A 57,126-nucleotide genomic window follows, 5' to 3' on the forward strand; every position below is an offset into this window, starting at 1 on the left:
CGTGTGGGCGTTGCGCTTTTCCCGTTAGTGGTTTTGGTGGCGTTTACCGCGTCGGGGCCGGGGTCGGGGGGCCCCGGCCCCTCGACGGTGCTGTGTGTCAGCGGGTCAGCGCTCGACCTCGCCGGCGATGAACTCCTCGACGGCCTGGTGGGCGTCGTGGTCGGCGTACTGCACCGGCGGGGACTTCATGAAGTACGACGAGGCCGACAGGATCGGGCCGCCGATCTTCCGGTCCAGGCCGATCTTCGCGGCGCGGACGGCGTCGATGATGACACCGGCCGAGTTCGGGGAGTCCCACACCTCGAGCTTGAGCTCGGCCATGAGCGGGGTGTCACCGAACGAACGACCCTCCAGGCGGATGTACGCCCACTTGCGGTCGTCCAGCCACGGCACGTGGTCCGACGGGCCGATGTGCACGTCGCTCTTGCTCATCTCGTGCGGGATCTGCGAGGTGACCGACTGGGTCTTCGAGATCTTCTTCGAGACCAGCCGCTTGCGCTCCAGCATGTTCATGAAGTCCATGTTGCCGCCGAAGTTGAGCTGGTACGTGCGCAGCAGCTCGACGCCGCGGTCCTCGAAGAGCTTCGCGAGCGCGCGGTGCACGATGGTGGCGCCGACCTGGCTCTTGATGTCGTCACCGACGATCGGCAGGCCGGCGTCGGTGAACTTCTGCGCCCACTCCGGGTCCGAGGCGATGAAGACGGGCAGGGCGTTGACGAACGCGCAACCGGCGTCGATCGCCGCCTGGGCGTAGAACTTGGCAGCCTGCTCGGAGCCGACGGGCAGGTAGCAGACGACGACGTCGACCTGCGCGTCACGCAGCGCCTGCGTCACGTCGACGGCGGTGGCGTCGGACTCCTCGACGATCTCGCGGTAGTACTGGCCCAGACCGTCGAAGGTCGGACCGCGCTGCACGGACACGCCGGTGGGCGGCACGTCGCAGAGCTTGATGGTGTTGTTCTCGCTGGCGACGATCGCCTCCGCGAGGTCCATGCCCACCTTCTTGGCGTCGACGTCGAACGCCGCGACAAACTCAACGTCAGAGACGTGGTAGTCGCCGAAGGTGACGTGCATGAGACCCGGGACGCGGTCGTTCGGGTCGGCGTTGCGGTAGTACTCGACGCCCTGAACCAGGGACGAGGCGCAGTTACCCACACCGACGATGGCGACGCGGACGGAGCCCATAGCGTCTGCCTCCTTCTTCTCTGTCACGGCCGCTCTTTCCTGGTATCTCCAGGTGGAGGCGGGCTGTTGTCTTCTCGTCGGCCACCGGCCGTCCCCGTTTGCGGGACCGTCGGGGCTCGGCCGGAGCGCTCGTTGGCGATGAGCTCCTCCAGCCAGCGGACCTCACGCTCACAGGCGTCAAGGCCGTGGCGCTGCAGTTCCAGGGTGTAAGCGTCGAGGCGCTCGGCCGCCCGGCCCAGCACGTCGCGAAGCCCTTCGCGACGTTCCTCGATCTTGCGGCGGCGACCCTCCAGAATGCGGAGTCGGGTCGCCTGGTCGGTGCGGGCGAAGAACGCGAAGTGCACCCCGAAGCCCGTGTCGTCGTACGTCTCGGGCCCCGCCTGTGCGATCAGCTGGGCGAAGCGTTCCTTGCCCTCCGCGGTGATTTTGTAGACCACCCGACCTCGTCGGCTGGTCAGCGCGGGAACCTCCTCGGCGGTGACGGGTGTCTCAGCGGCTTCGGTGATCCACCCCGCCGCCTGGAGCCTGCGTAGCGTGGGATAGAGCGAGCCGTAGCTGATCGCCGCGCGGATCGCCCCGAGCTTGGCGGTCAACTCCTTGCGCAGCTCATAGCCGTGCATCGGAGATTCCTGAAGCAGGCCGAGGATGGCGAGGTCGAGCATGGGCCACCCTCTCTTACCTCTGGCGCCGAGCGGTAACCGCCGCGATGTATCGGACCGATACATCGCACGTTAGCGGGTCATCGAAGCCAGGGCAAACCCTCGTTCCGGGATCCTGCCGTCACGGATCGTGACGATGGTCGCCTGGTCCGGCCGGACCGCGTACCCTTCTCCGCATGCGTACGCAGCGCCAGGTCGTCGACTACTCGCTTCAGAAGCGAGCAGTGCTGCGTGAGCTTCTGGCCGGCCGGGTCGGCACGTACGACGTGTGCGACGCGTCGCCGTACCTGAAGAACGCTGCACGGTTCCACGGCGAGCCCACCGACCTGCGCTGCCCGATCTGTCGCAGCGAGAATCTGACCCTGGTCCACTACATTTACGGTGACGAACTCAAGCAGTCCGCCGGCCAGGCCCGGACGCTCACCGAGCTGCCCGTGTTGGCGATGACACTGCGTGAGTTCCAGGTCTTCGTGGTGGAGGTGTGCCTCGGCTGTGACTGGAACCACCTCGTCGAGCAGTACCTGCTCGGCCGGGACGGTCTCAGCGGCGACGGCGCTGACGAGCAGGACGTGGCCAGCGCCGAGGGCGCAGGTCGACGGAGGCGAGAGGCGCAACGGTGATCTCAGGTGGTTGGACCGGCCCCGGGGCCGTGGACGTGACCCGGGACGGCCAACCGCTCGTTGGTCCGATTGGCCCTATTGATACAGCAATGGACCCAGTGAACCGGCACCCCCGTGCCGGCGTCCCGGGTGAAGCAACTCACGGCAACCCGGTGGCGGCGCAGCAGCGCCCCACCGCGACCGGCAGGGTGTGAGGAATGAACTCGTACGGCGATCCCAGTTCTGCGCGCGGGCGGGCCGAGTACCCCGGCCCGGACGGTGACCCCGGACCGGGCGCGGACGACTCGTACCGTCGACCCGGCGGTGACTCCCGCGCGGGCGGCTGGTCCGCTCCCGAGCCAGCGGCACCTCCTGGCAGGGCCACCGTGACACCGCGGGCCGCCGGTGGTCGTGCCTCGGTGGGCGGCTCGGCCTCGGTGCCGCCACGCGGCGTCGCCGCCGGATCCGCCTCGGTGGGTTCGGCCACGCCGGGCCGCAGCGGCCGGGCCTCCGTGCCGGTTTCGCCGGCCCCTGGTGCGGCCGCCGGCCGTGCCGGTGCCGGCCGGGCCTCGGTGCCGGTCTCCCCGGGCGCACCTTTGGGCCGTGCCGTCGTCGGCGCCGCCTCCGTCGGTGCGGCTTCGGCAGGCCGGGCCAGGGTCGGTACGGCGTCGGTAGGTGGCCGTGCCGCTGTCGCCCGGGCGAGTGTCTCCCCGGTCTCCGGTGGCCCGGGTGGGCCAGGTGGCCCGGGCGGGCCGAACGGTCCAGGTCGCGGTGGCCGGGGCGTTCGCGGGGCGGGCGATCCGAGCGGGGCGGCCCGTGCCAAGAAGCGCAAGCGGATGAACCTGCTGATCGCGGGGTTCGCCGTCTTCATCATGCTCGCGGGCGTCGGCGTGGTCGGCTTCACCTACTACTCGACAAACGTGGTCATGCCCAACGAGATGCCGTTGCCGCTGTCCACGACCGTCTACGCCAAGGATGGCAAGACCCAGCTGGCCAAGCTGGGCAGCGAGAACCGCACCTTCGTCACCATCAACCAGATCCCGGAGCACGTGCAGCACGCGGTCGCCGCAGCCGAGGACCGGAACTTCTACCGGCACTCCGGCGTCGACTACAAGGGCATCGTCCGGGCTGCGTGGAACAACGTCTCCAACGGTGACAAGCAGGGTGCCTCGACGATCACCCAGCAGTACGCCCGCAACGCGTTCGAGAACCTCAAGGACGACACGTACGGCCGGAAGGTGAAGGAGGCAATCCTCGCCTCCAAGCTCAACGACACGTACAGCAAGCCCGAGATCATGCAGCACTACCTGAACGTGATCTATTTCGGGCGGGGTGCGTACGGCATCGAGGCTGCGGCGCAGACCTACTTCGGCAAGTCGGCGCTCAAGCTCACCCCGGCCGAGGGCGCGGTCCTGGCCGCACTCATCAAGCAGCCGCAGGCGACCGAGACCCATCGGGGGTACGACCCGGCGGTCAACCCGACGGACGCCAAGACCCGGTGGGACTACGTGATCGACGGGATGAAGAAGGAGGGCTGGCTGGACCCCGCCACCCAGCTCGAATACCCGAAGGCGCTGCCGCTGAAGAAGGACGGCGTCGGCTTCGGCGTCAAGAGCCCTCGGGGCAACGTCATCAACTACGTCCGCCAGGAGATGGACCAGATGGGTCTCTGCTCCGACAGCGGCGCGGAGGGCAAGGTCAGCTGCGTCGACGCCCTACGGGACGGCGGCTACCGGATCACTACCACCATCGACCCGAAGTTGCAGGCGGCCGCCGAGAACGTCGCGATGCAGTCGAAGAAGGGCTCCGAGCTCAACGACCAGCCCAAGAACCTGATGGCGGCGGTCGTCTCGATCGACCCGAAGAAGGGCCGCGTGCTCGCCTACTACGGTGGCGACAGCGGCGCGGACTTCGACTACGCCGGCAAGAACACCGACAAGAACGGTGACCTGACCGGCGGTCACCAGCCGGGTTCTTCGATGAAGGTCTACACACTGGCTGCCGCCATCGAGGCCGGCATCTCGGTCAAGTCGCACTGGGACCCCACGCCGTACAAGCCTGAGGGCTCCGCGGTCGCGATCGGTAACGCCGGCCGTACCAACCTCAAGTGCGGCAAGTGGTGCACCCTCGAAGAGTCGACGGTCCAGTCGTACAACGTGCCCTTCTACTGGGTCACCGACAAGATCGGTGCCGGGAAGGTCGTCGACATGGCCCGGAAGGCAGGCGTGACCACCATGTGGGGCGTCGACCCGCCGCAGGCCTTCGACCTGTCGAAGAAGGGACCGAACCCGTTCGACAACTACACGGGTTTCGGCAAGTACCCGATCACGGTGTTCGACCACGCCAACGCAATGGCCACGTTCGCCAACGACGGCAAGTACATCAAGGCGCACTTCATCATCAAGGTGGAGCAGCAGGACAAGGACACCGGCAAGTGGAAGGTGGTCGGCAGCGAGCGCATCAAGCCGGAGCAGCGGATCGACAAGAAGATCACCGATGAGGTCACCGGTGTCCTGAAGCAGATCCCCGGCCCGAACGGGCTCTCGCTCGATGGCGGCCGCGCCGCCGCCGCCAAGACCGGCACCTGGGAGTACGACCGTAAGGACAACGCCCACGCGTGGACTGTCGGTTACACCCCGCAGATCGCCACAGCGGTCTGGGTTGGCAGCCGTGATCCGAGGAAGCCCCAGATCCGCCTCGCCGGCGGTAAGCCCATCGGCGGTTCGACACTGCCTGGTCCGATCTGGGAGAAGTACATGAACACCGCTCTCAAGGGGCAGGACGAGGTCTCCCTGCCCAGCGTCACAGGCGAGGGCGACGTTGACGCAGGCAACGGCAAGGAGCCGGTGGCTCCTCCGCCGACCCCCGGCCTGCCCGGCGGACCGGGTGGACCCGGCGGGCCTGGCGGCGGGCAGCCCTGTGACCCGTTGACCAACCCGTTCTGCCCGCGTACCGACGGCAACGCCGGCGGCGACACACCGGGGAGACCCGGGAACGGCGGAGGCGGCGGAAACGGTGGCGGGCTGTTACCCGGCCTGCCACCGACCCGGGACTGACCCACCCCGCACGCGACGCCGCCGCCGGCCGGACGACCTGTCCGACCGGCGGCGGCGTTTGGCGTACCCGGACATCTCCCGCGTTGGGGCGGGACGCGCACCCCCGTCGTACGGCAGGATGCCTTTCCATGAGCACCCAGTCGACGCCCGGCATCGACGACGCCGGAACCACCGACCACCCGTCCCGGTCCGATGGGTTCGTCCGCGGCCTCTCCGGCGCCATCGGCGGGCCGCTCGGCGACCACGCGACGGCACTGGACCAGCCGGCCGGCTCCGAGCGTCGGTTCTGGACCGCCGCCCGGATCGTCCTGGCACTGGTCTGCCTCACGCTCGCGCTGCACTGGGTGCAGAAGTCGCCCTGTCAGGACGGCGCTTGGCAGAACAACGTCCAGTACAACCGGTTCTGCTACACCGATGTGCTCGCCCTCTACTACGCCGAAGGGCTCAACGAGGGCAAGGTGCCCTACCGCGACCACCCCGTCGAGTACCCGGTGCTGACCGGCTACTTCATGGGTGCCCTTGGCCTGCCGGTGCACGCGATCGGCGACGGCGACCCGACAATCAACCAGGCCCAGTGGTTCTACAACCTCAACGCCCTCGTGCTTGGCGCGCTCGCGGTCGCCACCGTGGCGGTGATCCTCGCGTTGCGCCGCAGACGACCGTGGGACGCGGCGCTGTTCGCGATCGCCCCGGCGTTGCTGCTCACCGCCACCGTCAACTGGGATCTGCTCGCCATCGGGCTGGCCGCGTTCGGGCTGCTGGCCTGGGCACGGCGGCAACCGGCGGTGGCCGGCGTGCTGCTCGGCCTCGCTGGCGCGGCCAAACTCTGGCCGCTGTTCCTGCTGGGGCCGATCCTCATCCTGGCGCTGCGGGCCAATCGTCTCCGCGCCGCGCTCACCGCCATCGGCACGGCGGTCGTCGCCGTGGTGCTTGTGAACCTGCAACCCGCGCGGGCGTACCCGGAGAACTGGGGCCGCTTCTTCGAACTGAACACCACCCGGCCGATCGACTGGGGCACGCTCTGGTACATCGGGCGCTACCTCGACGGCAAGATCGGCAACGATCCCGGCCGGCTCGGCCCGTTCGAGTGGCTGAACGCCAACATCCCAACCCTCAACATCGTTTCGTACGCCCTGTTCGGGCTTGCCTGCCTCGGCGTGGCGGTGCTGGCGCTACGGGCACCACGCCGGCCCCGGCTCGCCCAGCTCGCCTTCCTTGTGGTCGCCGCGTTCCTCATCTTCAGCAAGGTCTGGTCCCAGCAGTTCGTGCTCTGGATGCTGCCGCTGATCGTGCTGGCCCGGCCGAAGTGGGGCGCCTTCCTGGCCTGGCAGCTCGCCGAGGTCTGCTACTTCGTCGCCTTCTACGGTGAGCTGCTCGGCGCGGCGACCAGCCGCCCGGTCTTCCCCGAAGGGGTGTTCGTGCTTGCCGCGTCGCTGCGGCTGGGCACCGTGGTGGTGCTCTGCGTGCTGGTCATCCGGGAGATCCTGCACCCCGAGCAGGACGCGGTACGGGCCACCTATGACGACGACCCGGACGGCGGCGTGCTCGACGGCGCGCCGGACGCGCCCTGGCTGGACCGCTGGCGCCGCCGGGAGGGCAATCCCGTGCCGGAACCCGAGCCCGCAGTCACCACCTGAGCCGGGCCCCGGCCGTCGAGAGAGGGTTCAGAGCCGGTACACCACAGCGTCACCGACCTCCTGCCGACTGATGTCGAGCGACTCGACAGGTGCGTCGATGGTGATCTCCCATGGCGTGCCGACGACCTGACCGCGTAGCAGCACCACGGTGCGCACGCCCAACGTCCGCAGGTAGTCGACGCTGGTCTGGTCCGGGAACGACTGGCTCACCCGGCGGACGTCGTCGAGCTGGCGCGGGGTGAAGCCACTGCCGCCGTTGACCACATCGGGGAAACCCCTCGTCGACCAGAGCATCACGTGCTGGTCCTGGTTCTGGCTGCTGGGCAGCACCAGCACCGGGCCCTCGGCTGTGCGCATCGCCGCCGGTTGGGTCGGCACCACCTGGTGCGGCGTGGCGTTCAGGCCCTCGGCGATGACAAGCAGCAGCGGCAGCAGGGTGGCCAGCCGCAGCCACGGGCCGGGCCAGGACGGGATCCGCTGCGCGGCCAGCTCACGGACACGATCGGTGAGGGCGGTGACCGCGCCCGCCGCGAGCAGCGCGAGCAGCAACGTCGTCCAGAGCATCAACCGCCCCGGTGTACGCAGGGCGTTCCAGCCCGGCGCGTGCTCGAACAGCAGCCCATAGGTGAAGCCGCCGCCGAAGAAGCGGGTGCCCATCGCGAAGGCCATCGTCACCAGCACCCCGGCGAGCAGCAGCAACCGGTGCCGCAGCCGCCACACAGAGAAGAGCAGCCCGCCGGCGGCCAGCGCGTACAGCACGAAGCCCGGCAGCAGCGTCATCTCCGGGTGCCACGGCAGAGCCCCACGGGCACCCTCGTGCAAGCCACCCCAGATCCGCGATTCGGCAGGCGCCGTCACGAACCCGGACACCGGCGGCGAGTACATGCGGATGTCGTCGATCGACCGTTCGGCGTACGGGTGCAGCTCGGTGACCTTGAAGTACGGGTACGCCATCAGCAGACCCACACCGGCGAAGAACGCGCCGCCGACCAGGTCCGCGACGAACAACCGGCGACCGAACGGCAGCGCCCGACCCGTCCGGAGCCGCCGTACGACGAACAGGACCGCGGTGACCACGACCCCGCCGGCCAGGATGTACGCGAACGGCAGGCCGATACCGAAGCCGAGGCTGATCTGCCAGGCCGCCACCAGCCAACCGGCGTAGACCCAGCCGTCATGCCGCCGCTCGGGGCGGTAGCCGTACCGCAACGACCAGCCGTGCCCGCGCGCCAGCATGGCAAGGGCCAGTGGGATGCCGCCATTGGACAGCACGTGCAGGTGCCCGGCCTGGGCCAGCAGCCACGGCGCGTACGTGTAGGCGACCCCGGCCACAGCCGAGCCGATGCGACCCGCGCCCAACTGCCGGGCCAGCGCGTACGCCCCGAGCGTGGCGAGCGCGTGTGCCAGCACGAACATGATGTTGTAGCGCAGCACCGCGTCCTCGGGACCGCTGCCGAGCATCCCCGCCGGGGCGTAACCGAGCAGCGTGTCGGAGAACGCGAAGCTCCACAGCTCGGGGAAGAAGGTGTTGGACTGCCAGAGGCGCGCCGGTTCGGTCAGCAGGATGTGCCCGGACCAGGCCATCTGCCAGGCCTGAAGGCTCGGGTCCCAGTAGTCCTGCGGAAGCGTGTAGCGCGGGTAGCGCAGCGTCGGCCAGGTCATCAGCACGGCCAGCGCCGCGGCGGCCAGGCTCGCCAGTGTCCACTCGTGGACCAGGAACCGGCCGACCGCGCGGCCGACCGCCCGGCTGGCCCGGGTCAACCGGCTGGGCGTCGGCTCCGGCGCGGAGGCGAACGCGTCCCACCGCTCGGCCTCCACGGGCTTCGCCGTGGCGTCGGCCGAGTCCTTCTCGGCGACATCGGCGACCTTTTCGCCCGCAGCCTTCTCGTCTTCGCCCCCAGCCTTCTCGTCTTCGCCCGCAGCCTTCTCGTCGGCGCTTTTCTCGTCGGCATCGGTATTGGTCCGGGTCGCGGCGCTGTCGCCCGCGTCCGCTCCACCGTCGGTCTTGGTCGTGTCGGTCTTGGCCTCAGCCTCGGCCTTGTTCGCGTCCGTCACGCTCTCGGCGACGGCTGCGGTCTTGCCTGCGTCCGTTTCGCTTGTGGCCTCGGCTGTGCCGCCACCGGCCGTGCCTGCGGCATCGGTGGTCCCAGCTTTCCGCCTCCATGCCTTCCACCACCCGGGCTTACGGCTCCCGGTCGAGGTGGCGTTCTCGGCGTCGTCCTTACCCGAGCTTCCTCCGGCCGCGTCGTTCGTGGCGGTGCCGTCGTTCGTGGCGTCGTTCGCCGCGTTGGCGTTCGCGGTGCCGTCCGTGCTGGCGTCTTTCGCCGAGCCGCCTGTGCCGGTGGTTTCGGTTGCGGTGCCGTCCGTCGCGGTCGCGCTGCTCACCTCGGCGGCGCTGGCCTTGGCTCTGCCACCGCTGGCCTTGGCGGTGCTGGCACTCGTTTCGGCGGTGCCGGACTGGGCGTTGGCCTTGGCGGTGCCGGGCGGACTGGTTGGTCGGATAGGGGCGTCCCCGCCTGCGGCGGGCCGGACGTTCCCGGTCCCCTGCTGTCCGGTCGTCATGCTGCCGGGCGCTCCGTCCCGAGCTGCTGGCGGAGGAACTCGATATCAGCTGCCTGGCCGGTCACGCCGCCAGGCGTTTCGACGACAACCGGCGCCCCGGCGGCTCGGATCACTGCCACCACCAACTCCGGGTCGATCGTTCCGCCGCCCAGGTTGTCGTGCCTGTCCTGGCCGGAGTTGAACCCGCCCTTGGAGTTGTTGGCGTGCACCAGATCGATCCGCCCGGTGATCGCTTTGACCCGGTCGACCAGCCCGAGTAGTTCCTCACCGCCGGCGTACGCGTGGCAGGTGTCCAGGCAGAAGCCGACCTCGTGGTCGCCGATGGCGTCCCAGAGCCGGGCCAGCGCGTCCAGCCGGCGCGCGCACGCGTTGTCGCCGCCTGCGGTGTTCTCGATCAGAACCGGCACGCCGAATCCGCCGGAGTCGGCCGCGTACGCGAAGGTCTTGCGCCAGTTGTCGAAGCCGACCGCCAGGTCGTCCCCGGCGTTGACGTGCCCACCGTGGACGATCAGGCCCTTGGCGCCGATCGCGGCGGCGGCGGTCGCGTGCCCGAGCAGCAGCTTGCGACTGGGGATGCGGATGCGGTTGTTGAGGGTCGCCACGTTTATGACGTACGGCGCGTGCACGTAGAGGTCGACCTCGGCGGCGCGCAGCTGCTCGGCGTCCTCCCGAGGCTTGGGAGCCTTCCACCCCTGCGGGTCGGCGAGGAAGAACTGCACGGTGTCGGCGGATCGGGCAGATGCCTCCGCCAGCGGGTCGGTCGGGTCGACGTGGGCTCCGATTCGCATGGGAGCGAGCCTACGTCGCGCCTCCGACGGGTGCGGTAACGACCGGTGCGGTGTCGTCACCGGCCGGACCGACGATCGTTGATGAATTGAGCCGGCGACAAGCGTCCGACACCGCTGGTGGCGTGAGCGCCCCGGCCGGCAACCGGGGCCGGCGGCTCGACAGCGAGGGCACCCCGTCTCGCGGCCCGGCGGGACGGGGGCGACCCCTCCGACGCACGAGACGTCCACCGATGAAGATTCTCGGAAAATTGTGCCTTTTCCCCCAACAAGGGACGAGGGTCGTTGTATCGTCAGGTAACAACACGATAAAGCTCCGCGGGGCGTCTTCGATCCAACCTCATCGGTGTGGTCGTTCCTCCCCAGGTCCCACCCAAGGAATGCGGACGGGACGCCCCGCGGCCTCGTTGACGGGGGCTCGCCACCGACCAGTGCTGGTTGGGTGGTGGCCCCCGTCAACGCGTGCCGGCCGCTGCCCCGCCCGCCCCGGGCATGATCGTCCGGACCGGCTATCCTTGTCAGGTTGTCCGCGTCCGGCCGGGACCCCCCGGCGCGTGCGGCAACGACGCACGACCTCCTGCCACGGAAGGACCGTGGCCGCTTAGCCCACAGGAGGTGAGCACGTCTTGCGTCATTACGAGATCATGGTGATCCTCGACCCCAGCCTCGAGGAACGCACCGTCGCCCCGTCGCTCGACACGTACCTGAACGTGATCCGCACCGCGGGTGGCTCGGTTGAGAAGACGGACGTGTGGGGCCGTAGGCGCCTCGCGTACGAGATCAACAAAAAGGCCGAGGGCATCTACGCCGTCGTCGACCTGCAGGCTACGCCTGCTGCCGTGGCCGAGTTGGACCGTCAGCTCCGCCTCAACGAGTCCGTGCTGCGCACCAAGGTCATCCGGCCGGAGATGCGCTAACCATTCAACCCGGTTCGCCCGGATCAGCCTCCGCGACTCTGTCGTACGGCTCTGAGAGCCTGTACGACGAGACGCTGAGTGCGCGAGGAGATGGTCATGGCAGGAGACACCACCATCACGGTCATCGGCAACCTGACCGATGACCCCGAGTTGCGATTCACCCCCTCCGGGGCTGCGGTCGCCAAGTTCCGAGTCGCCTCGACGCCCCGATTCATGGACAAGGCGTCGGGCGAGTGGAAGGACGGCGAGCCGCTGTTCCTCGCTTGCACCGTCTGGCGGCAGGCCGCCGAGCACGTCGCCGAGTCGCTGCAGCGTGGCGCTCGGGTGATCGTGTCGGGTCGGCTGCGTCAGCGGTCCTACGAGACCCGCGAGGGCGAGAAGCGCACTGTCATCGAGCTTGAGGTCGACGAGATCGGCCCGTCGCTGCGCTACGCCACGGCAAAGGTGCAGAAGATGTCCCGCTCCGGTGGCGGTGGCGGCGGCTTCGGCGGCGGCGGTGGTGGTGGTGGCAACCAGGGTGGCGGCGGAGGCAACTTCGACGACCCCTGGGCTTCGGCCGCACCCTCTCCCGCGCGTGCCGGTTCGGGCGGCAACTTCGACGAGGAGCCTCCGTTCTAATGGCGCCGAGCGCCCGCGATCGCAAACCAGGAGCACGTGCAATGGCCAAGGCTGCGGCACTTCGCAAGCCGAAGAAGAAGGTGAACCCGCTCGACAAGGACGGGATCACCTATATCGATTACAAGGACACCGCGCTGCTGCGCAAGTTCATCTCCGACCGCGGCAAGATCCGCGCTCGTCGGGTGACCGGCGTGACCTCGCAGCAGCAGCGGCAGATCGCCCGTGCGGTCAAGAACGCCCGTGAGATGGCGCTCCTGCCGTACACGGCCACCACCCGCTGAGAGGAGGCACCGATATGAAGATCATCCTGACTCAGGAAGTGTCCGGCCTCGGTGCCCCGGGCGACATCGTCGAGGTCAAGGACGGCTTCGGCCGTAACTACCTGCTGCCGCAGGGCTTCGCGATCGCCTGGACCAAGGGCGCGGAAAAGCAGGTCACGGTCATCAAGCGGGCCCGTTCGGCCCGTGAGATCCGCGACCTCGACCACGCGAACGAGGTCAAGGGTCAGCTCGAGGGTCTCAAGGTCAACCTGAAGGCCCGCGCCGGCGACGGCGGGCGGCTCTTCGGCTCGGTCACCTCGGCCGAGATCGTCGACGCCGTCAAGGGCGCCGGCGGTCCGGTCCTCGACCGGCGCCGGCTGGAGGTTCCCGGTCACATCAAGTCGACCGGCACCTACCCGGTGAAGATCAAGCTGCACCCCGACGTGACCGCGTCGTTCAACCTGAACGTCGTTCAGGGCTGACGACCAGCCACACCACCACGAGGGCCCGCACCGAGCGATCGGTGCGGGCCCTCGTGCGTTCGACCACCACACAAACGCCCACGCGATGCGGCGGTGCCGTCAGCCGATCGGCTGACCGGTCACCGCACTGATCATCACGGTGGAGAGGCCACCGCCGACAACAGCGGCGGCGAGCGCGATGGTGGCCGAGCGCCACGTCGTGCCGACCCGGCGCAGCAGCGCCGCCACCACCAGACTGCTCAACAATGCCAACCCGAAGCGCGGCGAGCCGGCGAGCAACGACTCCAACGCCCGCGACCGCGCCGAGTCACACCCGCCCCCGCTGATGTCCGTGACACAGCCCGCCGGCGCCTGGGCGTCCAACGTCAACAACCACACGAAGATCAATACCGCAGGCACCAGGTAGCAGGCCGCGGTGTAGAGCAGCGGTCGGAAGGACCCACCGGGATCCGGGTCGAGCAGGTCGTCCTCCAGGCGCCGTGCCCAGCCGCCCGTCGCCACCGACTCGACCCGTCGACGCACCGACGCCGTGCCTACCGGCGACTGGCTCGCCCGGCGTCGCGGCACACCCTGAGGGGGTACGGGCACGCTGCGCGGTCGCGGAGCGGTGTAACCCACGACCGGTGACCTGGGCGCCGAGGTCGACGTGTCCATCCAGCGCGGGTCGTCCCCGGACAACCGTGTACCGGACCAGAACCCGTTGTCACGACTCGGCCATCCCTCCGCCGAGGAGCGGTCGGAGCGAGGTGGCAGCGTGCGGTCCCACTGGTCGTCCTCGACCGCCGACCGCTCCCACTGGCCGGTCTGGTCCGACCGCTCCCAGCCACCGATGCTCTCCGCCTGCGACCACTGCTCGCTCAGGTCGGTGCCATCAGCGCCGGCAGGCGGCCACGCGTGCACACCTGAGGCGTCCCACGGATCCACGGCGGGGGCGTACGACGGGTCGGGCTCTGCCGCCCGCTCCGAGCCGCGTTCCCACGGATCGACCGCCGGACGCGTCCACGACTCCTCAGCTGCCCGTCGGCTCCGCCGGGTGGGCCGGCTCACCTCCGGGCGGGTCGTCGGCTCCGGCGGGGCGTCATCCAGGTCGCCACCGGACCAGACCACCTGGGGGCGGCCGGCGGGCGCACGCCGGGGGCGACGGTCCGGAACCGCGCCGGAGACCGGCTCTTCCTCCGCCGAGTCGGCGCGCCGACGGCCCGCGTACCCCTGTTCCTGTGGACGGTCGAGCGTCCACTCCCGGGTGTGGTCCGAGTCGGGAGCCGCACCGATCGCGGGCTGCTCCCGCCAGGTGGTTTCGCCGGCCCACCGCCGGGCGACGGTCGGCTCGGGGCTTCGCCAGCCGGCACCGGAACCCGGCTGCTCGGGCCGTTGCCAGCCTGCCCCCGAGCCCGGCCGCTCAACCTCGGCGTCGTCGTCGGGGGCGGCATGCCGGCCACCGCCGTCGGCGTGTCGAACACCCGATTCCAGCGCCCACCGAGGCAGGTACGCGTCGACCGGCTCGTCCTGCCCTCGCTCCAAAGCGCGACGCCGACTGGAGGTGCGGTAGCGCGCATCCTCGTCGTACGGGTCGACCGGGGAAGGGGGCATGGGATCACCCCACGAGGCGGTCGGCTGGCGCTCGCGCGGGCTGCCCTCCCCGCGCTCCCAGTCCCGGTAACTCACGGCCGGAGTGTGACCCTTCTGAACCGAAAGCGTAATCCGCTGTCCAGGTGTAGCCGTTCGCTGGAGATAGTACGGGACGATCGTGGCACATACCCGACCGAAATATTCCCCTCCACAGGCTGGGGACTACGTATACGCAGGTCAGAGGCTTACGGCCCGGAATTCCCCAATGGTTATCCACAGCCTGTGCACACGCTGCGCACATGCTCGTCCACCGGCGTCCACAGGTTGTCCCGAGGCTTGTCCACCGGCCTTGTTGAGTCGCTGACCTCGGGGTCCGTATGGTTGGCCCTCGACCGCCGGCGCGATGGCCCCCGATCGACCGGCCCGGTCGGAGGAGAAGTGTCGTACCCCGGCGGTAGAGCTGGGGCCGGATCCGACGCAGTGGAGGGGGGACCCGTGTCGGTCACCGACGACATGCGGGCGGAGTCGCGCTCCGGCGGCGGCCAGCCGCCCGCGCAGCGGGACGGCCAGTTCGACAAGACCCCACCCCAGGATGTCGCCGCCGAGCAGTGCGTCCTCGGCGGCATGCTGCTGTCCAAGGACGCGATCGCCGACGTCGTCGAGATCCTCAAGACCAACGACTTCTACCGGCCGGTCCACGCCACGATCTTCGACACCATCCTGGACATCTACGGTCGGGGCGAGCCGGCCGACCCGATCACCGTGGCCGCCGCCCTTACCGACTCGGGCGACCTTGCCCGCATCGGCGGGGCCCCCTACCTGCACACCCTGATCGCCAGCGTGCCCACCGCCGCGAACGCCTCCTACTACGCGCGGATCGTCAGCGAGCGGGCGGTGCTGCGCCGGCTGGTCGAGGCCGGCACCAAGATCGTGCAGCTCGGGTACGGGACGGCCAGCGGCGGCAGCCGGGACGTCGACGACGTGGTGGACCTCGCCCAGCAGGCCGTCTACGACGTCACCGAACGTCGGGTCAGCGAGGATTTCGCGATCCTGGCCGACATGTTGCAGCCGACGCTGGACGAGATCGAGGCGGTGGGCGCGCAGGGCGGGATGATGACCGGCGTGCCGACCGGCTTCACCGACCTGGATCGGCTGCTCAACGGCCTCCACGCAGGGCAGCTGATCATCGTTGCGGGCCGGCCCGGTTTGGGTAAGGCGCTCGCGCTCGACACCCCACTGCCGACCCCGGACGGCTGGATCACGATGGGTGAGGTCCAGACGGGCGATCAGCTACTGGCGGCGGACGGCTCTCCGACCACTGTCACGCACGCCTTCGACGTGATGCACGACCGTCCCTGCTATGAGGTGGAGTTCTCCGACGGCACCGTCATCGTGGCGGACGCGGAGCACCTGTGGAAGACGACCAACCGAGCGAGCCGGCGGCAGGGCCCGGCACTGCGGAAGCGACACTGGCCGGAATCATCGCTGGCCAACCTACGTGCGGTCCGCAAGACGCTCGGCGCCGTGGGCAATCAGCCGATCACTCGCTTCGACACGATCGAGCGGGTCGGGCCGGAGTTCCGGCATGTCCTGCACACGGTCGCGCGTGAGGTCGGGTCGACCGGCCGGATCAGCCGCCCCATCGTCCGCAACGGCAAGACGAAGAACTGGACGGCGCCCGGCTACCCGGCCGGTCCGCTGGTGACAGCGCTTCTTGAACGAGCTGAGCGGGAGGTCAACGCAGGCAGCCGGGCCGACCATGATGGCGTCGTCACCACTGCTGAGATCGCGGCCACCCTGCGTACCGACACCGCCGACCGACGGCTCAACCATGCGGTACGGAATTGCGCTCCCATCCAACTCCCGGACCGTGAGCTGCTGGTTCCGCCCTACACCCTGGGAGCGTGGCTCGGTGACGGGCACACCGGTGCCAGCCGCTTCACCACCGCAGATCCGGAGATGCTCACGCACGTCGAGGCGGACGGCTTCGTCGTGCGGCCCAGCGGCCCGATGGTCTACACAATTCTGCTGGAGCCCTCGTCGGCTGCCCAGGCGAACGGTGTCTGCGTGGACTGTGGCGTTTCCACCAGGGCGTTGCGTGAGAATCCAGCGACCAGGAAGTGTGCAGGCTGCCGTCAGCAGAACGGTTCCTTCGTCGGGTTGTTGCGTCAGGTCGGGGTAGCGGCGGACAAGCACATCCCGGGCAGCTACCTGCGCGCCTCCGAGGCGCAGCGCCGGGCGCTGCTGGCTGGACTGATGGACACCGACGGCACCGTCGCCCCCACCGGTAACCTGCAGTACACGTCGACGTCGAAGCGGCTGGCAGAGGATGTACGCGAACTCATTGTCAGCCTCGGCTACCGCTGCACAGTGAACGTCAAGCCGGTACACGGCCGCACACGCGAGTCGTCGATCGCGTACACGTTGAACTTCTCCACCCCGGATGTCATCTTCCGGCTCAAGCGCAAACAGGATGCGCACGCCCAACGCCGTCGAACCACCTCCGACGTGCGGACGACCTCGCGGTACATCGTTGACGTTCGTCCGGTCCCGAGCGTGCCGGTCCGGTGCGTCACTGTCGACAACCCGGAGCATCTCTACCTGGCCAGCCGGGCGATGATTCCCACCCACAACAGCACGGCCAGCATGGACTTTGCCCGAAATGCTGCGATTCGTGCCAATCAGGCGGCCGCCATCTTCTCGCTCGAAATGAGCAAGGTCGAGATCGTCATGCGGCTGCTCTCCGCCGAGGCCCGGGTGCCGTTGCACGTACTGCGCAGCGGGCAGCTCTCCGACGACGACTGGACCAAGCTGGCCCGGTGCATGGGCGAGATCAGCGAAGCTCCGCTCTTCGTCGACGACACCCCGAGCATGAACCTCATGGAGATCCGGGCCAAGGCCCGCCGGCTCAAGCAGCGACACGACCTGAAGATGATCGTCGTCGACTACCTCCAGCTGATGACCTCACCGAAGCGCACCGAGAGCCGCCAACAGGAGGTCGCCGACCTCTCCCGTGGCCTCAAGCTCCTGGCCAAGGAGGTCGAGTGCCCGGTGATCGCTGTCAGTCAGCTCAACCGTGGCCCGGAGCAGCGCACCGACAAGCGGCCCCAATTGTCTGATTTGCGTGAATCTGGCTCAATTGAGCAGGATGCCGACGTTGTCATCCTTCTGCACCGCGACGACTACTACGACAAGGAGTCACCGCGGGCGGGCGAGGCGGATTTCATTGTTGCCAAGCATCGGAATGGGCCAACTGACACCGTGACAGTGGCGGCGCAGTTGCACCTGTCCCGGTTCGTGGACATGGCGATCGGATGACAGGTCCGACTGTCAACTGAGCAACGGAAACCAGCCCGCCGACTCGCCCAGCTCCAGCCGGTCCCGGTCGGTGAGCGGAAGCCGCCCGGTCGCCTTCAGCAGGAAATCGTGATCGTCCCAGGCGGTCGGGCGTACCGTGTCGTCGCTGAGAAGGCCGTCCATGGTGGCCACTGCGACGCGTACGGCCAGTGGACCGGGCGGCGGGGCGCCGGGCAGGTCGGGTGTCAGGTCGAGGTGGTGGACGACTGCCTCGGTGGTGAGGGTGGCGAGGAAATCCGGCACGCGCAGCACGTGGCCCTGGGTGCTCACGTACCCCTCGGGGTCGGCTGACGCGGCGGCGCGGACGGCTGCCGGGGCGGTCTCGGTCCAGAGCCTGACGATTCCGGTCGGACGGTCGAACGCGGCAGCCGATCGTCGAACCCACCAGGCGTGCCGGGACGCGTCAGCACCGTCGGCGGGAAAGTCACGCCAGTAGCTCACGTCGTCGCTGTCGGCGGGACCGGCGGCGGGGCTGGCCAGGGCGACCAGGGCGCGCTGTGCGTCACCGAGGACGTGCAGCAGCAGATCCGCGACGAGCCAACCCCGGCAGCGGGTGGGTCGTTGCAGGCCCGCGTCGTCCAGGCCGTCGACCACGGCGGTGATGCCGTCGTACGCCTGAGCCAGCGCCTCGGCCTGCGGGATCGCGGTCATGCGATGCAGCCTCGCACGTGCCGCACCACCCGCCAACCATCGACGGGGTCAGTGCCCGGGCCGACGCGTGGACCGGCCCGGGCAGGAGGTGTCGGTCGGGCTCAGCCGAACATCTCGTCGAGGAAGCCCTTGCGCTTCTTGCGCTTGTAGTGCCCGTGGTAGCCGTGGTGCTGCTGACCGTAGACCGGCGCCTGCGGGTAGCCGGGCGGGGGCGGGGGCGGCGGCACGGAGCCGTACCCGGGCTGGTGCTGCGCTGGGGCGTGCGGCGGCGGGTAGCCGCCGGGCTGCTGGGCGGGAGGCGGCGGCGGGCCACCGGCCTGCTGGCGGCTCCAGTTGGCCTCCGCCTCGAACAGCTTCTCCAACTCGCCGCGGTCGAGGAAGATGCCCCGGCACTCCCCGCACTGGTCGATGACGACGCCGCTGCGCTCGTACTGACGCATTTCTCCGTGACACTTGGGACAGGTCAGGCTCATCACCAGACGGTACCCGCTTTAGCTATGCGGTTGCTGTGAGCGCCTCGGTGACCTCGTCGTCGGAGACCTCGTGGAAGTCGTCGTAGTAGACGCTCACCGCTCCGAACTCCGGCGGGCGTTGGGCGCAGACGACCTGATCGGCCTCGGCTGCCAGCAGCTCGTACGCCTCCTGCGCGCCGACTGGAACGGCGACCACCACCCGGCGGGCGCCGAGCCGGCGGACGACCTCGACGGCGGCCCGCGCGGTCGCGCCGGTGGCCAGCCCGTCGTCGACGATCACGGCGGTCCGGTCGGTGAGGTCCAACGGTGGGCGGTTGCCCCGGTAGAGCCGTTCCCGACGTTCCAACTCGGCCAGTTCGCGGTGGTTGACCTCGGCTATGTCGTCGCTGCTGAGCCGGCTCGCCACCACGTCGTTGAGCACCTGCACGCCACCCGGGCCGACCGCGCCGAAGGCGACCTCCCGTGCCCAGGGCATGCCGAGCTTGCGGACGACGAGTACGTCCAGGGGCGCGCCGAGGCGTTCGGCGACGACCCGGGCCACCGGCACGCCGCCCCGGACCAGGCCGAGGACGACGACGTCCGGGTCGCCGACGAGTGCGGTGAGTCGGTCGGCGAGCACCCGGCCCGCGTCGTCGCGGTCGCGGTACGTGGTCATGCCTTCAGGTCTACGCCCTGCGGCGTCGTTCTGCCCGCCAGTTACACCGATGTGGCCCGACCGGACAGGTGCCCGGGTGCCGGTGCGGTCGGTTCGGTGATTGCCGGGCGGTGCAGTGCGGGTGCCCAGGCGAGCAGTGCCAGCGGGTACAGCAGGTAGCCGAACCGGGTGGACGGCATCAGGACGATCGCGGCGAGCAGCCCGTACCCGCAGATCAGCGCGGCGGAGACGGCAGTGCGGGGCGGGCGGCGGGCGAGCCGGACGGCGATTGCCAGGCCGGCCGCGACGAGCAGCGCGGCGGCGACCAACCGGCCGGCGGGCAGCGCGGAGGCGATCAGGTAGCCGGGGAACGGGGACTGGGCAGGGCTGGTGACCAGGCCGTGGCCGAGGGGGAAGCGCAGCACGTTCTCGATGAGCGCGTCGCGGTCGACCAGCAGGGCCGGGAGCAGGGCTGCGACGGGCAGTCCGACAGCGCCTGCGGCGACCCGGCCGCCGGCACGCCGGGTCAGGCCCCAGATGATCAGGACGAGGGCGATCGGCCAGGCGAACAGCTTCAGCGCGCCGGCAAGGCCGACAGCGATTCCGGCCCGGCCGGGCCGGTCGGCGGCGGCGAACGCGAGGGCAAGGAGGCAGAGGGCGAGTACGGGGAGGTCGTCGCCGCCGGTGGCGAGGGTGAGTGCGCAGACCGGCAGGACGGTGGCGGCCTGTACGCCCCGCAGCAGCGCGGCGCCTCGCGGGTGATCTCCGGCGGTGGGTGTCGAGGTGCGCAGGGCGTTCACGGCCAGGGCGAGTGCCAGCGCGGTGGCGACCGCGAACCACATCCGGGAGTCGGTCCAGGGGCTGTCCAGCAGCGCCCGGGGCAGGCCGAAGATCGCCATTCCCGGCTGGTAGGGGGTGTAGCCGAGGAGTTGCTCGCCCAGCGGCAGGGCGGCGATCGCGTCGCGCCCCAGGTACGGGGTGCCGTGGTCGAGCAGGCGGGTGCCTGCCTGTTCCACGACCAGCACCTCCTCCTGCGCCCGGTCGGTGCGGCCGGTGGCCCGCTCGAAGCTCTGCCAGATGACGGGCAGCAGAGCGGTGCTGGCCCAGGTGAGCCCGGTGACCGCCCAGCGGGCCGGCAGGCCGACCAGCCGGGATGTCGGGATGCGTCGACGCAGGAGAAGTTGGGCGACCACCGCAAGGGCCGCGACCAGGTATCCCACGGCGGCGACCGCACCCCAGGCCCGATGCGGCAGCAGGGTCGAGGTGACTGCTGTGATCGCTGCGAAGAGGGCCGAAGCGGTGTAGAGGCCGAGGTCGAGGGCGAGCCCGCCGGCGGCGTTGTCGAGCGTGCGCCAGCGACGTTGGCGGGCGGTCGGGGCTTCGGCGATCACGGGCGTCAGTCTGGCAGACCTCGCTGCTCACCCGGTTGTCCGCGTCGCCGCGGGACCTTCCGGGGGGTTCTGCGCGACCGTCAGGCCGGCAGGTGGGGAAGCTGGTCAGGGCGGGATCGGCCGCCCGGACGGCGGGACTGCGTCAGCCGGATCACCGCGCCGGTGTCGTGCAGCGGCGGCGCCAGAGCCCCGGGCCGGCCACCCGAACCCCGCTGCAAGGTGGCGAGCAGCGTGCCGGCGGGCATCGGCCGGGCGAACAGATGGCCCTGGCCGGCGACGCAACCGAGCTCCCAGAGGGCGCGTCGCTGCGGCTCGCTCTCGACGCCCTCGGCGACCACGTCCAGGTTGAGGCTCCGGCCCAGGTCGAGGGTGGAGCGGATAACGGCAGCGGCCTCCGCCGAACTCTCCATCGTCGTCACGAAACTGCGGTCGATCTTCAACTCGTGGACCGGGATGCGGGAGAGCAGGGAGAGCGAGGAGTAACCGGTGCCGAAGTCGTCAAGCGCCAGCCGGACGCCCTCGTCGCGTAGCCGGCTCAACACCCGGTCCACCACGTCGAGCTGACTGAGCGTCAACGTCTCGGTCAACTCCAGCACCAGCCGGTCCGGTGGCAGGTCGTGGGTGCGCAGGCGGGCCAGCACCGAGCCCGGGAACCGCGCGTCCAGCAGGCTGCGCGGAGACACGTTCACCGCGACCGGTATGTCGAAGCCGGCGTCCCGCCAGTTGGTCGCGGCGATCAGCGCCTGATCGAGGATCGCCTCGGCGAACGCCGGCAGCAGGCCGGAGCGCTCCACCGCCTCCAGGAAACGCAGCGGATCGATCAGGCCGTGCGTGGGGTGGTGCCAGCGGGCCAACGCCTCCGCGCTCGTCACCTCGCCGGTGCCCAGATCGACGATGGGTTGGAAGTTGACGATGAACTCGTGGTCGGCGACGGCCCGTGGCAATTCGCCGCCGAGGGTGAGACGGCCCAGGTCGGCGGTGTCCCGGGTCGGGGCGTACGTGGAGATGCGCTGCCCGGCCCGCTTGGCCTGGTACATCGCGACGTCGGCGCGGCGCAGCAACTCGGCCATGCCGCCGCTGGCCGGGGCGACGGAGATCCCACCGCTGGCCTCGACGCTGATCCGCATGCCGTCCAGATCGAACGGCTCGTGCAACGCCGCGAGCAGCGTCTCCGCCCGGTGCGCGGCGATCGCGGGGGCCGGCAGCCCGCGCAGGAGTACGGCGAACTCGTCGCCGCCGAGACGCGCCACCAGGTCACTGCCCTGGGCGGCGTTGCGCAGCCGATCGGCGACCTGCACCAGCACCTGGTCCCCGGCGGCGTGCCCGAGCGTGTCGTTGACCTCCTTGAAGTGGTTGAGGTCGATCAACACCAGCGCGGTCACCCCGTCGGCGTGCCGGGTGGTCAACTGTTCGGTGCCCTGATCGAGCAGGTGCCGACGGTTGGCCAGGCCGGTAAGCGCGTCGTGCGAGGCCGCGTACGCGTGTTCGTCGGCCACCCGGGCCAGTTCGGCGTACGCCTGGGCATTCCGGACGGCGGTGCAGAGGGCGGAAGCGAAGGTACGCAGCGTGTACTGCTCCCGCTCGGAGAGCTGCACCGGGCCCCGGAAACGCAGCCGCAGCATGCCGACGTCGACGGAACGGTCATGACCTTCCAGCGGCGCGGGGACGACGGTGCCGTCCACTTCGGTGGGCGTACCGGTCGCGGCGTCGAAGGTGATGCCGCCGGTGCCGCCCCGGACGGTACGACCGCCGTCGCGCAGCTCGATCTCGACCTCGTCGGCGGAGAACAACTCGGCCGCCTGGGTGACGGCGGTGGTGAGGACCTTGTCGAGGTCGACGACGTTGAGGGCGTCGGTGGTGCGGGCGAGGCGCTGCCACGCCTGCTGCTCGGTGCGGCCCCGGATGCGCGCGGAGTAGGCCAGGTGCAAGCTCAGGACCAGAGGTGGGACGGCAAGCAGAAGGCGAGGGTCTATCCGAAGGACGAGTAGCGTGCAGGCCGCGACAACGAAACGCACGGCGAAGCCGCCGAGCCGGAGGTCGAGATTGCTCCGAAACTGCTTCGCGATCTTGGTCCCGGACGCCAGCGCGATGACCGGGATGGCGAGCAGATCGTCCAGTAGGGCGGCGACCATGTAGGCGAGGGCCAACGGCACGATGAGGGACGCGGTGCCCGCCGGGGGCCAGGTCCACGTCGTCATCGCCAGTGCCGTGCCGGCACCCCAGGCCACGATCACGTTCTTTCCGATGCCGAATGCCAGCTTCATCGGCGAGAGGCGAATTGAAGCGAGAGCAATCCCGACCGCAGTGCAGAGCACCACGACCGAGGTCGGAGCAATGGCTACGCCGACGATGATCGCCGTATCGTTCCAACTGATCGACTGGGTCGTCGACCGGATCCGCACCCGGGCCTTGACCAGGGTCCCCAGCGCGATCACGAGGGTGATCATGACGAGCTTCGCCGCGTCGTTCACCGTCGCAGGCTTTGCTGAACTCAGCGCGGCTGAAAGCGATGTGACGACGATGGTTCCGGCCACAACGACGATGAGACCGACGAGCAGCAACAGCCGCCGATCGGTCTCGATCTCTCGTCGCTGAGGAAGGGTCACGCCCGCTCCCGAAGGACTGCTTCCACCGTGTTCGCAGCCTACCCCTCGGGCCTCAGAAGTTCCCGGGCCGAGTTTTCAGTTCCAGTCGGTGCCACGCATCGGGATGCCCCTCTCTTCAGCCGTGCCGTTGGATGACCTACCCCATGGGGTCTTCCTACGAAAGGCAGCTTAAGAGGAGTAAGGGCAGCATAGAAGTAATAAATGTCGGTATGCGCAACATTAGTCAAGCTGAGGCTTATTTATCACGTTCTGTCCATCGCCGCTAAACGGAGTGCGGTCGGTCTGCGGGTGCTGGATCCGGGGTCAGGCGACAACTGCGGACGCTATCCGTTCAAGTTATGGACGTGCTATTCCCCCTGAGTCTGGGTGAGTTACGGCAGATCCCTCATCCGAAGTTTGGCTGGGCGTAAGGGCGGGTTGGGCAAAGTTGGCACAGTCGGGGCGTCCGGCTGGGGACGAGCGGTGCAACTTGCTGCTGGCATGCTGCCGTAGTGGGTAGGCAATCGGCGTCTCCTAGGTAGATCCTGAGGTCGACGACCCGTGGCTCCATGCGCGAGCGGCGAGGCGTCCAAGGCCCAAGTCGTCAACTTCGTTGCGTGATTGACTGAATACCGGCGATGGCTGGAGCGGGGACGGGGTGGAGATTCAGGTTCTGGGTGGCCTTTCGGTGCAAGTCCCTGCCCGCACGTTGCGCCTAGGTACGCCGAAACAGCAAGCCATCTTCGCAATGCTCGCAGTTCAGCCGGGCCAACTGGTGACAGTGTCCGAGCTTGTCGATGAGTTATGGAACGATTGCCCACCGCGATCAGCGGTCGCGAATGTTCTCAGCTATGCCGCGAATCTGCGCCGGGCTTTCGAGGCTTGCCCGTCGGGCCGAGGGATCATCGTGCGGCAGCGGAACGGCTATCGGCTCGACGTACCGCCGGAGCTGATAGACATCTTTTGCTTCGAGGCGGAGCGGAGCGCTGGTCGGGAAGCCCTGACCGCCGGCCACCTGGACGAGGCTCGGGTGCTGCTCGGTCGCGCGGTGACGAGGTGGCAGGGCCCGATGCTGGCAGGCATCCCGCTCGGGCCAGTCCTGACCGCCCGAACCGTGGCTGCCGAAGACGAGCGCCTGTTGGCCACGGAACTCCTGGCCGATGTCCAGCTCCGCGCCGGCCGGGATGACCTGGCGATTCCGCTGTTGCGGGAGGTGGTGGCCCGCCATCCGCTCCGCGAACCGGCCTACGCCCTCCTGATGCGGGCGTTGTATGAGCGTGGCGATCATGCTGGGGCGCTCGTCGCGTACGACGAGATCCGGGCACGGCTGAGCGCGGACCTGGGGGTGGCCCCAGGGGGCGACATCGAGGAACTGCACCGCAGGATCGCCATCCCAGTCCCGACGCCGGTCGCGGTCGCCCAACCAGGACGCCCCGCATGGGCCATGCGCGACGCGGCGGGTGCAGCGGCAACTGAACAGACGCGCCAGCTCAAGCCGGTGGATCATCTGCCCCGGGCGGTCGCCGACTTCGTCGGGCGGGAAGACGTGCTGGCGCGGTTGCTGGCGGAGACACGGCGCGTCGAGGAACGAGTGCCCACCGTGCACATCATCGACGGGATGGCTGGTAGCGGGAAGACGACCCTCGCCGTCCACTTGGCCCGTCGGTTGTCCGCCCGGTATCCGGATGCCGTGCTGTTCATCGACCTGTGCGGGCATGGCGAGAAGAATCGGGTGGAGCCAGCGACCGCCCTGGTCACCCTGCTTCGTCAACTTGAGGTGCCGGTCGAGCAGGTTCCGGTCGAGTTCGAGGCCAAGGTGGAGTTGTGGCGACGGGAACTCGCTCGCCGGAGGTCTGTGATCGTCCTCGACAACGCCGCGAGCAGCGAGCAGATTCTGCCACTCCTGCCGACCGACCCGACCGCCGTTGTGCTTGTGACTTCGCGGCGGCGACTTGCCCACCCGGACGTCGCCCCTTCGCAGACGCTGCCGGTCATGAACCCCGAAGAGAGCGTCGACCTCCTCGCGCTCACTGTTGGTCGGGCTCGGGTCGACGCCGAGCCGGAGGCGGCCGCCGAGGTGGTCCGGCAATGCGGCCACCTTCCCCTGGCGATCCGACTCGCCGGCGCGAGGCTGGCCCACCGACGCAACTGGCGGTTGGCGGATCTCGCCGAGCAGATGACCGCTGGCGCGCCTGCGCTGCACCACCTGGCGCAGGAGGAGAGCACTGTCGCCAAAGCCTTCGCCGCCTCGTACGAACCTTTGCCGGAGCCGACCAGGCGAGTCTTCCGGTTCCTCGGTCTGTACCCCGGTAAGCGGCTCAGCCCGTCGGCCGTCGCCGCCCTGACCGGCCTGACGGTGACGGAGGCTCATGCGGCGCTCGATGGCCTTGTCGATCGGAACCTGGTGGAGGACCTGGACTCCACGCGGTACGGGCTGCACGACCTCATGCGCCAGTACTCCGTCGAGCTGTGCGTTCGCACCGACTCCCCGAGCGACCGGAGGCTTGGGCTGGGCCGGCTGTTCGACTTCGTGCTGGAGGCGGCCCTCAGGGTCGCCGACCTGCTGGAGCCCGGTGTCGTCAGAGCCCAGGTCACCCACGTCTGGTCCGGACATCCCGAACTGGCCGAGGCCCTCGGAGAGTCGACCGCTGAATGGTTGGAGACTGAGCGGACGGAACTGGTGACGATGGTGCGGTCAGCACACGAGGCGGGCTTCTATCGGCACACGTGGCAACTTGCGCGGAGCCTTTGGAGATTCTGCTACATCCGCGGTTACTACGAGGACATCATCCTGACCCACACTGCTGCGCTGGCGGCAGTAGAGGCAGCGGGTGATGTCGATGCGATGGCGATGGTGAACAACTACCTGGCTTCCGCCTACGTGCGAACCGGCGACAACCGCAAGGCGCTCGATCATCTGACCCGCTCGGTTGCTCTCTCCCGCGACTCCCGGGACGTGTTGAGCGCGGCGCGCTACCGCGCCAACCTCGCCGCGATTTACTGGTGGAGCGGTCAACTCACCGAGTCTGTGGAGCTTGGCTTTGAGTGCCTGCGTGACTACAAGGTGTACGGCAATCTCGGGGTCCCGATCCTGTTGCCGAACCTCGGCTTGGCACTCATGGCGCTGGGGCGCCATAAGGAAGCGTTGCAGCTTCATCGTCGCCACCTGGCCTGGGCGCGGACGAACTCCGACGAATTCCATCTGCTGAACGCGCTCAGCCACATCGGCACCGTACGAATCCGTATGGGCGACTTTCGTCAGGCGGCCCGGATCCTCGTGGCCTCCCTGGCCCTGCGCGACCGCACCGGCCACCGGTATGCCGAGGCGGAGGTGCACAACGACCTCGGCATTGCCTACCGCGGTCTTGGTCGACTGGTCGACGCCCAGCATGAACACGAGGTCGCCCGAAGGCTGTCGATCGCCTCAGGGGAACGGCACGTCGAGGCGGCGGCGTTGAACGACCTCGGGCGCACCCTGCGGGCGCAGGGGCGGGACGGAGAGGCGGCCGGGATGCACGAGGCGGCACTGCGGTTGGCGACCCGGATCGCGCACCCGTACGAGCAGGGACGGGCTCTGGCCGGGTTGGCCGAGCACTTCGCCGGCATCGATTCGGCCGAGGCCCGGCGACACTGGGAGCGGGCGCTGGCGATCTTCCGGCGGATGGGTGTGCCGGAGCGCCTCGAAGCCGAGCGCCGCCTTGCCGAGACGTAGACCACCAAAGCAGGGCGCTGAGCTGCGCAGACAGCGCTTATCGATTTCTTATCGCCAGCCTCGGTAGCTTCTGCCGCGTATCGGCGGACGGGGGAGGTTCTGCCCCTGGGGCAGAACCGGGTCGTCGACACGACGCCTGCTGCCAGGTTTCCCCAGTGGCCTCGGCGGCGGGTCGGTGAGGAAGGGGCGGCGATCCCGCGAGCGCGCTGACGCACCCGGCGACGTGAACGGGCCGCCGCTCCTTCCGAGCACCTTCACGTCGTACCGCACCGATAGGCTCACGCCGTGACCGAACCCGCGCAGCTCAGCCACGTCGATCGCGCCGGCGCGGCCCGCATGGTCGACGTCTCCGCCAAGCCGGTGACCGGCCGGTTGGCCGTGGCGGCGGGCCGCCTGCGGACGACGCCCGAGGTTGTCGACCTGTTGCACCGTGACGGGTTGCCCAAGGGCGACGCGCTGGCGGTCGGGCGGTTGGCCGGGATCATGGGCGCCAAGCGCACTCCGGAGCTGATCCCGCTCTGCCATCCGATCGCCCTGCACGGTGTCACAGTCGACCTGCGGCTGACCGCCGACACGGTGGAGATCACCGCCACCGCCCGCACGGCGGACCGGACCGGCGTCGAGATGGAGGCGCTCACCGCGGTGGCTGTCGCTGGTCTCGCCCTTGTCGACATGGTCAAGGCTGTCGATCCGGCGGCCTCGGTGGAGGCGGTCCGGGTGCTGCGCAAAGAGGGCGGCAAGACCGGCGAGTGGGTCCGGCCGGAGGACCGGCCGTGATCCGGGCGCGGGTGATCGTCGCGTCCAACCGGGCTGCTGCCGGCGTCTACGCCGACACCAGTGGGCCGCTGCTCGTCGCCGGCCTGCGTGAGCTGGGCTGTCAGGTCGACGACCCGGTGGTGGTGCCTGACGGTGAGCCGGTCGGCAGGGCTCTGGAAGATGCTCTCGACGACGGCGTCGACGTGGTCTTGACCAGCGGTGGCACCGGCGTCACTCCGTCGGATCGCACGCCGGACGTGACCCGCGGCCTGCTGGATTACGAGATCCCCGGCATCGCCGAGGCCATCCGCGCGCACAGCCGCGACCGGGTGCCGACCGCGGTGCTGTCCCGCGGGCTGGCGGGGGTGGCGGGCCGGATGCTGGTGGTCAACCTGCCGGGCTCGACCGGTGGCGCCCGCGACGGGCTGGCCGTGCTCGGGCCGATCCTCGGGCACACAGTCGATCAACTTCGCGGGGGCGACCATTGACCGGGCACCGGGGGTGCAGGCACCGGAGGTGCGGTGCCGTCCGCCCCGATAGGCTCGACCGGTGAGCACGGAAACCGCACCAACCGCGGACCGGATCGTCGCGCCCCCGCCGGCCGGGTGGGAGGAGGCACGGGCCCGGGTGTACGCGGTCGGCCTGTCCGCCGCGCTCCCCGCCGTCGCCCGGCCACTTGTCGACACCGACGGTCTGACCCTGGCCGAGCCGTTGACCACCCGCACCGACCTGCCCGCCTTTCCCACCTCCAGCGTGGACGGCTGGGCTGTGCGGGGCGACGGGCCGTGGCGCGTCGTCGGCCGGGTGCTGGCCGGCAACACTCCCGCCCCGCTCGGGGACGACGGCACGACAGTCGAGATCGCGACCGGGGCCATGGTGCCCGAGGGCGCCACGGCCGTGCTGCGCGTCGAGGAGTCCACGGTCACGAATGGCCTGGTCAGCGGCACTCCCCGGCAGACGCCGGAGTGGCGGCAGCCGGGCGAGGAGGCGTACGCCGACGAGGAGCTTCTGCCGGTCGGCACGCCTGTCGACCCGGCGGTGATCGGCCTGGCCGCCTCCTGCGGGCACGACACGCTGCGCGTCCGGCGGGCGCCGCGGGCCGCGCTGCTTGTCTTCGGCGACGAATTGCTCACCGCGGGCCCGCCCTCGGCGGGTCGGGTACGCGACGCGCTGGGACCGGCGGTCCCGTCGTGGCTGCGGCGGTACGGCTGCCAGGTCCGCCCGTCCGACGTGGTGGGTCCGGTGGCCGACACGTTGCCCGCGCACGTGGCGGCGCTGCGCTCGGCGCTTGCAAACGCCGACCTGGTCTGCACGACCGGCGGCACGATGCACGGCCCGGTCGACCACCTGCACCCGGCCCTGGAGGCGCTGGGCGCCGACTACGTGGTCAACACCGTGGCGGTCCGGCCGGGCTTCCCGATGCTGCTGGCACGGCTGGCCGGCCACGACGGTCGGGTCCGGTTCGTCGCCGGTCTGCCCGGCAACCCCCAGTCGGCGATCGTCGCGTTGGTGTCGCTCGTCGCCCCGCTGCTCGCCGGGCTCCAGGGCCGCTCGATGCCGGTGTTGCCGCAGGCCACGTTGGCTGAGGCGGTGCCCGGCCGGGGCAATCACACACACCTTGCGCTGGCCCGGTTGGACCGTGCTGCCGGCACCGCCCATCCGGTGCGGCACGTCGGTTCGGCGATGCTGCGAGGGCTCGCCGGTGCCGACGGTTTCGCCGTCATCCGGCCCGACACCAGCGGCGAGCCGGGTGACAGGGTGCCGATCGTGCCGCTGCCGCTGCTGCCTGGGGAGTGGGCGTCGTGACCGCACCGGTGATCACTTTCGGTGAGGTCACCGACCAGCCGCTCGACCTCGCCGCGCACGAGGCGGCGGTCGCCGACCGGCGGGCCGGGGCGGTCGTCTCCTTTCAGGGCGTGGTCCGCGACCACGACCACGGGCGCCCGGTGGTGAGCCTGGAATACGAAGGGCACCCGAGCGCCGCCCAGGTGTTGCGTGACGTTGCCGCCGAGATCGCCGCCGATCCCGACGTCTACGCGGTGGCGGTCTCGCACCGGGTCGGCCCGCTGGCGATCGGTGACGTGGCGTTGGTCGCCGCGGTGAGCACCGCGCACCGCGCGGCCGCCTTCGCGGCCTGCGCACGGCTCGTCGACGAGGCCAAGGCCCGGTTGCCGATCTGGAAGCGTCAGGTCTTCGCCGACGGCACCGAGGAATGGGTCAACTGCCCCTGACGGTTCAGCGGCGACCGTTGACGAGCGCGGCGCGGTTGAGGCGTTCCCCGTAGAACGCCGGCTCGGCGCCGGGCCGCCACGGCAGGGCAGCAACGAGCACGATCAGCGCGAGAGCCAGCGAGTTCTCCATGAGCGCGCCGAACAGGCCGTCCTGGTAGTGCGACTCCTCCGGCAGTTGGTGCTCGTACGGCCAGATCGGGGAGACCAGGAAGAGCAGGTAGAGCCCGACCGCCGCGACGCCGTGCCGCAGCCCGGTCAGTGTGGGGTACCAGATCGGTGGGCGGAGGCTGTTGAGCCCGGTCAGTCCGCCGAAAGCCGGACCCTGGCTGCTGCGCTGCGCCACGCTCCGACTCGCCTCCCGGCGGCGGACCGCCGCGTCGGCCAGCACGATGATCGCCGGGATCACCCAGACCAGGTGGTGCGTCCAGGAGATCGGGCTGATCACATTTGCGGTGAGGCCGACCAGAGTGAACGCCGTCAACTCGTCACCGTCGGCGCGGGAACTGGCCGCCCGTGACAGACCGAGCGCCAGGATCAGCACCGAGAAGGCGAACCAGAGCAGCCCCGGAGTCTCGATCGAGTCGTACAACCGGGCCAGCAGGCCGGCGAGCGACTGGTTGGGCGTCATGTCGGCCGCGCCGACCCGTTCGGTCTGCCACAACACGCTGCCGAAGTACGCCCGTGACTCGTCGCCGACGATGCCGAAGCTCGCCACTGTGACGCCGATTGTGGTGCCGATCGCGGTGGCCGCCACCCGCCACTGACGGGTGATCAGCAGGTAGGCGATGAACAGCGCCGGAGTGAGCTTGACGGCGGTGGCCAGCCCGATGCCGGCACCGGCCCAGGCACCGCTGTAGACGAAGCGCAGCAGGGGGCCGTCGGTCGCGGCGTAGTGGGTGCCCCGGCGTGAGCGCCACCGAAGCCCGATGAGGTCGGCCATGATCAGGGCGAACAGCAGGATGTTCACCTGGCCGTAGCCGAGGGTCTCCCGGCCCGGCTCGATGGCGACGGCGAGTGGCACCGCCACCGCCACTGTGAACCAGAGGGGCCAGCCCAGCCGGTCCACGATGGGTCGGAGCAGCCCGGCCAGGATCAGCGCCAACGCGGCGATGCTGGCGAGCGCGTTGACCATGCCGGCGCCGGCGATCGGAAGCTGCGCCATCGGCAGCATGACGAGCCCGGCGAACGGTGGGTAGGTGAAGCCGAGCGTGGTGCCGGGCGCGATGAACTCGTAGAGCTCGTGACCGCTCGCCCACCACACCACCGCGCCGTGGTAGATCTTCATGTCGAAGAAGTTGTACGGCCGCCCGAACTCGCCGATGGCAAGCCATGCGGCATAGGCGACGGCGGCCACGATGGCACCCCGTACGACGTTCCTGCGATCGATCCCACGCATCACGCGTTGAACTGGGGCGAGGCGGTCCGCCCGTCTACCGACAATCGTCGGCATGGCGTGGCCACCCCCGTACCAAGGTCGTCCTACCCGTCCAGGTCCTGCACGGAGCCTAGAACGGCGCCTCACGTCAGTGCCTCCCGCGTTATGCGACCGTGTCCGATCCCACACATGTTTTTGACATTTCCACCGCGTTAACGCCTAGCGGGTGGTTCAGGTAATTCGCGGCCTTAGCGGGGGTGGGAGGCAGCGGAGAGGTAGATCGACGCAGGTCAGCCGGGTAGGCGTCGGGCGGTCGCGGCGGACCGGACGGCGATCCGGGCCTCCCGCTTGGCCGTACGGACGGCTCGCTCCACGGAACGTCGAGAGTGACCGATGCGGTGGCCGGTGCGCCACCGCAGACCCGGCTTGCCCTCGGTGTCGGCTGCGGCGAGCAGTAGACCGCCGAGGAGACCGATGTTCTTCAGAAAGTGAACCTTGTTCGTGTCACGCAGGGATTGTTCGTCATCCTGGTTCCAGAAAGGATGCCCGGCGAGGGTCGTCGGCACGAGCGTGCCGGCGAGGACCAGCGCGGCGGGCCGCGTCAGCCGTCCGGTGGCGAGCATCAGCCCGGCGCCGAGCTGCACCGCCGCGTTCATGCGGATCAGCTGCTCGGTCTCGGTCGGGAAGTTGGGGTGCACCTTCTTCAGCAGCGGCGTCGCCCGCTCGGTCACCGGCGCGGCCTTCTGGGCGAGCCGCTCCGGAGCACGGAGGTTGCGGTATCCGCTGACGACGAAGATGCCGCTCAACATTGCACGGGCGAGGGAGCGTACGGGCGTCATGGATCAGTCATACCCCGTCGCGGCGTTCGCTACCCTGCCAACCGCCGGATCCGGATCGGTGGACGTGGACGCCGCGCGCCACGCCGATTTGAGCGACAGTCGCTGATGGACCGGCCACGACGGGTAACGTCGCGCGGGTGACGACGCTGCGCCTCCGACCCGAGGGTCCGGCCGACGCCGGGTCGGTGCGTCGGGTGCTGGCAGGCGCGTTCGCCAGACCGGACGTGTCGACACCGCCGGAGGTCGCCCTGGTCGACGAGCTGCGGGGCACCGAGGCGTGGCTGCCGGAGCTCGCCATGGTCGCGGAGCACGGCGGTGAGGTCGTCGGGTACGCGCTGCTCACCCGCGTACGGGTGCGCCCGGACCGGGGCGGCGACGCCCTCGCCCTGGCGCTGGGGCCGGTGGGCGTCGCACCCCACCGCCAGCGGGTGGGGCATGGCACGGCGGTGGTGCAGGCCGCGCTGGACGCGGCCACCGAGTTGGGTGAGCGGACGGTGGTGGTGCTCGGCGCCCCGGCCTTCTACCGGCGGTTCGGCTTCGGGCCGGCCGTCGATCTGGGCCTGACAAGCCCGTGGTCCGGGCTCGGCGAGCCGTGGCAGGCGCTTGTCCTGCCGCCGTCGACGAGCGGCGAGGCACCACCACCGCGAGGTGAGGTGCTCTTCCCGGCGCCCTGGTCCAAGGTCTGACGTCGGATGCGCCCCGGTGCTGTCAGGCCGGCTGGGTACGCAGGTACCGGCCGAAGTGCGGGACGGTGAAGGCCACGGTGCCGCGCTCACCGGAGTAGATGAGCCCCTTCTTGATCAGCGCGTCCCGGGCCGGTGAGAGGCTGGCTGGCTTGCGGCTGAGCGCGCGGGCGATCTCCGCGGTGGGCACCGCGGCGTCCATGTCGTCGCGCGTGACACCGCTGGACTCGCCGTCCACCAGGGACAGCGTGGCCATCGCCCGCATGTACTCGCGTTCGGCCGGGGTGGCCCGCTCGAACCGGGAGCCGAAGAAGCCGACTGCAAGTTCGGCCTCCGCTTCCGGGGCGGCGACCCGGACGTCGGCGGCGGTGATCGGGGAGCGCGGCGCGTGATCCCAGGTCGCCTTCCCGTACGCCTGCACGAAGTAGGGGTATCCGCCGGACTTCTCGTAGAGCAGATCGAGCGCTTTCTGCTCGTACTCCACTTCTTCGCGCTCGGCCGGCGCGCAGAGCGCCTGGTCGGCGGCGATCCGGTCGAGGCGGTCGATGCGCTGGTAGCGGAAGAGCCGCTCGGAGTATGACTTCGCGGCGCTGAGCACGGCCGGCAGGTGCGGAAGCCCGGCGCCGACGACGATCAGTGGCGCACCGATCTGGGACAGCTCGTGGCAGGCGGCGCAGAGCGCCGACACGTCCTCCGGACCGAGGTCCTGCATTTCGTCGATGAAGATGGCGATGCCGGTGCCCACGTCGCTGGCCACTGCGGCGGCGTCGCTGAGCAGTTCGACGAGGTCGATTTCGATGTCGCCGGAGTCGGCCCGACCGCTTGCGGCGGGAACGTCGATGCCGGGTTGCCACCTGTCGCGCAGCTTCGGGGACGCCCCGGCGCGCCCGACCGGTGCGGACCGCTGGGCGAACGCCTTGAGGACGCCGAGGAAGGCATCGATCCGGTCGGGCGCGCGGTGCCGGGGCGCGAGTTCGCGGACCGCCATGTGCAGCGCGGCGGCGACGGGGCGGCGCAGTGACTGGTCCGGACGTGCCTCGATCTTGCCGCTGCCCCAGAGGTGGTTGATCGCCTGCGACCGCAGAGTGTTGAGCAGGACGGTCTTGCCGACGCCGCGAAGCCCGGTGAGCATCAGGCTGCGTTCAGGGCGGCCCCTGGCGATGCGTTCCAGCACGATGTCGAAGACGTCGAGCTCCCGCCCCCGCCCGGCGAGTTCGGGCGGGCGCTGGCCTGCGCCCGGGGCGTAGGGGTTGCGGACCGGATCCACGCATCGCAGAGTATCGGCCCGTCTAGCTGCCAGGCTAGACATGGATAGACGGAGCTACCGGCGTGTCGGGGCCGCCGACAGGAGTCAGGGCCGTCGACAAAAAACTAGGGCTGTCTAGCGTCCACGCTAGACAGCCCTAGTTTTGTCAATCGCCTAGCGCTTCTTCAGGCAGAGCACGTAGTCGAACAGGTCGACAGTGTTGTCGTGCACGTAGTTGGCGGTGGCCTGCGGCGCAAGCGTCTTGCACCGGTCCCCGTCGGTAGTCGCCGGAATCCGCAGCAGCACCTGGTAGGTGTCCGGCCCACACGGCACCTTGCGCAGATCCGCATTGGCCTCGGTGCCGTCGTTGACCACGCAGTCGCCCCTGGCGAACTCCTCCCTGTCCGGCGACGGCTCGGCCGGTGACGGATCGGCCGGGCTCGGCGCGTCGCTGGGCAGCGCAGGCGGAACGACGGAAACGCTCGCCGACGGCGCTGGCGCTGCCTCGTTACCGCCGTCGGTGGCATTCCAGACCGCCCAGCCGGCCAGACCCAGACAGGGGCAGAGCACGAGCAGCGCCACGAGCGCCACGATCAGGGCGACCTTCCGGCCGGTCCTGTTCGCGGGCGGGGCCGGCGGCATCCCGTACCCACCGGGCGCCGGCGGCCCCCACGGGCCCGGAGTCGGGCCGGCGGGCGGGAACGGACCCGCCTGGCCCGGAGGAGCGACGGCCGGTGGGAACTGGCCCGGAGGCGGGAACTGGCCCGGAGGCGGGCCGGCGGGCGGGAACGGGCCGGGCGGCGGCTGGCCGGCGCCGGAACTCGGGGTCGGAGGACCCGCGTCCGAGGTCGGCGCAGGGCCCCAGGCGGCCGGTGGCGGCTCCGCGCCGGGCGAGGGCTCCCACCGGGGTACGGTCGGTGGCTCGCCGCCGGACGGCGGGCCCCACTGCTGTCGGGTCGGGTCCTCGTCGGGCGGCGGGCCGTAGGTCGTCATGTCATCCCCCGGAATCTGTGGGTTCAGCGCTGCTTGAGGCAGAGGACGAAGTCGAGGGTGTCCAACTCGCTGTCGAAGAAGTACCAGTTGGTGTAGCCCTCGACCTTGGCGCACTTGGCCTCGGCGTCGCGCTCACCGCTTGTCGCGCCATCGATGCGGCGCAGCACCTCGTACGACTTCGGCGCGCAGTCGCTGATCAGCAGCTTCGGTTTGCCGCCCGCAGGCCCCTCGTTGCGTACGCACTGGCCGACCTTGGCGAACCGCGGATCGGCAGACGACTCGGGTGCCGCGGCGCTCGGCGGCGGATCGGTCGGGGCGGGCACGTCCGCGTCGGGCTCCCCGGCGGCAGCCGAAGCAGTCGGGGTGGCAACAGTGGCCGGGTCGTCCGAACCGCGCAGGAACCAGTACGCGCCACCGCCGGCCACGAGCAGCAGCACGACGCCCAGAACCGCGATCAGCGGCCCCCGGCCACGCCTACCCGGTGCGGGCGAGGGATCGCCGCCGTACGGGTCACCGGCGGGCTGGTACGGCTCCCCGCCGTACGCCGGGCTCGCCTCGGCAGGCCGGTACGCGCCACCGTAGGGCGCGCCCGACTCGTAGGGCGCCGGGTTGCCGCCTCCGTACGCCGTCCCGCCGCTCTCGCCGCCGTAGGGCGTTCCGGGACCGCCGCCATAGGGCGCCCCGCGTTCGGCGCCGTAGGGCACCCCTGGGCCGCTGCCGTACGAACCGTCGCCGTAGGACCTCGGCGGTCCCTGCGGCACCGGTGGGTAGGACTCCGCCGCAGGTGGGTAGGGCTGGCGAGCCCGCTGTTCGGGTGTGTCGTCGGGTCGCTGCCCACGCCACGGGCCCCCGACGCCGCCACCCGGTGGTCCGTAGTTCGTCATGCCGCCCTCCAGGCTGGTGAGAGGCCGGCCACCAATGGACGACGCCGACTTCGAAGTCACCGTAGCGTGGTCCACCGATGACCTCATCCCCACCGAGTGCCGCACCAGGCCGCCGCGCCGATGCCGCACCGGCCCTGATCTGGACCGCGTTGATCGTGGTCTACCTGTTGTGGGGCTCCACCTACCTGGCCATCCGGGTCACAGTGGAGACGCTTCCCCCGCTGCTCTCGGCCGCCGGGCGTTTCGCCGCCGCCGCCCTGGTGCTGGCGGTGGTGCTGCGACTGCGCCGAGGGCCCGGTGCCCTCCGGGTGGACCGGCGGCAACTCGGCTCCGCCGCGCTTATCGGAGTCCTCCTGCTCACCGGCGGCAACGGCCTGGTGGTGCTCGCCGAATCCGGGCCGCCCGGGGTGGCGGTGCCCTCGGGGATCGCCGCGCTGCTTGTGGCGACAGTGCCGCTGCTCGTCGTGCTGCTGCGCTCCGCGACCGGGGACCGGCCACCGCTCTGGACGTTCGCCGGGGTCACGCTGGGCTTCGCCGGTCTGGTCCTGCTGGTGCTGCCCAGCGGCGGCACGGACGCGGTGCCGCTGGTCGGGGCGCTGACAGTGGTGGCAGCGGCCACCGCCTGGTCGATCGGGTCGTTCCTGTCGGGACGGATCCGGATGCCCACCGACCCGTTCGTGGCCACCGTGTACGAGATGGTCGCAGGCGCTGTGGCGCTGGCCGTCGTCGCCGCCCTCCGGGGCGAGCTGCGCGACTTCCATCCGGCGTCGGTAAGCACCCGATCCTGGCTGGCACTCGTCTACCTCATGGTGGCCGGCTCGCTTGTGGCCTTCACTGCGTACGTGTGGCTGCTGCACAACGCACCCATCTCGCTCGTCTCGACGTACGCCTATGTGAACCCGGCGGTCGCGGTGGCGCTGGGTGCGCTGCTGGTGGCCGAGCCGATCACCGGGCAGGTGCTGCTCGGTGGTGCCGTCCTCGTCGCCGGGGTGGCTCTGGTGGTGAGCACCGAACGGCCTCGACGCAAGAGCGCGGCTACACGATCGGGGGCCACGCCAGCGGGCGACCGGCGGTAGCCTCCGGTCCATGTCGGCCGCCGCGCTGGTGCCTGTCGCGTCGCTGGGTGCGGTTGTCGGTGGCGTCGTACCCCTGGTTGCGTGGCGCTTCACGACCGTGCCGCCCTCTCGGCGTGTCTGGGCCTGGCTCAGTCCGCCGCTCGCGGCGGCCGTGTTCGTCGGGCTTGCCGCCGCGCTCGGTGACGACCCGGCGCTGCCGGTCTTCCTCGCGGTGGCGGCGGTGGGGCTGGTGCTGGCCCTTGTCGACCTGGCCTGCCTGCGGCTGCCCGACCCGCTGGTTCTCGCCGCCGGTGCGGTGGCCCTCGGTGGCCTGACCAGCGCTGCGTTGCTGACCGGCACCCCCGGGCGGCTGATCGGTGCGTTGGTCGGCGCGGCGGTCGCCGGCGCGGCGCACGTGCTGCTGGCCGTGCTGCCCGGCTCCCGGCTGGGCTTCGGGGACGTGAAGCTCGCTGGCGTACTCGGCCTGCCGCTCGGCTGGCTCGGCCGGGATGCTCTGCTGGCCGGGCTGTTCCTGCCGCACCTGCTGCACGGTGCCGTGGTGCTCGGCCTGCTCGCCGCGCGGCGGGTCCGCCGGGGCACGCTGCTGCCGCTCGGCCCGGCACTGCTCGCGGGCGCCTGGCTCGCCACGATGATGCATTGACGCCGCCGCACCGGTCGAGCCCTGCCGCGCAGCCGGCACGCCAGGCGTCAGATCAGGCGGAGCTGGCGGTCCTTCGGGCGGCGCGGCTCGGTCTCGCCGAACCGTTCGAACAGGCCCGGGTCGATGGACCCGAGGAACGGTGACGGTACGCAGTCGCGCTCCACACCGTGCCGGGTGCGGCGGGCGGCGTGGCTGACGTACAGGCGGTCCTGGGCGCGGGTAAGGCCGACGAAGAAGAGCCGGCGTTCCTCGGCGACCGCGTCCTCGTCGGGTGTCGAGCCGGGCCAGCGCAGCGGCAGCAGCCCGTCTTCGGCACCGACCAGGAACACCACAGGGAACTCCAGGCCCTTCGCGGCGTGCAGGGTCAGCAGCGTGACCGCCTCGGCGCGCGGGTCGAGGGCATCCACCTCGGCGCCCGTGGCCAACTGCGACAGGAACATCTCCAGGTCGTCGCCGCAGCGGCGAGCCAGTGGGGTCAGCAGGTCCACGGCCGCGCGGACGTCCTCGGGGCGTACCGTGCTGGCGGCGCCGTCGAGGGTGGGCACCGCGAACCGTTCAGCGACGACCTGGCCGGCCAAGCGCACCCGGGCGGCGAGCGAACCGGCCAACCCGTCGGCGTGCCGCAACTCGCGGGCGATGGCTGCCACCCCGGGTCGGTCCCGCAGCCTGTCGTGCGAGCGCTTCTGCACCGGGATGTTGGCCCGGGCCAGGGCGTCCACGATCGGGGCGGCCTGCGCGTCGGTGCGGTACAGCACGGCGATGTCGGAGAACGACAGGGTGGTGGACCGGCCGTCGATCCGGCCCGAGTCCAGCGAGCGGTGGGACAGCCCGCCGACCAGTTCGTCGACGGTACGGACCACGAAGTCGGCTTCCTCGGCGACCGACGCCGCCGGGTAGCGGCCGACGAGCGGCGCCTCCGGGTCGAGTCGGGCCGGGTCCAGTCGCCGGCCACGCACCAGCGAGGACGGCGCGATGGCCTGCACGGCGGCGGCAAGGATGGGCGCCGAAGAGCGGTAGTTGCGGTTGAGCCGGACCAGCCGGGCGTCGGTGAAGTCCTCCGAGAAGCGCAGGAAGTAGCCGACGTCGGCGCCCCGGAACGAGTAGATCGCCTGGTCCGGGTCGCCGATCGCGCACAGGTTGCCGTCGGCGGGGCTGAGCAGCCGCAGCAGCTCGTACTGCACCGCGTCGACGTCCTGGTACTCGTCGACGAAGATCCACCGCCAGCGGTCCCGGTACCGCTCGACAAGCTTCCGGTCGGCCCGCAGCAGCTCCACCGGCAGGCTCACCAGCTCGTCCAGGTCGACCAGGTCCTGCTTACGCAGCAGCGCGACGTAGCCGGCCAGGTCGTCACCGGCCTCCGACCGGGCCGCCGCGCGCTCGCCGTCGTCGGCGATCCGGAAGCCGGCCGGCAGGCCCGCAGCCTCGGCGTTCTCCCGCAGGATGGTCAGCCCCAGCGCGTGGAACGTACCCACTGTGACGTCCTCGGCGACCGGGCCGAGCAGGCTGTCGAGGCGGTGCCGCAGCTCCTCGGCCGCCCGCCGGGTGAAGGTGATGGCCAGGCAGTGCTCGGGAAAGACGTTCAGCTCCGCGCAGAGGTACGCGATCCGGTGGGTGAGCGTACGGGTCTTTCCGGTGCCCGGTCCGGCCACGATGAGCAGCGGACCGCCGGGCGCGGACGCGGCAACCCGCTGCATCGCGTCCAGCCGGTCCAGCAGACCGGTGCCTACCTCCTCCATCCCCGCGAGCATCGGTTCGAACGGCTCGTGCGGCGAGGGCGGCGACGCGATCGGCGGAGCAGGAGGCGGTGCCGGAGCCTTCCGTTTCGGCTCCGCCTTCGCCGCCGCCGGGCGCTTGGCCGCCGAGCGGGCTGCCGGCTCCGTGGGCCGCCGCTGAGCCGGCACGGGTACGTCGAACAGCGTCTCCTGTGCCGCGCCGGCACCCGTTCCCAGCTCCGCCGGATCGAAGAGGGTGATGACGCCGTACTCGCCGTCGTAACCGGGCACCCGGCGTACGTCGCCGCGCCGCAGTCGACCGATGCCCTCCGCGAGCAACTCGCCACCGGCCTGGGCGATGTCCGGCAACGGAGTGGTGGTGAGGATCTCCAGTTCGGGGCCGAGCGCTGCGAGCAACTCGTTGAGCCGCCCCTCCACCTTCTTCGAACGCGCGCCCACCTTGTTGATCTCACCGAGGATCTCGGCGAGCGGCACCAGGTGGGTAACGTCGCGGGCGTGTGCCGGTCGGTGCCCGTCCGGGCGGTCGGCCAACTCCTCGATGCGGCTGAGGACGCCCACTGTGAGCGGCTTGCCGCACTCGGGGCAGCGCCCGTCGGCCGCCCGGGTGCGCTCCGGGGACCAGTTGACCCCACACAGCCGGTGCCCGTCCGCGTGGTACTTGCCCTCCTCGGGGAAGAACTCGATGGTGCCGGCGAGACCGTCGCCGGTCCGCAGCGCCTCCCGGATGGCGAAGTAGTCCCGTTCGGCCGCCAGCACCGTCGCCTCGCGGCCCAGCGCCGGTGGGGAGTGCGCATCGGAGTTGGAGACCAGTTGGTAGCCGTCCAGGCTGCCGACCCGCCAGTTCATCGCCGGGTCGGAGGAGAGCCCGGTCTCCACAGCGAAGATGTGCTCGGCCAGGTCGGCGTAGCAGTCGGCGATCGCGTCGAAGCCGGACTTCGAGCCCAGCGCCGAGAACCACGGCGTCCAGATGTGCGCCGGGACCAGGTAGCCGTCCGGGCTCGCCTCCAGGGTGATCTCCAGCAGGTCCCGGGAGTCCAGACCGAGGATCGGCCGGCCGTCCGAGCCGAGGTTGCCGATCCGCCCCAGCGCGGTGTTGAACCGGGCCACCGCCTCCAGGTCCGGCAGGTAGATCAGGTGGTGGACCTTGCGGGTGCGGTCGTCCCGCTTGTAGATGGTGGAGATCTCCACGCTCAGCATGAACCGGACGGCGTCCGCGTCGGCGGTGCCGGCGAGGCGCGGCGGCAGCCGGCGGGCGATGTCGCGTTCCGCCTCCGGGTCGAGGCGGTAGAGCCCCGGCTCGGCCGGGCGCAGCGTCTCCCGCAGGTGGTCGTACCAGGCGGGATGGGTGAAGTCGCCGGTGCCGAGCAGGGCGATGCCCTTGCGGCGGGCCCACCACGCGAGGTTCGGCAGCGTGAGATCGCGGCTGCACGCGCGCGAATATTTCGAGTGGATGTGCAGGTCCGCGACGAAAGGCGGGAAGCCACCGGGGGGTACGGCGCTGAACGGGGGCACGCCGCATCCTGTCACGTGCGCCATGCCGACCGCCTACCGCCACGCGCGGACGTGACGTCCGCTATGACGAGCGCAACTCGACAAGGGTGATCTGCGGTTCGGCGCCGACCCGCACCGGCGGACCCCAGAAACCGGCGCCGTTTGTCACATAGACCTTGGTGCCGTCGACCTCACCGAGGCCACTGACCACCGGCTGTTCCAGACGGACGGCGAGGTTGAACGGCACCATCTGCCCACCGTGGGTGTGCCCGGAGAGTTGCAGGTCGACGCCGTAGCGGGCCGCTTCCTTCGCTGCCACCGGCTGGTGCGCGAGCAGCACCACCGGGCGGCTCGGATCGCGATCACCGAGGGCGGCGGCGAAGTCCGGGCCAGCAGCGAGGCCGGTGCCCGTGCCGGACAGGTCGTTCACACCGGCCAGGTCGAGCACGCCGCCCCGGGCCTGGATCTCCTGCCGCTTGTTCTGCATGACCCGCAGGCCGAGCCGGTCCACCTCCTGGACCCACTCCTCCACCCCCGAGTAGTACTCGTGGTTGCCGGTGACGAAGAAGCTGCCGTACCTCGAACGCAGGTCACGCAGTGGCGCGGCGGCCGAGCCCAACTCGGCGACCGAGCCGTCGACCAGGTCACCGACGACAGCCACCAGGTCGGCGTCGAGTCGGTTGATCGCGGCCACGATCCGCTCGGTGTGCGCACGGCCACGCAGCGGGCCGATGTGGATGTCGGAGACGGTGGCGATGCGCAGGCCGTCCATGCTGCGCGGGAGCTTGGCGAGCGGGATCTGCACCCGGTCGAGTTGTGGCGGGCCGAGGGCCGTGCGGATGCCGTACCCGGTGATGCCGGTGGCGGTGAGGCCGGCGAAGATGGCCGCCCCGCGGGCCAGCAGCAGCCGGCGGGCCGGGTCGTGATCCGGTGCCCGCACGGCGGCGGCGGCCGGCGGCTCGGTGGGCCCGGCGGCGCCGACGAGCACCGGCTCGGGCGCCGCGGTGGTCGGCTCGGCGGCGGTCACGCGGCGGCGGAGCGCCAGCCGGGCCACAAGCATCGGCACTTCCAGCACGACGAGGACGACAAGCAGGTAGAACATCAGCGCGAGCCAGAGGTAGCCCGGCCAGGCGAGCCAGTAGAGACCGGCCTGCGTGCCGGCCATGGTGGCCGGCACGAGCAGCGCCAGCACAAGGGCGGCGATCCCGCCGACCCGTCGCCAGCGGCCCGGCGCGGTGGTGTCGCGGATCAGCCGCTTCCACAGGTAGAGGTGGATGAGGCCGGTGACCACAGCCAGCACGGTCACGAACCCGAGTACCGCCAACATCCGTGCGCCTCCCTCAGCCGCCCGCGAACGGGGGCAGGACATCGATCGTGGCCCCGCCGGGCAGGGGTGCCTGCCGATCATGACAGGTGACGCCGTCCACGAGGAAACTGGCGACCCGCAGGACGGCGGCGAGCCGATCACCGTGCCGCTGGACCAGGTCAGCGGTGAGGTCGTCGAGCGATCGGCCCGCGGGCGTCGTCTCCTCGGAGCGCCCGGCGGCGGCACGCGCGCCGGCGAAGTAGCGGACGGTCAGCTGGTCCTGGGTCACAGCTCAGCCCCCGATCGCTGACATCGGCCGGGTCGGCTGGAGGAACGTCGGGTCGTCGATGCCGTGGCCGGCACGCTTGCCCCACATCGCGGTGCGCCACCGCTGGGCCAACTCGTCGTCGGTCGCGCCGCCGCGCAGGGCCGCCCGCAGGTCGGATTCCTCGGTGGCGAACAGACAGGCGCGGACCTGGCCGTCGGCGGTCAGCCGGGTGCGGTCGCAGTCGCCGCAGAAGGGGCGGGTCACGCTGGCGATCACGCCGACCCGGGCCGGGCCGCCGTCGACCAACCAGGTCTCCGCCGGGGCAGCGCCGCGCTCGGCCGGGTCGGGGCTGAGATCGAACCTGGTACGCAGGGAGGCCAGGATCTCTTCGGCGGTAACCATCGTGGTGCGGTCCCAGCCGTGCTGCGCGTCAAGCGGCATCTGCTCGATGATCCGCAGCTGGTAGCCGTGGTCGACGGCGAAGCGGAGCAGCGCCGGTGCCTCGTCCTCGTTGACGCCGCGCATCAAGACAGAGTTGATCTTCACCGGGTTGAGCCCGGCGGCGGCCGCTCCGGCGAGGCCGACGAGCACCGCGTCCAGGCGGGGGCGGCGGGTCAGCTGCGTGAACCGGGCCGCGTCCAGGGTGTCCAGCGAGACGTTCACCCGATCCAGGCCGGCAGTGGCCAGCGCGGGGGCCAGCCGGTCCAGGCCGATGCCGTTCGTGGTGAGCGAGATGCGCGGGCGGGGCATGAGTGCGGCGACCGCTGCCACGATGCCGACCAGCCCGGGCCGGATCAGTGGCTCACCGCCGGTGAACCGCACCTCGGTCACGCCGAGCCGCTCGACGGCCACCCGGACCAGCCGGACGATCTCGTCGTCGGTCAGCAACTGCGGACCCGCGAGCCAGGGCAGCCCTTCGGCCGGCATGCAGTAGGTGCACCGAAGGTTGCACTTGTCCGTGAGGGACACGCGAAGGTCCCGCGCGACGCGGCCGTACCGGTCGACGAGGACGCCGTCGGTCGGCGGGGCGACGCTCACCTGTCGACCGTAGCGCGCTCGAACCCGCCCAGAGCGGCACCGGCGGCCTGGACGACCGCATCCCGGTAGCTGGCACCGAAAAGCGCCGTGTGCACGAGCAGCAGATGCAGCTGATGCAGGGGCACCCGGGCGCGCCAGCCGTCCGGCAGCGGCCAGGTCTCCCGGTAGGCCGCCAGGACCCGGTCCAGGTGGGGGATGCCGCCGAAGAGCGCCAACTGGGCGAGATCTGTTTCCCGGTGCCCGCCGTGCGCCGCCGGGTCGACAAGCCAGACCCGCCCGTCGGCACCCCACAGCACATTGCCCGGCCACAGGTCACCGTGGATGCGTGCGGGCGGTTCGTCCCCGCCGAACTCGCCGATCCGGCCGATGACCTGCTCGACCAACGCCGCGTCGGCACCCTCCAACGCGCCACCGTCGACCGATCGACGCAGGTAGGGGACGAGTCGACGCTCGGCGAACCACGTCGACCACTGCCGGTCGTCGACGGTGTTGTCCTGCGGGAGCGCCCCGACGAAGCCGGGCCAGGACGCACCGAAGGCCGGCGGACCGGCCCGGTGCAGGCCGGCCAGCTCCCTACCGAACCGCTCGGCCGCCGTGGGCGTCGGCTCGCCGGGCTCCAGCCAGTCGAGCGCCAACAGGTCGGGCAGCGCCACGATCACCTCGGGTACGCCCACAGCGCCGGCCTCCCGCAGCCAGCGCAGCCCGGCGGCCTCGCTGGCGAAGAAGCCCTCCGGCGACGGCTGGTCGGCCCGCTCCGGCCAGGACTTGGTGAAGATCGAGTGGCCGTCGTCAAGGGTGAGCCGAGCGGCGGCGCAGATGTGCCCACCGGCGACAGGCGTCTCCCGGATCCGCTGATGGGTCAGGAACGTCGGCAGGTGTGCCGGGTGCGCGCGCAGGTACGCCAGGTCCATCAGCGCACGGTAGCCGCTGCCCATGACGCCCGGGTGCACGCGACCACATCGAGGCATACGTGATCGACGATTACCAGGCCAAATACGCTGCGTAGCTGTGGATAAGCCGCGTGTCATCCACAGGGGCGGCGCAGCCGGGTGGCCGCCCCGCAGGCTGCCGACATGACCTCGACCGAACGCCCGCAGCTCGCCGTCCGCTCACCCGCCGACCTGCTCGCCGCCGTGCCGTACCTGCTCGGCTTCCATCCCGCCGACAGTGTGGTCGCTGTGGCGCTGCTCGGCCGGCAGATCATCTTCGCCGCCCGCGCCGACCTGCCCGACCCGTCCACCGATCCGGTCGACCAGGCCCGGCACCTCGCCGGAGTGATCCACCGCCAGGGCGCGGAGGCCGCCACGGTCGTGGGTTACGGGCCGCCCGACCGGGTGACCCCGAGCGTGGACGCCGTCCGCGCCGCCCTGACGAATGCCGGCCTGGACGTCCTCGACGCGCTGCGGGTGACCGACGGTCGATGGTGGTCCTACCTCTGCACGGAGGCCGACTGTTGCCCACCCGAGGGTCGGCGCTACGACCCGGTGGCAAGCCCTGTCACCGCGTCGGCCGTCTTCGCCGGCCAGGTGGCGCTGCCTGACCGGGCCGCCCTCGTGGCGCAGGTCGCTCCGGTTCAGGGCCCCGCCCGGGACGCGCTACGCGCCGCCACGGTCAGGGCCGACCGGCGACTGGCCGACCTGATCGAGCGTGCTCCCGCCAGTGATCTGCTCGGCGGTCGGGCGGTGCGCTCCGCCGGTGCGACCGCGGTCCGGGAGGCACAGCGCCGCCAGCGTCGCGACGAGCTGCTCGACGACGACGAGGTGGCCTGGCTGTGTCTGCTGCTTACTCACCTGCCGGTCCGCGACCACGCCTGGGAACGCACCGACGGCCGTGACCGGGACATCGCTCTCTGGACCGACGTGCTGCGCCGGGCCGAGCCGGAGTTCACCGCCGCGCCTGGTGCGTTGCTGGCGTTCGCCGCGTGGCGAGCCGGGCAGGGTGCGCTGGCGGCCGTCGCGCTGGAGCGGACGCTCGGCCTGCACCCGGACTACTCGCTCGCACTGCTCCTGGACGACCTGCTGCGGCGCGGCGTGCCCCCGTCCGAGCTGGACGGCTGGCCCTCGGTCGGGATGCCGGGGGTGATCCGCCCCCGCAGGAGGCGTCGGCGTGGCCGTAGCTGACCGACCTTTGACCCGAAGCGTGACCACCAGCACCATCCCGGTCCGCGCCGAGCACCGTCAACAGCGTCACCAGCGGCGGTGTCTGCTGCGTCACTTCGGCCGGCCAGCCTACCTACCGATAGGTAGGTTGGATTTCATGACCGCCACCTCAACGATCTCCGTCAGCGACCTGACGAAGTCCTACGGCACCCGGAACGCACTGAATCGGCTCTCGCTGACGGTCGAACGTGGCAGTCGTACCGTGGTCCTCGGTCACAACGGGGCGGGAAAATCCACCCTCCTGGAGATCATCGCCACGCTGCGCACCCCGACGTCCGGCACCGTCACCGTCGAAGGCCACGACACTGTCACGCACGCCCGCGAAGCCCGCCGACTCATCGGGCTGACGCCGCAGGCCAACGCACTGGACCCACTCGCCACCCCAACCGAGGTTCTCACCTTCCAAGGTGTCGCCCTCGGGCTCGACCGCACTGTCGCCGCACGCCGTACCCGGGATCTTCTCGAACTCTTCGGCCTGGAGGACCAGCACAGGACACAGATCTCGAAGCTGTCCGGTGGAACGCGCCGTAAGGTCGACATTGCCGTGGCCCTGGTCTCCGAACCCCCGATCGTGATCCTCGACGAGCCGACCACCGGCCTCGATCCCCTCAGCCGCCTCGAGTTCTGGAACGAGCTGAGGCGACTCAACCGGAACGACCGGACCCTCCTGATCTCCACCCAGGATCTCCACGAGGCCGATGTCCTCGCCACCGACGTAGTGGTCCTCCGCGACGGCGCCGTCACCGCGCAGGGCTCCCCGGAGTCCTTGAAACGGTGGGTCGGGGAACGCACCCTGACCCTCGGGCTGACTGACGAACCCACCACGCGGACGTTCCTGACCTCCTCGCGTGCCCCGTTTCGCGCTGAGACCGACGAACCCCGAACGGTGCGGCTCGCGCTCTCCGGCGACCCGGAGGCGCTGAAGACAGCACTTGACGACATCGGCCGGTTCGCCGGCGGAATCGAGGAGTTCCGCCTGACCGAACCCTCGCTCGACGACGTCTTCGTCGCCCTCGCCGCCCGCGGACGCGGGCCCGACCACCTCCGGTAAGGACGCCACACGTGAGTCTTCTCGACATCTCTCTCGTTCCCGCGCGCAGGACCGCGCTTCCGGTCGCCGTCGCCGCGACCAGGCGCTGCACCCGCGTCGTCCTGCGTTCTCCGGCCCTCCTGGTGGCCCCTGTCGCACAGTCGCTGTTCTTCCTGCTCATCTACTCCGGGCAGCTCAGCACCGTGGGCAGCGGCTATCTCGCGGGGGGCAGCTTCATCTCGTTCCTGCTGCCACTGATCCTGCTCACCGGAGTGGCAACCGCCGCCGGTACCGCAGGGACCCTCGTTCTACGCGATGTCACAAGTGGTTACCTCGATCGACTTCGGTTGGCGCACGGCACCGCCACGCCGTTCCTCCTGGGTGCCGTCATCGCTGCGCTCGTCGCCGTCATCATCGGAATGCTCACCACGATCGTCGGGGCGGTGCTCATCGGCTACCGGCCCGGGAGCTGGGCGGGGGTGACAGCCATGATCGTCCTGATGCTCGTGCTCGGCCTGGGCATCGCCCTGCTCAGCATCGCCGTCGCGATCCGGTCGGGCTCGGCGACGAGCACCAACCTTGTCACTCTCGCAGTGTTCGGGCTGTCGTTCTTCACAGGGGTGTTCGCTCCGCTGGACGAGCTCGCCGGTTGGATGCGCGTGATCGCGACCGTCAACCCGCTCACCTACGTCGTGGACACCGCCCGCCAGCTCGAGAGCGCTGCCGCGCTCTCGGCCGCGCCAATTGCTCTCACCGCACTCAGCGCGCTTGTCGTCGCTGGAGTCGCCGCCTGCGTCCTGGCCGTCAACCACGCTCGGAGGAACCGATGACCGCCACAGCAGACACCCGGTCGCAGATCCTGGACGCCTTCAGCCAGCAGTTGGCCGCCGTGGGTTATCAGGGCGTGTCCCTGGTCGCAGTAGCGCGGACGGTGGGCATCCAGAAGCCGTCCATCTACCACCACTTTCCCGGTGGCAAGGAGGACCTCTACGCGGCAGTCGCGCTGAGGTTCGTCGAAGACCTCCGTGCCCGCCTCGCGGCGGCGCTGACGACCGAAGGGACGCTTGAGGAGAAGCTGCGGACGCTCGCAGTCGTGTCGGCGGAGCACTCCCCCCGGGCCATCTCCTTCGAGCGGCGTGTCTACGACGCGCTCGACCTCGTCTCCGAGGAGACACGGACCGACGTGTCGCAGCGGTACGTCAGCGGCGTCCTCAACCCGGTCGCCGAGCTTTTTCGCGCAGCGGTCGAGGCCGGAGACGTCACGGGTGATCCCTGGTTCCTCATGAACGCGTTCCTCCACCTCGTACGCGCGACCGACCTCGCTCAGGAACCTGACGGCAGCGCCCAGCTCGTCGCGCTCTTCCTCGACGGCGCTCGGGCGCCCGGGGCTGTCCGTCGAAGGATGTAGCTGACGTTCGTTCCACGGGTCGAGTTGTCCGACGTGGCGTCGCAGCAGACTGATCAGGTGCCTCTCCGAAGCGAATGCCCCACGTGAGCGTCGCGCTGCTCCTGACGCTCGCCGGCCTGGCCCTGGTCGACAGCACCAGCATCGGCACCCTCTTCATCCCCGTCTGGTTACTGCTCGCGCCCGGGACGGTGAACGCCCGGCGGATCCTCGTCTACCTGGGCACGATCACCCTGTTCTACTTCGCGGTCGGGCTGTTGCTCGCCGTGGGCGGCAGTCGACTGGCCGACGTCCTCGGCGGAGCGCTCGACAACAGGCCGGTGCTGTGGGCTCAGCTCGTGCTCGGTGTGGGGCTGTTCGCGCTCAGCTTCCGCTACGACGGCAAGCGACGCCCGCGCGGTGGTGGGGTGCTGCGGTGGCGGGATCGGGTGACCGCCGGTGACTCCTCGGCGCGCTGGCTGGTGGGGTTGGCGCTGCTCGCCGCGCTCGCGGAGGTGGCGACGATGCTGCCGTACCTCGGCGCGGTCGGCCTGCTGACCACCTCCGGGCTCGGCGCGGCGCAGATCGTCGGGCTGCTCGCAGGCTACTGCCTTGTCATGGTGGTGCCGGCGGTGCTGCTGCTGGGGGCGCGGACAGCGTGGCCGAAGCTGGTCGAGCCGGTGTTGGTACGGCTCAACGCCTGGATCGTGCGGCACTCCGGCGGCATGCTCGGTTGGATCCTCGGCATCGCCGGTTTCCTGCTGGCCCGCGACGCCGTGCTCCGGCTGGGGCTGCTCGACGAGCTGGTGATCAGACTGTGACCCGCTCGGGACGGGCGTAGACGTTCATCGTGTTTCCGCGCAGGAAACCGACAAGCGTCATCCCCGCCTCCTCGGCCAGTTCGGCGGCGAGGGTGCTCGGGGCGGACACCGCGGCGAGCAGCGGCAGCCCCGCCATCCACGCCTTCTGGGTCAGCTCGAAGCTGGCCCGGCCGGAGACGAGCAGCAGGTGCCCGGCCAGCGGCAGCAGACGTTCCCGCACCGCCCAGCCGATCACCTTGTCCACAGCGTTGTGCCTGCCCACGTCCTCCCGGAGCACCACCAGGTCGCCGGCCGGGGTGAACAGCCCGGCCGCGTGCAGCCCGCCGGTCCGGTCGAAGCCCCGCTGGGCAGCGCGCAGACGGTCGGGCAACTCGGCCAGGACGGCTGCCGCAACGGTGAGCGGGTCCGCCTCGACCGGGAACGCCGACCGGGTGCGGACTGCGTCGATGCTGGCCTTGCCGCAGACCCCGCAGGAACTGGTCGTGTAGAAGTTCCGGGACGGGTCGGTGGTCGGTTCCGGCACGCCGGGGGCGAGCACCACGTCCACCACGTTGTACGTGTTCGGCGTCTCCGCGCCTGCGCAGAGCTGGGCGGTCAGCACGTCGTCGGTCGACCGGATCAGCCCTTCGGTCAACAGGAATCCGATGGCCAGGTCCAGGTCGTCGCCGGGGGTGCGCATCGTGACGGCGAGGGGTTTGCGCCGTCCGGGCCCGGCAGCGCCCACCCGGATCTCCAGCGGCTCCTCCACCGCCAGGTTGTCCGGCCGGCGGACGGAACGGCGGCCGTCGGCTGCCGCGCCCAGGTCGATCCGGAGTACGCCGCGTCGGTCAGTCGCCCGTCCCATCCCGCAATCCTGCACCCCGCGCCGGTACGCCCGCACGCGTGCCGGGCATCGGGCACCCGCAGTGACCGCCGACAGGGCTCCGACACGACCGCTCAGGGATCGGGCTACCGGCAGGCACCGCCGGTCGGCGGCGATCCGGCTACCGTGACCGGGTGGGGACGTACGCCGCCGTGGTGCTCGCCGGTGGGGCTGCCCGCCGGATGGGCGGGGTGGACAAGACCGCGCTCCCGGTCGGTGGCCGGTCGATGCGCGACCGGGTGCTGGCGGCTGTCGCCGATGCCGCGCCGCTGGTGCTCGTCGGTCCGGCCGACGTGGTCCCGCCCGGTGTGCGGGTCACCAGGGAGGATCCGCCCGGCGGGGGGCCGGTCGCCGCGACGGCGGCGGGGCTTGCGTTGCTCGATCCCGACACGGCAGTGGTCGCGCTGCTCGCCGCCGACCTGCCGTTGCTCACGAGGGCTGCGCTCGGCGCGTTGCTGAACCACCTCGACGGCAACGGAACCGCTCCGCCTGGTGACGGCGCTGCGCCGGATCGCACAGGCGCAGCCGGTGGCGAGCAACGGCCGGACGGGGTGTGCTTCGTCGACGAGTCCGGCCGGCGGCAGTCGCTGTGCGGGGTGTGGCGGGTGGCCGCACTGCGGGCCGCGCTGGCGCGGTTGACTGTCGAGCGGGACGGGGACCTGGCCGGTGCGTCGGTCCGGGCTCTGCTGGCCGGCCTTGTCGTGCGGGAGGTGCCCTGGTCCGTCGACGGCCCGCCGCCCTGGTTCGACTGCGACACTGACGAGGACGTCCGCCGGGCGAAGGAGTGGGTGCGATGACGGTGCTCGACGACTGGGTAACGGCGGCGTGCGCAGAGGTGGATCTGGACCCCGCCCAGGTGCCGGTTCCGGCGGTGCTGGATCTTGCCCGCGACGTCGCTCACCAGGTGTTGCGGCCGGGCGCGCCAGTCACCGCGTACGTGTTGGGGTTGGCGGTTGGCCGGGGCGCCGACCCGGCGGACGCCGCGGCCCGGCTCAGTGCGCTCGCGGCCAACTGGCCGGTCGCGCTGGGCGGCGACCCGGCCGACCCCATCGCGCCCACCGCCCCGGTCGATCCCACAGTCTCCTGACCGCCGTTGTCCGATGCCGGTCCGGATGGATTCGGCCTCCGGAGGGCGTGGGTAGGGTGTTCGGAACGGACGGAGGCGATCATGACGGCTGACCACCCCTCGGCGCCGGACGGTGAGCTGCCCAGCGGTACGACCGAGCACGGGGAGTCGATTCTGCTCGACGAACCCAGCACCACCGACCTGCGGGCCAAGGTGACCGAGGCGTGGCAGGAGTTCGCCCGGATGCTCGCCCTGCGGCTGCGGGAACTCCCCGTCGGCGCGCACCTGGAGTTGACCCTGGACCCCACGGCCTCCGGCACTGGTGACGCCGTCTACTCGATAAGCGTCGATGTGGCCGGCGACGGCGGGCTATCGGCTCGGGCGGTCGGCAACGCGGCACTGCCGCAGGGCTACCGGTTGGACCGCGCCGCCGTGGCCGACATGGTGGCGCTGGGCTGGTCGCCGCCCGGGGTGGTGCCCGGGTCCGGCGGCTCGTTCGGGCTGGACGGCACGACGGCGGAGGCGGCCCGGATCGCCCCGTTGCTGTCCCGGACGCTGCGCGACGTCTACGGCGCCCCACACCCGGCCTTCCTCGTCTACCTGGTGCACGACGCCGAGGGCGAGCCGTTGACAGTGGGGCCGCTGGGCACCGCGCGCAGCGAGTTCGGCCCGGACGCGGACGTCGAGGGCGACCTGGAAGAGGCGTTGGCCGAGGCGGCCGCCGCGCAGGTGGAGCGGGACGACGTGCTCGACCTGGCCGAACGCGTACGCACAGTGGTGTCCACGATGCTGAAGTCCGAGCCCGACCGGTTGCAGATCGACTCGGACGGCGACATCAACATCCGTGCCGGTTCGGCGATGGTCTTCGTGCGGGTGCGCGACAACCCGCCGCTGGTGGACGTCTTCTCCCCGGTGCTCACCGAGGTCGAACCCACCGAGCGGCTCTACGTGAAGCTGTCCGAGCTGACCAACCGGATGCCGATCGGTCGTCTCTACTGCGCCGACGACACGGTCTGGGCGTCCATCCCGGTGTTCGGCCGCAGCTTCCAGGCCACCCACCTGATGCTGGCGGTACAGGTGATGACAGGTCTCGCGGACGAGTTGGACGACCGGTTGCACGGCGAGTTCGGCGGCAAGCGGTTCTTCAGCGAGGGCGACAAACCGGTGCGACGCGAGGACTCCGAGCACCGCACCGGCATGTACCTCTGAGCGGTTCAGGCCACGTCCAGCAGGGTCTTGCCGACTGTCGCGCGCGCCTCGATGGCGGCGTGCGCGTCAGCGGCGCGTTCCAGGGGAAAACGCTGACCGATGAGCGGCCGTAGCTGGCCGGTCGCCGCGCCCGCCAGCGCCTGATCGGTGTACGCCCGCATCCGTGCGGGCGGCGCGTCGGATCGGACCAGCGTGATCTGCCAGGCTGCGGCGTCCTCCGCCGACACCGGCGACCACTCACCGCTTGCCAACCCGAAGCTGACCATCCGGCCACCCGGGTCCAGCAGCTCGAACGCCGTCCGGGCGGTCGGCCCGCCGACGCCGTCGAACACCACGTCGACTCCACCCATCGTGTGCCGGACCTGGTCGGCCCAGCCCGGCAGGCGGTAGTCGACCGCCAGGTCGGCACCGAGGCCGGGCAGCAGGTCGACCTTGCGTGCGCCACCGGCAGCACCGACCACCTGTGCGCCGGCGCTCGCCGCGAGCTGCACGAGCAGGCTGCCAACGCCGCCCGCCGCCGCCTCCACGAGCACCCGGTCGCCGGGGCGGACGCCGGCCGCCTCGACCAGCAGGGTGGCGGTCCGCCCGTCGGCCAGCAGGGCAACCGCGTCGTCCAGCGCCAGCCCGGCCGGCACCTCGAAGGGCGCGGACGCGTCCACCACCGCACGTTGCGCGTACCCGCCGGAGCCGCCGGTGGCGCTCACGACCCGGCGGCCGGTCAGCGCGGGATCGACGTCCGGCCCGACGGCGGCGATCACCCCGCCGACGCCGTTACCGGGGATCAGCGGCGGGGTGACCTGGAACGGTCCGGGCCGGCCGGCGCGTAGCTGCGTCTCGATGAATGTGATGTTCGCGTGCGCGACGTCGATCAGCACCTGACCGGGGCCGGGCGTCGGGTCGGGTGCCAGGCTGGGCACCAGCACCTCGGGGCCGCCGAACTCACGTAACCAGATTGCCCGCATGAGATCCCCTCGATCGTTGCGGGCGTCGCCGCCCGCTCGAAGGGCAGTCCAGCACCTCAACGTGGGTTGAGGTCAATGTCAGCGGGTGGACGGGCCGACACCGGGGGACTCGGCGAGTCGGGACAGCACGATGGTGCTGCGGGTGGACGTCACGAACGACTCGGCGCGAAGCCGTTCCAGCGCCGCCTCCAGGTGGGCGATGTCGGCGGCGCGCAGGTGCACGAGAGCGTCCGCCTCGCCGGAGACGGTGTAGGCGCCGACCACCTCGGGGTGCCGGCGTGCGGCCACGCCGATCTGCGCGGGGGTGGTCCGGCCGGCGCAGAACAGCTCGACGAACGCCTCGGTGGTCCAGCCGACGGCAGCGGGGTCCACGACGGCGGTGAACCCTCTGATCACGCCTGTCGCGCGTAGCCGGTCCACCCGACGCTTGACCGCTGGGGCGGAGAGTGACACCCGGGTGCCGATGTCGGCGTACGACGCACGGGCGTCGGCGACGAGCAACGCAATGATCCGCTGGTCTACGGCGTCTATCTGCAACGTTCCGCCTCTGGGAAGCAATGGTTGTGGCTGTTACCAAAGTTCTACGGTACCTACTCTTGGTGACCGTGAACCAGCAGCGACTGCCGCGAAAGCGGACATATCTCATGTGCTCGCCGGAGCATTTCGCGGTCGAGTACGCGATCAATCCGTGGATGGACGTGACCACCCCGGTGGACAGCGAGTTGGCCGTCAAGCAGTGGGACCGGCTGCGCGAGACGCTCGTCGGCCTCGGCCACGAGGTGCACGTGCTGACGGCCGAGCCGGGCCTGCCCGACATGGTCTATGCCGCCAACGGCGCCTTCATGGTGGACGGCAGCGTCTACGGCGCGCGGTTCAAGCACGAGCAGCGTGCCGCCGAGGCCGCCGCCCACCACGCCTTCTACGAGACGCAGGGCTGCCGGTTCATCGCGCCGAGCGAGACCAACGAGGGCGAGGGTGACTTCGCGTACGTGCCAGAGGCGCATGGCGGGCTCATCCTTGCCGGGCACGGCTTCCGGACCGAGATCGCGGCGCACGCCGAGGCGCAGGAGGCGCTGGCCCGCCCGGTGGTGTCGCTGCGGTTGATCGACCCTCGCTTCTACCACCTGGACGTGGCGCTCGCCGCTATCGACGACTCGAACGTCGTGTACTTCCCCGGCGCGTTCTCCGCGGCCAGCCAGCGGGTCCTCACCCAGCTCTTCCCGGACGCGGTGGTCGCCGATGACTCCGACGCGTTGGCCTTCGGGCTGAACCTGGTGAGCGACGGCGCGAACGTCGTCCTCAACAGCGAAGCCACCCGGCTGGCGGGCAAGCTCAAGGCCGCCGGCTACACACCGGTTCCGGTCGAGTTGGCCGAGCTGAAGAAGGGCGGCGGCAGCGTGAAGTGCTGCATCGCCGAACTGCGGCACTGACCCGTTCGCCACCGCGTACGTCAGGGGCCGGCCTCCCGCGCGGGAGGCCGGCCCCTGATCGTGCTCCGAGGGGCGTTCAGCCCAGGGTGGCCAGCTCGTTGATCAGCACGTTCGAGGTGGCCTGACCGTCGCGCTGCACCTCCCGCAGGTACCACTTCTGCTGGGGGGTGCGTGGCTGGTTGAACTGCCAGATCCCGCGCGGGCTGTCGATCTGACCGATGCGACCCAGCGCCAGGTTGACCTGCTGGGGCGACGGCGACCCGCCGGTCAGCTGGATGGCCTGGTCGAGCACCTGCGCCGCGTCGTACGACGCCATGGCGTAGGTGGTGGGCGTGAGCTGGTGCTTCTTCCGGTATGCCGAGGCGAAGACCCGGTTCGACGTGTTGTTCAGGTCGGCCGAGTAGTTCAGGGCGGTCTGGATGCCCAGGGCGTCCTGGCCCAGGCTCTCCAGTACGTTGCCCTCGGTGAGGAAGCCTGGCGCGTAGACGGGCCCGGAGAACTGGTCGCGAAGTTGCTTGATGAACTCCACGGCGGCCGCGCCCGCGAAGAAGCAGAAGACCGCGGTTGGCTTCTTGGCCAGCGCCTTCTCGATGTCCGCCACATAGGTGGTCTTGTTGGGGCTGGTGGTGGGGTTGGTGTTTGTCACCGGGTCGGCGATGCGCCTGTCGGTGGCGCCGAACTCCTGCCGGAAGCCGCGCACCACGTCGGGGCTGCCCACGTTCTCCGGGACGATGATCGCCACCCGGCCGTTCGCCGGCAGCTGGTCGCGCAGGTAGCGGCCCAGGGCCCGGCCGGCCTCGTCAAGCACGTACGACGTGCGCCAGATGTAGACGACGCTCTGGAGGCTGCTCGGCGAGGCGTTCGAGCCGATGAGCGGGACGCGGGCCTCCTCCACCGTGTCGCGGATGCCGACCATCACCGACGAGTTGACCACCCCGGTGAGCGCCAGCACGTTCTGCTTGAGGAGTTGGTCGACGGCGGCCTTGCCGCTCTTGGCGGTCTCACCTTCGTCGGCGATCAGCAACTCCACCGGGTGCCCGCCCAGGCGTTGGTCGTGCAGGTCGAGGAAGAGTTGGAAGCCGTTGGCGATGTCGTCGCCGATGGACTTGACGCCGCCGGACTTGGGTACGATCAGACCGATTTTGATCGGGCTTCGGTTGGTGGTCGGCTGGCTGTCGGTGTCGGAGCCGCACCCGGCGGCGAATCCGGTGGTACCGAGCGCGGCCAACAGTTGGAGCGCCCGCCTGCGATTCATCTGCGACACCGAGTTCCTTCCAAGGAGCGTTTCAGGGCAGAACACGCCCCTCCGGCGTTCTACCTGCTCAACGACGCTGCGTCAATGGTTAATGATCATGGTGCAGTGAGCGCAAGGCATCGAGAACCCGGGGCCAGGCTGCGGACTCCGGGTCGATCAGCCCGAAATGCTCGGATCCGGGCAGCTCAATAAGGGAAATATCGGACCCTGCGGTATCTGCCGCTGTGACAAAGTCCCGGCTCATCGCCACCGGAACCTGAAGGTCTGCAGACCCGTGTATCACTACTGTGCGTGTTTGCGTGGGCACCAACAATCGCGGGTCGGCCGCTGCGTACCGGTCTGGAACCTCCGCCGGACCGCCGCCCAGCAGCGCGGTCACCGCACCCGCGTCCAGATCCCACCGGTACGCCTCGACCAGGTCCGCCACGGGGGCCAGCGCGAGCACCGCGCGTACCGTCGACGGCGCTGTCGCTGCCACGTACAGCGCCAAGTGACCACCGGCGGAGTGACCGACCACGATCGGGGCGCCAGCACTGACCCGGCCGGGCAACGCCTCGGCGGCCAACTCCGGCAGCGCCGCGATCCCGGTCAGCGCGTCGGACAGCGTCCCCGGCCAGCCGCCGCCCGGCTGACCGGTACGCCGGTACTCCAGTTGGGCGACCGGATATCCGTCGGCGGCGAGCGCGGCGGCGAGTGGACCGGTGTGCCCCCTGTCGTACTCGGCCCGCCAGAAGCCGCCGTGCACCACGACGACCAGCGGCCGGGCCGGGCCATCCCCAGCCGGAAAGCGCAGGTCGGCCACCTGGTCCGGGTGATCGCCGTAGGCCACCGTCCGGTCCGGTGCGGGCGCGGGCCTGGTCAGCACGTCGCGTGGGTCGGCAGGCATGGCGCGACGGTAGCGCGTCCCGCCTGGGTGGCGTGGCCCCGGGAGTTGGTCCCGGGCGGCATGGCTCGCGCGCACTGGGTAAAGATGGACCCATGACCGAAGCGCACTCCGCTGGACAGAACGATGAGCCCGGCTCCGACGACTCCGGCCACTCCGGCACCGTGGTGGTGGTCGGCGCGGACGGGCGGCCGATCGGCACGGTGCAGACCGAGGAGGGGCAGGGCGAAGACCCGACCCGCCTGGTCGAACAGCCGGCCAAGGTGATGCGGATCGGCAGCATGATCAAGCAACTGCTGGAGGAGGTCAAGGCGGCTCCCCTTGACGACGCCAGCCGGCACCGCATGCGGGAGATCCACGAGCGCTCCATCGTC

The 57,126-nt window shown here is 70.6% G+C and carries 50 protein-coding genes and 1 pseudogene (1 of these 51 cut by a window edge); 26 read left to right on the forward strand and 25 right to left on the reverse strand.

Annotated elements, in window-relative coordinates; translation table 11 throughout:
• Nucleotides 1-105 precede the first annotated feature (105 nt).
• Together ACPXB1_RS07660 and ACPXB1_RS07665 are read right to left on the reverse strand one after the other, a co-directional pair.
• Nucleotides 106-1,185, reverse strand: a complete 1,080-nt coding sequence (locus tag ACPXB1_RS07660) for an inositol-3-phosphate synthase (RefSeq protein WP_425735025.1) — start codon at nt 1,183-1,185, stop codon at nt 106-108.
• Nucleotides 1,186-1,208: 23 nt separating this feature from the next.
• On the reverse strand, nt 1,209-1,847 hold the full coding sequence (locus ACPXB1_RS07665) for a PadR family transcriptional regulator (RefSeq protein ID WP_355587425.1): 639 nt from the start codon (nt 1,845-1,847) through the stop codon (nt 1,209-1,211).
• 173 nt (nt 1,848-2,020) lie between these two features.
• Here ACPXB1_RS07665 and ACPXB1_RS07670 point away from each other — a divergent pair, with 173 nt between their 5' ends.
• The 3 genes from ACPXB1_RS07670 to ACPXB1_RS07680 all read left to right on the forward strand — a co-directional run bounded on the left by ACPXB1_RS07670 (nt 2,021) and on the right by ACPXB1_RS07680 (nt 7,136).
• Nucleotides 2,021-2,464 (forward strand): DUF5318 domain-containing protein, encoded by a 444-nt coding sequence (locus ACPXB1_RS07670; protein WP_167946432.1) that lies wholly within the window; start codon nt 2,021-2,023, stop codon nt 2,462-2,464.
• A 197-nt stretch (nt 2,465-2,661) separates the two neighbouring features.
• Nucleotides 2,662-5,499: a transglycosylase domain-containing protein gene (locus ACPXB1_RS07675; protein ID WP_355629299.1), complete on the forward strand. Its 2,838-nt coding sequence runs from the start codon at nt 2,662-2,664 to the stop codon at nt 5,497-5,499.
• A 128-nt stretch (nt 5,500-5,627) separates the two neighbouring features.
• On the forward strand, nt 5,628-7,136 hold the full coding sequence (locus tag ACPXB1_RS07680; RefSeq protein WP_355629302.1) for a glycosyltransferase family 87 protein: 1,509 nt from the start codon (nt 5,628-5,630) through the stop codon (nt 7,134-7,136).
• Between the two features lie 27 nt (nt 7,137-7,163).
• On the opposite strand, the gene ACPXB1_RS07685 is transcribed toward ACPXB1_RS07680, so the two are convergent.
• A complete protein-coding gene (locus ACPXB1_RS07685; protein ID WP_425734982.1) occupies nt 7,164-9,698 on the reverse strand; it encodes a hypothetical protein in 2,535 nt (844 codons plus the stop codon).
• Nucleotides 9,695-10,486: a deoxyribonuclease IV gene (locus ACPXB1_RS07690; RefSeq protein ID WP_355587416.1), complete on the reverse strand. Its 792-nt coding sequence runs from the start codon at nt 10,484-10,486 to the stop codon at nt 9,695-9,697. The genes ACPXB1_RS07685 and ACPXB1_RS07690 overlap by 4 nt, the downstream gene beginning before the upstream one ends.
• 623 nt (nt 10,487-11,109) lie before the next feature.
• On the opposite strand from ACPXB1_RS07690, the gene rpsF reads away from it, so the two are divergent.
• The 4 genes from rpsF (at nt 11,110) to rplI (ending at nt 12,760) form a co-directional block, all read left to right on the forward strand.
• A complete protein-coding gene (gene rpsF, locus ACPXB1_RS07695) occupies nt 11,110-11,400 on the forward strand; it encodes a 30S ribosomal protein S6 (RefSeq protein ID WP_007073791.1) in 291 nt (96 codons plus the stop codon).
• 78 nt (nt 11,401-11,478) lie between these two features.
• Nucleotides 11,479-12,018 (forward strand): single-stranded DNA-binding protein, encoded by a 540-nt coding sequence (locus ACPXB1_RS07700; protein ID WP_355587413.1) that lies wholly within the window; start codon nt 11,479-11,481, stop codon nt 12,016-12,018.
• A gap of 41 nt (nt 12,019-12,059) precedes the next feature.
• On the forward strand, nt 12,060-12,299 hold the full coding sequence (gene rpsR, locus ACPXB1_RS07705) for a 30S ribosomal protein S18 (protein ID WP_013289355.1): 240 nt from the start codon (nt 12,060-12,062) through the stop codon (nt 12,297-12,299).
• 14 nt (nt 12,300-12,313) lie between these two features.
• Complete coding sequence (gene rplI / locus ACPXB1_RS07710; RefSeq protein ID WP_053651640.1) at nt 12,314-12,760, forward strand: 50S ribosomal protein L9; 447 nt, start codon at nt 12,314-12,316, stop codon at nt 12,758-12,760.
• Nucleotides 12,761-12,859: 99 nt separating this feature from the next.
• Here rplI and ACPXB1_RS07715 read toward each other — a convergent pair whose 3' ends face one another.
• Nucleotides 12,860-14,425: a hypothetical protein gene (locus tag ACPXB1_RS07715; RefSeq protein WP_355587411.1), complete on the reverse strand. Its 1,566-nt coding sequence runs from the start codon at nt 14,423-14,425 to the stop codon at nt 12,860-12,862.
• 384 nt (nt 14,426-14,809) lie between these two features.
• Between ACPXB1_RS07715 and dnaB the strand changes: the two genes are divergently transcribed.
• Nucleotides 14,810-17,647 carry a replicative DNA helicase gene (gene dnaB, locus ACPXB1_RS07720; RefSeq protein ID WP_355587408.1) on the forward strand — a complete coding sequence of 946 codons (2,838 nt, stop codon included), beginning with the start codon at nt 14,810-14,812 and terminating at the stop codon, nt 17,645-17,647.
• Nucleotides 17,648-17,659: 12 nt separating this feature from the next.
• Here the strand turns inward: dnaB and ACPXB1_RS07725 are convergent, their stop codons facing one another.
• The 5 genes from ACPXB1_RS07725 to ACPXB1_RS07745 all read right to left on the reverse strand — a co-directional run bounded on the left by ACPXB1_RS07725 (nt 17,660) and on the right by ACPXB1_RS07745 (nt 23,441).
• Nucleotides 17,660-18,337: a maleylpyruvate isomerase N-terminal domain-containing protein gene (locus tag ACPXB1_RS07725; RefSeq protein ID WP_425734983.1), complete on the reverse strand. Its 678-nt coding sequence runs from the start codon at nt 18,335-18,337 to the stop codon at nt 17,660-17,662.
• A 101-nt stretch (nt 18,338-18,438) separates the two neighbouring features.
• Nucleotides 18,439-18,813 carry a zf-TFIIB domain-containing protein gene (locus ACPXB1_RS07730; RefSeq protein WP_355587403.1) on the reverse strand — a complete coding sequence of 125 codons (375 nt, stop codon included), beginning with the start codon at nt 18,811-18,813 and terminating at the stop codon, nt 18,439-18,441.
• Between the two features lie 19 nt (nt 18,814-18,832).
• Nucleotides 18,833-19,465: a phosphoribosyltransferase gene (locus ACPXB1_RS07735; RefSeq protein ID WP_355587400.1), complete on the reverse strand. Its 633-nt coding sequence runs from the start codon at nt 19,463-19,465 to the stop codon at nt 18,833-18,835.
• Nucleotides 19,466-19,506: 41 nt separating this feature from the next.
• Nucleotides 19,507-20,835, reverse strand: a complete 1,329-nt coding sequence (locus tag ACPXB1_RS07740) for a glycosyltransferase family 87 protein (RefSeq protein WP_355587397.1) — start codon at nt 20,833-20,835, stop codon at nt 19,507-19,509.
• 80 nt (nt 20,836-20,915) lie between these two features.
• Nucleotides 20,916-23,441: a putative bifunctional diguanylate cyclase/phosphodiesterase gene (locus ACPXB1_RS07745; protein WP_355587394.1), complete on the reverse strand. Its 2,526-nt coding sequence runs from the start codon at nt 23,439-23,441 to the stop codon at nt 20,916-20,918.
• A 637-nt stretch (nt 23,442-24,078) separates the two neighbouring features.
• On the opposite strand from ACPXB1_RS07745, the gene ACPXB1_RS07750 reads away from it, so the two are divergent.
• The 5 genes from ACPXB1_RS07750 (at nt 24,079) to ACPXB1_RS07770 (ending at nt 30,119) form a co-directional block, all read left to right on the forward strand.
• The gene (locus ACPXB1_RS07750) at nt 24,079-27,132 is read left to right on the forward strand and encodes an AfsR/SARP family transcriptional regulator (RefSeq protein WP_425734984.1); all 3,054 of its coding nucleotides are present in this window, start codon (nt 24,079-24,081) and stop codon (nt 27,130-27,132) included.
• A 285-nt stretch (nt 27,133-27,417) separates the two neighbouring features.
• Nucleotides 27,418-27,909 carry a cyclic pyranopterin monophosphate synthase MoaC gene (gene moaC, locus ACPXB1_RS07755; RefSeq protein WP_377672306.1) on the forward strand — a complete coding sequence of 164 codons (492 nt, stop codon included), beginning with the start codon at nt 27,418-27,420 and terminating at the stop codon, nt 27,907-27,909.
• Nucleotides 27,906-28,376 (forward strand): MogA/MoaB family molybdenum cofactor biosynthesis protein, encoded by a 471-nt coding sequence (locus tag ACPXB1_RS07760; protein ID WP_355587382.1) that lies wholly within the window; start codon nt 27,906-27,908, stop codon nt 28,374-28,376. Before moaC ends, ACPXB1_RS07760 begins: the two co-directional genes overlap by 4 nt.
• 61 nt (nt 28,377-28,437) lie before the next feature.
• Entirely contained in the window at nt 28,438-29,694 is a 1,257-nt protein-coding gene (locus ACPXB1_RS07765; protein WP_355587379.1) for a molybdopterin molybdotransferase MoeA, read from the forward strand.
• Nucleotides 29,691-30,119: a molybdenum cofactor biosynthesis protein MoaE gene (locus tag ACPXB1_RS07770; protein WP_355587376.1), complete on the forward strand. Its 429-nt coding sequence runs from the start codon at nt 29,691-29,693 to the stop codon at nt 30,117-30,119. Before ACPXB1_RS07765 ends, ACPXB1_RS07770 begins: the two co-directional genes overlap by 4 nt.
• A gap of 4 nt (nt 30,120-30,123) precedes the next feature.
• On the opposite strand, the gene ACPXB1_RS07775 is transcribed toward ACPXB1_RS07770, so the two are convergent.
• Both ACPXB1_RS07775 and ACPXB1_RS07780 read right to left on the reverse strand, forming a co-directional pair.
• The gene (locus tag ACPXB1_RS07775) at nt 30,124-31,569 is read right to left on the reverse strand and encodes a glycosyltransferase 87 family protein (RefSeq protein WP_355587373.1); all 1,446 of its coding nucleotides are present in this window, start codon (nt 31,567-31,569) and stop codon (nt 30,124-30,126) included.
• 215 nt (nt 31,570-31,784) lie between these two features.
• Nucleotides 31,785-32,333 (reverse strand): DoxX family protein, encoded by a 549-nt coding sequence (locus ACPXB1_RS07780; protein WP_355587370.1) that lies wholly within the window; start codon nt 32,331-32,333, stop codon nt 31,785-31,787.
• A gap of 137 nt (nt 32,334-32,470) precedes the next feature.
• On the opposite strand from ACPXB1_RS07780, the gene ACPXB1_RS07785 reads away from it, so the two are divergent.
• The gene (locus ACPXB1_RS07785; protein ID WP_355587367.1) at nt 32,471-33,019 is read left to right on the forward strand and encodes a GNAT family N-acetyltransferase; all 549 of its coding nucleotides are present in this window, start codon (nt 32,471-32,473) and stop codon (nt 33,017-33,019) included.
• Nucleotides 33,020-33,041: 22 nt separating this feature from the next.
• Here the strand turns inward: ACPXB1_RS07785 and ACPXB1_RS07790 are convergent, their stop codons facing one another.
• The 3 genes and pseudogenes from ACPXB1_RS07790 to ACPXB1_RS07800 form a co-directional block, all read right to left on the reverse strand.
• The gene (locus ACPXB1_RS07790) at nt 33,042-34,283 is read right to left on the reverse strand and encodes an ATP-binding protein (protein WP_355587364.1); all 1,242 of its coding nucleotides are present in this window, start codon (nt 34,281-34,283) and stop codon (nt 33,042-33,044) included.
• 153 nt (nt 34,284-34,436) lie between these two features.
• Nucleotides 34,437-34,859 carry an LppU/SCO3897 family protein gene (locus ACPXB1_RS07795; RefSeq protein WP_425735026.1) on the reverse strand — a complete coding sequence of 141 codons (423 nt, stop codon included), beginning with the start codon at nt 34,857-34,859 and terminating at the stop codon, nt 34,437-34,439.
• A gap of 419 nt (nt 34,860-35,278) precedes the next feature.
• Nucleotides 35,279-35,743, reverse strand: a pseudogene (locus ACPXB1_RS07800) (LppU/SCO3897 family protein); the annotation flags it as partial.
• Between the two features lie 473 nt (nt 35,744-36,216).
• On the opposite strand from ACPXB1_RS07800, the gene ACPXB1_RS07805 reads away from it, so the two are divergent.
• Both ACPXB1_RS07805 and ACPXB1_RS07810 read left to right on the forward strand, forming a co-directional pair.
• Entirely contained in the window at nt 36,217-37,215 is a 999-nt protein-coding gene (locus ACPXB1_RS07805) for an EamA family transporter (RefSeq protein ID WP_425734985.1), read from the forward strand.
• 10 nt (nt 37,216-37,225) lie between these two features.
• On the forward strand, nt 37,226-37,855 hold the full coding sequence (locus ACPXB1_RS07810; protein ID WP_425734986.1) for a prepilin peptidase: 630 nt from the start codon (nt 37,226-37,228) through the stop codon (nt 37,853-37,855).
• Between the two features lie 47 nt (nt 37,856-37,902).
• On the opposite strand, the gene ACPXB1_RS07815 is transcribed toward ACPXB1_RS07810, so the two are convergent.
• From ACPXB1_RS07815 to ACPXB1_RS07835, 5 genes are all read right to left on the reverse strand, one after another.
• Entirely contained in the window at nt 37,903-41,100 is a 3,198-nt protein-coding gene (locus tag ACPXB1_RS07815; RefSeq protein ID WP_425734987.1) for a UvrD-helicase domain-containing protein, read from the reverse strand.
• Nucleotides 41,101-41,161: 61 nt separating this feature from the next.
• The gene (locus ACPXB1_RS07820; protein ID WP_425734988.1) at nt 41,162-42,406 is read right to left on the reverse strand and encodes a metallophosphoesterase; all 1,245 of its coding nucleotides are present in this window, start codon (nt 42,404-42,406) and stop codon (nt 41,162-41,164) included.
• Between the two features lie 13 nt (nt 42,407-42,419).
• Nucleotides 42,420-42,674 carry a MoaD/ThiS family protein gene (locus ACPXB1_RS07825; protein ID WP_355587352.1) on the reverse strand — a complete coding sequence of 85 codons (255 nt, stop codon included), beginning with the start codon at nt 42,672-42,674 and terminating at the stop codon, nt 42,420-42,422.
• Nucleotides 42,675-42,677: 3 nt separating this feature from the next.
• A complete protein-coding gene (gene moaA, locus ACPXB1_RS07830) occupies nt 42,678-43,691 on the reverse strand; it encodes a GTP 3',8-cyclase MoaA (RefSeq protein ID WP_425734989.1) in 1,014 nt (337 codons plus the stop codon).
• A complete protein-coding gene (locus ACPXB1_RS07835; RefSeq protein ID WP_355588432.1) occupies nt 43,688-44,602 on the reverse strand; it encodes a fructosamine kinase family protein in 915 nt (304 codons plus the stop codon). Before ACPXB1_RS07835 ends, moaA begins: the two co-directional genes overlap by 4 nt.
• 162 nt (nt 44,603-44,764) lie before the next feature.
• Here ACPXB1_RS07835 and ACPXB1_RS07840 point away from each other — a divergent pair, with 162 nt between their 5' ends.
• The 5 genes from ACPXB1_RS07840 (at nt 44,765) to ACPXB1_RS07860 (ending at nt 49,085) form a co-directional block, all read left to right on the forward strand.
• On the forward strand, nt 44,765-45,811 hold the full coding sequence (locus ACPXB1_RS07840; RefSeq protein WP_425734990.1) for a DUF4192 domain-containing protein: 1,047 nt from the start codon (nt 44,765-44,767) through the stop codon (nt 45,809-45,811).
• Nucleotides 45,812-45,947: 136 nt separating this feature from the next.
• On the forward strand, nt 45,948-46,901 hold the full coding sequence (locus ACPXB1_RS07845; protein ID WP_425734991.1) for an ATP-binding cassette domain-containing protein: 954 nt from the start codon (nt 45,948-45,950) through the stop codon (nt 46,899-46,901).
• Between the two features lie 11 nt (nt 46,902-46,912).
• Nucleotides 46,913-47,710: an ABC transporter permease gene (locus ACPXB1_RS07850; RefSeq protein WP_355587343.1), complete on the forward strand. Its 798-nt coding sequence runs from the start codon at nt 46,913-46,915 to the stop codon at nt 47,708-47,710.
• Nucleotides 47,707-48,288, forward strand: coding sequence for a TetR/AcrR family transcriptional regulator (locus ACPXB1_RS07855; RefSeq protein ID WP_425734992.1), 582 nt, complete (start codon nt 47,707-47,709; stop codon nt 48,286-48,288). The genes ACPXB1_RS07850 and ACPXB1_RS07855 overlap by 4 nt, the downstream gene beginning before the upstream one ends.
• A 74-nt stretch (nt 48,289-48,362) precedes the next feature.
• Nucleotides 48,363-49,085, forward strand: coding sequence for a GAP family protein (locus ACPXB1_RS07860; protein ID WP_355587337.1), 723 nt, complete (start codon nt 48,363-48,365; stop codon nt 49,083-49,085).
• On the opposite strand, the gene fdhD is transcribed toward ACPXB1_RS07860, so the two are convergent.
• The gene (gene fdhD / locus ACPXB1_RS07865; RefSeq protein WP_355587334.1) at nt 49,075-49,929 is read right to left on the reverse strand and encodes a formate dehydrogenase accessory sulfurtransferase FdhD; all 855 of its coding nucleotides are present in this window, start codon (nt 49,927-49,929) and stop codon (nt 49,075-49,077) included. The genes ACPXB1_RS07860 and fdhD overlap by 11 nt on opposite strands.
• A gap of 152 nt (nt 49,930-50,081) precedes the next feature.
• On the opposite strand from fdhD, the gene mobA reads away from it, so the two are divergent.
• The 3 genes from mobA (at nt 50,082) to ACPXB1_RS07880 (ending at nt 52,222) form a co-directional block, all read left to right on the forward strand.
• Nucleotides 50,082-50,744 (forward strand): molybdenum cofactor guanylyltransferase, encoded by a 663-nt coding sequence (gene mobA, locus ACPXB1_RS07870; RefSeq protein ID WP_425734993.1) that lies wholly within the window; start codon nt 50,082-50,084, stop codon nt 50,742-50,744.
• A complete protein-coding gene (locus ACPXB1_RS07875; protein ID WP_425734994.1) occupies nt 50,741-51,034 on the forward strand; it encodes a DUF6457 domain-containing protein in 294 nt (97 codons plus the stop codon). Before mobA ends, ACPXB1_RS07875 begins: the two co-directional genes overlap by 4 nt.
• Nucleotides 51,035-51,115: 81 nt before the next feature.
• Nucleotides 51,116-52,222, forward strand: a complete 1,107-nt coding sequence (locus tag ACPXB1_RS07880; protein WP_355587328.1) for a T3SS (YopN, CesT) and YbjN peptide-binding chaperone 1 — start codon at nt 51,116-51,118, stop codon at nt 52,220-52,222.
• Nucleotides 52,223-52,227: 5 nt separating this feature from the next.
• On the opposite strand, the gene ACPXB1_RS07885 is transcribed toward ACPXB1_RS07880, so the two are convergent.
• Together ACPXB1_RS07885 and ACPXB1_RS07890 are read right to left on the reverse strand one after the other, a co-directional pair.
• Nucleotides 52,228-53,184, reverse strand: a complete 957-nt coding sequence (locus ACPXB1_RS07885) for a zinc-binding dehydrogenase (protein WP_425734995.1) — start codon at nt 53,182-53,184, stop codon at nt 52,228-52,230.
• Between the two features lie 78 nt (nt 53,185-53,262).
• The gene (locus ACPXB1_RS07890) at nt 53,263-53,721 is read right to left on the reverse strand and encodes an Lrp/AsnC family transcriptional regulator (RefSeq protein WP_053651590.1); all 459 of its coding nucleotides are present in this window, start codon (nt 53,719-53,721) and stop codon (nt 53,263-53,265) included.
• Between the two features lie 59 nt (nt 53,722-53,780).
• Between ACPXB1_RS07890 and ddaH the strand changes: the two genes are divergently transcribed.
• Nucleotides 53,781-54,614 carry a dimethylargininase gene (gene ddaH / locus ACPXB1_RS07895; RefSeq protein WP_425734996.1) on the forward strand — a complete coding sequence of 278 codons (834 nt, stop codon included), beginning with the start codon at nt 53,781-53,783 and terminating at the stop codon, nt 54,612-54,614.
• Between the two features lie 76 nt (nt 54,615-54,690).
• On the opposite strand, the gene ACPXB1_RS07900 is transcribed toward ddaH, so the two are convergent.
• Both ACPXB1_RS07900 and ACPXB1_RS07905 read right to left on the reverse strand, forming a co-directional pair.
• On the reverse strand, nt 54,691-55,878 hold the full coding sequence (locus tag ACPXB1_RS07900) for an ABC transporter substrate-binding protein (RefSeq protein WP_355587321.1): 1,188 nt from the start codon (nt 55,876-55,878) through the stop codon (nt 54,691-54,693).
• 79 nt (nt 55,879-55,957) lie between these two features.
• Nucleotides 55,958-56,755, reverse strand: coding sequence for an alpha/beta hydrolase family protein (locus ACPXB1_RS07905; protein ID WP_425734997.1), 798 nt, complete (start codon nt 56,753-56,755; stop codon nt 55,958-55,960).
• Between the two features lie 92 nt (nt 56,756-56,847).
• Here ACPXB1_RS07905 and ACPXB1_RS07910 point away from each other — a divergent pair, with 92 nt between their 5' ends.
• Nucleotides 56,848-57,126 carry the start of a bacterial proteasome activator family protein gene (locus ACPXB1_RS07910; protein WP_355587316.1) on the forward strand. It continues 324 nt past the right edge of the window, so the window shows 279 of its 603 coding nt (coding positions 1-279); it begins with the start codon at nt 56,848-56,850; its stop codon lies beyond the right edge, outside the window.

The sequence above is a fragment of the Micromonospora sp. DT68 genome (assembly GCF_049847245.1).
GTDB classification, from domain to species: Bacteria; Actinomycetota; Actinomycetes; order Mycobacteriales; family Micromonosporaceae; genus Micromonospora; species Micromonospora profundi.

Coding starts and splice junctions, on each gene's coding strand:
- ACPXB1_RS07660 (WP_425735025.1), bottom strand. CDS start 1,185: ATGGGCTCCGTCCGCGTCGCCATCGTCGGTGTGGGTAACTGCGCCTCG.
- rplI (WP_053651640.1), top strand. CDS start 12,314: ATGAAGATCATCCTGACTCAGGAAGTGTCCGGCCTCGGTGCCCCGGGC.
- ACPXB1_RS07840 (WP_425734990.1), top strand. CDS start 44,765: ATGACCTCGACCGAACGCCCGCAGCTCGCCGTCCGCTCACCCGCCGAC.
- ACPXB1_RS07780 (WP_355587370.1), bottom strand. CDS start 32,333: ATGACGCCCGTACGCTCCCTCGCCCGTGCAATGTTGAGCGGCATCTTC.
- ACPXB1_RS07810 (WP_425734986.1), top strand. CDS start 37,226: ATGTCGGCCGCCGCGCTGGTGCCTGTCGCGTCGCTGGGTGCGGTTGTC.
- ACPXB1_RS07670 (WP_167946432.1), top strand. CDS start 2,021: ATGCGTACGCAGCGCCAGGTCGTCGACTACTCGCTTCAGAAGCGAGCA.
- ACPXB1_RS07845 (WP_425734991.1), top strand. CDS start 45,948: ATGACCGCCACCTCAACGATCTCCGTCAGCGACCTGACGAAGTCCTAC.
- ACPXB1_RS07725 (WP_425734983.1), bottom strand. CDS start 18,337: ATGACCGCGATCCCGCAGGCCGAGGCGCTGGCTCAGGCGTACGACGGC.
- ACPXB1_RS07875 (WP_425734994.1), top strand. CDS start 50,741: ATGACGGTGCTCGACGACTGGGTAACGGCGGCGTGCGCAGAGGTGGAT.
- ACPXB1_RS07905 (WP_425734997.1), bottom strand. CDS start 56,755: ATGCCTGCCGACCCACGCGACGTGCTGACCAGGCCCGCGCCCGCACCG.
- rpsR (WP_013289355.1), top strand. CDS start 12,060: ATGGCCAAGGCTGCGGCACTTCGCAAGCCGAAGAAGAAGGTGAACCCG.
- ACPXB1_RS07820 (WP_425734988.1), bottom strand. CDS start 42,406: ATGTTGGCGGTACTCGGGTTCGTGACCGTGCTGGCTGTGGTCACCGGC.
- ACPXB1_RS07665 (WP_355587425.1), bottom strand. CDS start 1,847: ATGCTCGACCTCGCCATCCTCGGCCTGCTTCAGGAATCTCCGATGCAC.
- ACPXB1_RS07885 (WP_425734995.1), bottom strand. CDS start 53,184: ATGCGGGCAATCTGGTTACGTGAGTTCGGCGGCCCCGAGGTGCTGGTG.
- ACPXB1_RS07675 (WP_355629299.1), top strand. CDS start 2,662: ATGAACTCGTACGGCGATCCCAGTTCTGCGCGCGGGCGGGCCGAGTAC.
- fdhD (WP_355587334.1), bottom strand. CDS start 49,929: ATGGGACGGGCGACTGACCGACGCGGCGTACTCCGGATCGACCTGGGC.
- ACPXB1_RS07690 (WP_355587416.1), bottom strand. CDS start 10,486: ATGCGAATCGGAGCCCACGTCGACCCGACCGACCCGCTGGCGGAGGCA.
- ACPXB1_RS07680 (WP_355629302.1), top strand. CDS start 5,628: ATGAGCACCCAGTCGACGCCCGGCATCGACGACGCCGGAACCACCGAC.
- ACPXB1_RS07685 (WP_425734982.1), bottom strand. CDS start 9,698: ATGACGACCGGACAGCAGGGGACCGGGAACGTCCGGCCCGCCGCAGGC.
- ACPXB1_RS07775 (WP_355587373.1), bottom strand. CDS start 31,569: ATGCCGACGATTGTCGGTAGACGGGCGGACCGCCTCGCCCCAGTTCAA.
- ACPXB1_RS07855 (WP_425734992.1), top strand. CDS start 47,707: ATGACCGCCACAGCAGACACCCGGTCGCAGATCCTGGACGCCTTCAGC.
- ACPXB1_RS07735 (WP_355587400.1), bottom strand. CDS start 19,465: ATGACCACGTACCGCGACCGCGACGACGCGGGCCGGGTGCTCGCCGAC.
- ACPXB1_RS07860 (WP_355587337.1), top strand. CDS start 48,363: ATGCCCCACGTGAGCGTCGCGCTGCTCCTGACGCTCGCCGGCCTGGCC.
- ACPXB1_RS07805 (WP_425734985.1), top strand. CDS start 36,217: ATGACCTCATCCCCACCGAGTGCCGCACCAGGCCGCCGCGCCGATGCC.
- ACPXB1_RS07835 (WP_355588432.1), bottom strand. CDS start 44,602: ATGGACCTGGCGTACCTGCGCGCGCACCCGGCACACCTGCCGACGTTC.
- ACPXB1_RS07880 (WP_355587328.1), top strand. CDS start 51,116: ATGACGGCTGACCACCCCTCGGCGCCGGACGGTGAGCTGCCCAGCGGT.